Origin of the sequence: Paucibacter soli, assembly GCF_037482845.1 — a bacterium.
In the GTDB taxonomy this organism is placed as follows: Bacteria; Pseudomonadota; Gammaproteobacteria; order Burkholderiales; family Burkholderiaceae_C; genus Paucibacter_B; species Paucibacter_B soli.
This window is the reverse complement of the sequence record NZ_JBBHJW010000012.1, coordinates 167,783-219,776: the sequence shown is the minus strand read 5'-3', so window position 1 is coordinate 219,776 and position 51,994 is coordinate 167,783. Positions and strand designations below refer to the sequence as shown.

At 68.3% G+C, this 51,994-nt stretch carries 50 protein-coding genes, 1 pseudogene and 1 riboswitch (1 of these 52 only partly in view); of the genes and pseudogenes, 31 read left to right on the top strand and 20 right to left on the bottom strand.

Annotated features, from left to right (window positions below; all coding sequences use genetic code 11):
- Positions 1 to 438 precede the first annotated feature (438 nt).
- Positions 439 to 2,676 carry a sensor domain-containing protein gene (locus tag WG898_RS22865; protein WP_339605091.1) on the bottom strand — a complete coding sequence of 746 codons (2,238 nt, stop codon included), beginning with the start codon at positions 2,674 to 2,676 and terminating at the stop codon, positions 439 to 441.
- Positions 2,677 to 2,812: 136 nt separating this feature from the next.
- Here WG898_RS22865 and WG898_RS22860 point away from each other — a divergent pair, with 136 nt between their 5' ends.
- Both WG898_RS22860 and WG898_RS22855 read left to right on the top strand, forming a co-directional pair.
- A complete protein-coding gene (locus WG898_RS22860) occupies positions 2,813 to 3,451 on the top strand; it encodes a YciI family protein (protein ID WP_339605090.1) in 639 nt (212 codons plus the stop codon).
- 8 nt (positions 3,452 to 3,459) lie between these two features.
- Positions 3,460 to 4,254: a formate/nitrite transporter family protein gene (locus WG898_RS22855; RefSeq protein WP_339605089.1), complete on the top strand. Its 795-nt coding sequence runs from the start codon at positions 3,460 to 3,462 to the stop codon at positions 4,252 to 4,254.
- Here WG898_RS22855 and purB read toward each other — a convergent pair.
- Positions 4,251 to 5,618 carry an adenylosuccinate lyase gene (gene purB / locus WG898_RS22850; RefSeq protein ID WP_339605088.1) on the bottom strand — a complete coding sequence of 456 codons (1,368 nt, stop codon included), beginning with the start codon at positions 5,616 to 5,618 and terminating at the stop codon, positions 4,251 to 4,253. The two genes, WG898_RS22855 and purB, sit on opposite strands and share 4 nt — an antisense overlap.
- A gap of 134 nt (positions 5,619 to 5,752) precedes the next feature.
- On the opposite strand from purB, the gene WG898_RS22845 reads away from it, so the two are divergent.
- The 4 genes from WG898_RS22845 (at position 5,753) to WG898_RS22830 (ending at position 8,365) form a co-directional block, all read left to right on the top strand.
- Entirely contained in the window at positions 5,753 to 6,226 is a 474-nt protein-coding gene (locus WG898_RS22845; RefSeq protein WP_339605087.1) for a GNAT family N-acetyltransferase, read from the top strand.
- A 63-nt stretch (positions 6,227 to 6,289) separates the two neighbouring features.
- Positions 6,290 to 7,045 carry a substrate-binding periplasmic protein gene (locus WG898_RS22840; protein WP_339605086.1) on the top strand — a complete coding sequence of 252 codons (756 nt, stop codon included), beginning with the start codon at positions 6,290 to 6,292 and terminating at the stop codon, positions 7,043 to 7,045.
- Positions 7,046 to 7,126: 81 nt separating this feature from the next.
- Positions 7,127 to 7,870: a substrate-binding periplasmic protein gene (locus WG898_RS22835; RefSeq protein ID WP_339605085.1), complete on the top strand. Its 744-nt coding sequence runs from the start codon at positions 7,127 to 7,129 to the stop codon at positions 7,868 to 7,870.
- Between the two features lie 60 nt (positions 7,871 to 7,930).
- A complete protein-coding gene (locus tag WG898_RS22830; RefSeq protein ID WP_339605084.1) occupies positions 7,931 to 8,365 on the top strand; it encodes a GNAT family N-acetyltransferase in 435 nt (144 codons plus the stop codon).
- Here the strand turns inward: WG898_RS22830 and WG898_RS22825 are convergent.
- The 4 genes from WG898_RS22825 to WG898_RS22810 all read right to left on the bottom strand — a co-directional run bounded on the left by WG898_RS22825 (position 8,355) and on the right by WG898_RS22810 (position 12,058).
- Positions 8,355 to 8,897 (bottom strand): GNAT family N-acetyltransferase, encoded by a 543-nt coding sequence (locus tag WG898_RS22825; protein WP_339605083.1) that lies wholly within the window; start codon positions 8,895 to 8,897, stop codon positions 8,355 to 8,357. The genes WG898_RS22830 and WG898_RS22825 overlap by 11 nt on opposite strands.
- A gap of 19 nt (positions 8,898 to 8,916) precedes the next feature.
- Entirely contained in the window at positions 8,917 to 9,789 is an 873-nt protein-coding gene (locus WG898_RS22820; protein WP_339605082.1) for an alpha/beta hydrolase, read from the bottom strand.
- A gap of 68 nt (positions 9,790 to 9,857) precedes the next feature.
- The gene (locus WG898_RS22815) at positions 9,858 to 11,669 is read right to left on the bottom strand and encodes a M56 family metallopeptidase (RefSeq protein WP_339605081.1); all 1,812 of its coding nucleotides are present in this window, start codon (positions 11,667 to 11,669) and stop codon (positions 9,858 to 9,860) included.
- Positions 11,666 to 12,058 (bottom strand): BlaI/MecI/CopY family transcriptional regulator, encoded by a 393-nt coding sequence (locus tag WG898_RS22810; RefSeq protein WP_339605080.1) that lies wholly within the window; start codon positions 12,056 to 12,058, stop codon positions 11,666 to 11,668. The genes WG898_RS22815 and WG898_RS22810 overlap by 4 nt, the downstream gene beginning before the upstream one ends.
- A 77-nt stretch (positions 12,059 to 12,135) precedes the next feature.
- On the opposite strand from WG898_RS22810, the gene WG898_RS22805 reads away from it, so the two are divergent.
- Together WG898_RS22805 and WG898_RS22800 are read left to right on the top strand one after the other, a co-directional pair.
- Positions 12,136 to 13,404 carry an amidohydrolase family protein gene (locus WG898_RS22805; RefSeq protein WP_444718988.1) on the top strand — a complete coding sequence of 423 codons (1,269 nt, stop codon included), beginning with the start codon at positions 12,136 to 12,138 and terminating at the stop codon, positions 13,402 to 13,404.
- Between the two features lie 106 nt (positions 13,405 to 13,510).
- Positions 13,511 to 14,149 (top strand): CHRD domain-containing protein, encoded by a 639-nt coding sequence (locus WG898_RS22800; protein ID WP_339605079.1) that lies wholly within the window; start codon positions 13,511 to 13,513, stop codon positions 14,147 to 14,149.
- Here WG898_RS22800 and WG898_RS22795 read toward each other — a convergent pair.
- Together WG898_RS22795 and WG898_RS22790 are read right to left on the bottom strand one after the other, a co-directional pair.
- Entirely contained in the window at positions 14,143 to 15,171 is a 1,029-nt protein-coding gene (locus tag WG898_RS22795; protein ID WP_339605078.1) for a M48 family metallopeptidase, read from the bottom strand. The genes WG898_RS22800 and WG898_RS22795 overlap by 7 nt on opposite strands.
- 2 nt (positions 15,172 to 15,173) lie before the next feature.
- Complete coding sequence (locus WG898_RS22790) at positions 15,174 to 16,364, bottom strand: YjgN family protein (RefSeq protein WP_339605077.1); 1,191 nt, start codon at positions 16,362 to 16,364, stop codon at positions 15,174 to 15,176.
- A gap of 191 nt (positions 16,365 to 16,555) precedes the next feature.
- Here WG898_RS22790 and WG898_RS22785 point away from each other — a divergent pair, with 191 nt between their 5' ends.
- Positions 16,556 to 17,185 carry a glutathione S-transferase family protein gene (locus WG898_RS22785; RefSeq protein ID WP_339605076.1) on the top strand — a complete coding sequence of 210 codons (630 nt, stop codon included), beginning with the start codon at positions 16,556 to 16,558 and terminating at the stop codon, positions 17,183 to 17,185.
- A gap of 5 nt (positions 17,186 to 17,190) precedes the next feature.
- On the opposite strand, the gene WG898_RS22780 is transcribed toward WG898_RS22785, so the two are convergent.
- The 4 genes and pseudogenes from WG898_RS22780 to WG898_RS22765 form a co-directional block, all read right to left on the bottom strand.
- A complete protein-coding gene (locus WG898_RS22780; RefSeq protein WP_339605075.1) occupies positions 17,191 to 17,838 on the bottom strand; it encodes a response regulator in 648 nt (215 codons plus the stop codon).
- Positions 17,839 to 17,930: 92 nt separating this feature from the next.
- On the bottom strand, positions 17,931 to 19,064 hold the full coding sequence (locus tag WG898_RS22775; protein WP_339605074.1) for an ABC transporter permease: 1,134 nt from the start codon (positions 19,062 to 19,064) through the stop codon (positions 17,931 to 17,933).
- A gap of 38 nt (positions 19,065 to 19,102) precedes the next feature.
- Positions 19,103 to 19,831, bottom strand: a pseudogene (locus WG898_RS22770) (ABC transporter ATP-binding protein); the annotation flags it as partial.
- Positions 19,828 to 20,790: an HlyD family secretion protein gene (locus WG898_RS22765; RefSeq protein ID WP_339605072.1), complete on the bottom strand. Its 963-nt coding sequence runs from the start codon at positions 20,788 to 20,790 to the stop codon at positions 19,828 to 19,830. The pseudogene WG898_RS22770 and the gene WG898_RS22765, both read right to left, overlap by 4 nt.
- Positions 20,791 to 20,813: 23 nt before the next feature.
- Positions 20,814 to 20,888: riboswitch (SAM riboswitch) on the top strand.
- 56 nt (positions 20,889 to 20,944) lie between these two features.
- Here WG898_RS22765 and metX point away from each other — a divergent pair.
- From metX to WG898_RS22750, 3 genes are read left to right on the top strand one after another with little or no spacing between them, the layout of a single operon-like run.
- Entirely contained in the window at positions 20,945 to 22,078 is a 1,134-nt protein-coding gene (gene metX, locus WG898_RS22760; protein WP_339605071.1) for a homoserine O-succinyltransferase MetX, read from the top strand.
- On the top strand, positions 22,075 to 22,659 hold the full coding sequence (metW, locus tag WG898_RS22755; protein WP_339605070.1) for a methionine biosynthesis protein MetW: 585 nt from the start codon (positions 22,075 to 22,077) through the stop codon (positions 22,657 to 22,659). The genes metX and metW overlap by 4 nt, the downstream gene beginning before the upstream one ends.
- Positions 22,660 to 22,680: 21 nt before the next feature.
- A complete protein-coding gene (locus WG898_RS22750) occupies positions 22,681 to 23,049 on the top strand; it encodes a VOC family protein (RefSeq protein WP_339605069.1) in 369 nt (122 codons plus the stop codon).
- On the opposite strand, the gene WG898_RS22745 is transcribed toward WG898_RS22750, so the two are convergent.
- Positions 23,050 to 24,012 (bottom strand): M14 family metallopeptidase, encoded by a 963-nt coding sequence (locus WG898_RS22745; RefSeq protein WP_339605068.1) that lies wholly within the window; start codon positions 24,010 to 24,012, stop codon positions 23,050 to 23,052. It abuts the gene before it with no gap.
- 180 nt (positions 24,013 to 24,192) lie between these two features.
- On the opposite strand from WG898_RS22745, the gene WG898_RS22740 reads away from it, so the two are divergent.
- The 3 genes from WG898_RS22740 to WG898_RS22730 are packed head-to-tail and all read left to right on the top strand — an operon-like array spanning position 24,193 to position 26,656.
- The gene (locus tag WG898_RS22740; protein ID WP_339605067.1) at positions 24,193 to 24,720 is read left to right on the top strand and encodes a Spy/CpxP family protein refolding chaperone; all 528 of its coding nucleotides are present in this window, start codon (positions 24,193 to 24,195) and stop codon (positions 24,718 to 24,720) included.
- A 5-nt stretch (positions 24,721 to 24,725) separates the two neighbouring features.
- Positions 24,726 to 25,445, top strand: coding sequence for a response regulator (locus WG898_RS22735; RefSeq protein ID WP_339605066.1), 720 nt, complete (start codon positions 24,726 to 24,728; stop codon positions 25,443 to 25,445).
- On the top strand, positions 25,445 to 26,656 hold the full coding sequence (locus tag WG898_RS22730) for an ATP-binding protein (RefSeq protein ID WP_339605065.1): 1,212 nt from the start codon (positions 25,445 to 25,447) through the stop codon (positions 26,654 to 26,656). Before WG898_RS22735 ends, WG898_RS22730 begins: the two co-directional genes overlap by 1 nt.
- On the opposite strand, the gene WG898_RS22725 is transcribed toward WG898_RS22730, so the two are convergent.
- The gene (locus WG898_RS22725; RefSeq protein ID WP_339605064.1) at positions 26,653 to 27,492 is read right to left on the bottom strand and encodes an enoyl-CoA hydratase-related protein; all 840 of its coding nucleotides are present in this window, start codon (positions 27,490 to 27,492) and stop codon (positions 26,653 to 26,655) included. The genes WG898_RS22730 and WG898_RS22725 overlap by 4 nt on opposite strands.
- A gap of 131 nt (positions 27,493 to 27,623) precedes the next feature.
- On the opposite strand from WG898_RS22725, the gene WG898_RS22720 reads away from it, so the two are divergent.
- The 3 genes from WG898_RS22720 (at position 27,624) to WG898_RS22710 (ending at position 31,030) form a co-directional block, all read left to right on the top strand.
- Positions 27,624 to 28,487 carry an alpha/beta hydrolase gene (locus WG898_RS22720; RefSeq protein WP_339605063.1) on the top strand — a complete coding sequence of 288 codons (864 nt, stop codon included), beginning with the start codon at positions 27,624 to 27,626 and terminating at the stop codon, positions 28,485 to 28,487.
- A gap of 42 nt (positions 28,488 to 28,529) precedes the next feature.
- Positions 28,530 to 30,005 carry a M20 family metallopeptidase gene (locus WG898_RS22715; protein WP_339605062.1) on the top strand — a complete coding sequence of 492 codons (1,476 nt, stop codon included), beginning with the start codon at positions 28,530 to 28,532 and terminating at the stop codon, positions 30,003 to 30,005.
- A gap of 71 nt (positions 30,006 to 30,076) precedes the next feature.
- Positions 30,077 to 31,030 carry a LysR family transcriptional regulator gene (locus WG898_RS22710; protein WP_339605061.1) on the top strand — a complete coding sequence of 318 codons (954 nt, stop codon included), beginning with the start codon at positions 30,077 to 30,079 and terminating at the stop codon, positions 31,028 to 31,030.
- Here the strand turns inward: WG898_RS22710 and WG898_RS22705 are convergent.
- Complete coding sequence (locus tag WG898_RS22705) at positions 31,027 to 32,067, bottom strand: aminoglycoside phosphotransferase family protein (RefSeq protein WP_339605060.1); 1,041 nt, start codon at positions 32,065 to 32,067, stop codon at positions 31,027 to 31,029. The two genes, WG898_RS22710 and WG898_RS22705, sit on opposite strands and share 4 nt — an antisense overlap.
- Before the next feature lie 129 nt (positions 32,068 to 32,196).
- Between WG898_RS22705 and WG898_RS22700 the strand changes: the two genes are divergently transcribed.
- The 3 genes from WG898_RS22700 to rsmA are packed head-to-tail and all read left to right on the top strand — an operon-like array spanning position 32,197 to position 36,684.
- On the top strand, positions 32,197 to 34,596 hold the full coding sequence (locus tag WG898_RS22700; protein ID WP_339605059.1) for an LPS-assembly protein LptD: 2,400 nt from the start codon (positions 32,197 to 32,199) through the stop codon (positions 34,594 to 34,596).
- Positions 34,589 to 35,926, top strand: a complete 1,338-nt coding sequence (locus tag WG898_RS22695; RefSeq protein WP_339605058.1) for a peptidylprolyl isomerase — start codon at positions 34,589 to 34,591, stop codon at positions 35,924 to 35,926. Before WG898_RS22700 ends, WG898_RS22695 begins: the two co-directional genes overlap by 8 nt.
- Entirely contained in the window at positions 35,926 to 36,684 is a 759-nt protein-coding gene (gene rsmA, locus WG898_RS22690; protein WP_339605057.1) for a 16S rRNA (adenine(1518)-N(6)/adenine(1519)-N(6))-dimethyltransferase RsmA, read from the top strand. The genes WG898_RS22695 and rsmA overlap by 1 nt, the downstream gene beginning before the upstream one ends.
- Positions 36,685 to 36,912: 228 nt before the next feature.
- Here the strand turns inward: rsmA and WG898_RS22685 are convergent, their stop codons facing one another.
- The 3 genes from WG898_RS22685 to WG898_RS22675 all read right to left on the bottom strand — a co-directional run bounded on the left by WG898_RS22685 (position 36,913) and on the right by WG898_RS22675 (position 40,287).
- Entirely contained in the window at positions 36,913 to 37,308 is a 396-nt protein-coding gene (locus tag WG898_RS22685; protein ID WP_285234099.1) for a barstar family protein, read from the bottom strand.
- Between the two features lie 44 nt (positions 37,309 to 37,352).
- Complete coding sequence (locus tag WG898_RS22680) at positions 37,353 to 37,703, bottom strand: guanyl-specific ribonuclease (RefSeq protein ID WP_285234098.1); 351 nt, start codon at positions 37,701 to 37,703, stop codon at positions 37,353 to 37,355.
- Positions 37,704 to 37,992: 289 nt separating this feature from the next.
- Positions 37,993 to 40,287, bottom strand: a complete 2,295-nt coding sequence (locus WG898_RS22675) for an NADP-dependent malic enzyme (RefSeq protein WP_339605056.1) — start codon at positions 40,285 to 40,287, stop codon at positions 37,993 to 37,995.
- Between the two features lie 187 nt (positions 40,288 to 40,474).
- Between WG898_RS22675 and WG898_RS22670 the strand changes: the two genes are divergently transcribed.
- The gene (locus tag WG898_RS22670) at positions 40,475 to 42,559 is read left to right on the top strand and encodes a sensor histidine kinase (protein WP_339605055.1); all 2,085 of its coding nucleotides are present in this window, start codon (positions 40,475 to 40,477) and stop codon (positions 42,557 to 42,559) included.
- A complete protein-coding gene (locus WG898_RS22665; RefSeq protein WP_339605054.1) occupies positions 42,556 to 43,197 on the top strand; it encodes a response regulator transcription factor in 642 nt (213 codons plus the stop codon). Before WG898_RS22670 ends, WG898_RS22665 begins: the two co-directional genes overlap by 4 nt.
- A gap of 5 nt (positions 43,198 to 43,202) precedes the next feature.
- Here the strand turns inward: WG898_RS22665 and WG898_RS22660 are convergent, their stop codons facing one another.
- Positions 43,203 to 44,522 carry a M16 family metallopeptidase gene (locus WG898_RS22660; protein WP_339605053.1) on the bottom strand — a complete coding sequence of 440 codons (1,320 nt, stop codon included), beginning with the start codon at positions 44,520 to 44,522 and terminating at the stop codon, positions 43,203 to 43,205.
- Here WG898_RS22660 and WG898_RS22655 point away from each other — a divergent pair.
- The 3 genes from WG898_RS22655 (at position 44,514) to WG898_RS22645 (ending at position 46,825) form a co-directional block, all read left to right on the top strand.
- The gene (locus tag WG898_RS22655; RefSeq protein ID WP_339605052.1) at positions 44,514 to 45,221 is read left to right on the top strand and encodes a GNAT family N-acetyltransferase; all 708 of its coding nucleotides are present in this window, start codon (positions 44,514 to 44,516) and stop codon (positions 45,219 to 45,221) included. The two genes, WG898_RS22660 and WG898_RS22655, sit on opposite strands and share 9 nt — an antisense overlap.
- A 405-nt stretch (positions 45,222 to 45,626) precedes the next feature.
- Complete coding sequence (locus WG898_RS22650; RefSeq protein ID WP_339605051.1) at positions 45,627 to 46,109, top strand: GreA/GreB family elongation factor; 483 nt, start codon at positions 45,627 to 45,629, stop codon at positions 46,107 to 46,109.
- Positions 46,110 to 46,135: 26 nt separating this feature from the next.
- Positions 46,136 to 46,825, top strand: coding sequence for a glutathione S-transferase (locus tag WG898_RS22645; protein WP_339605050.1), 690 nt, complete (start codon positions 46,136 to 46,138; stop codon positions 46,823 to 46,825).
- Positions 46,826 to 47,045: 220 nt separating this feature from the next.
- On the opposite strand, the gene WG898_RS22640 is transcribed toward WG898_RS22645, so the two are convergent.
- The gene (locus WG898_RS22640) at positions 47,046 to 48,338 is read right to left on the bottom strand and encodes a D-alanyl-D-alanine carboxypeptidase family protein (RefSeq protein WP_339605049.1); all 1,293 of its coding nucleotides are present in this window, start codon (positions 48,336 to 48,338) and stop codon (positions 47,046 to 47,048) included.
- Positions 48,339 to 48,521: 183 nt separating this feature from the next.
- Here WG898_RS22640 and thiL point away from each other — a divergent pair, with 183 nt between their 5' ends.
- The 5 genes in view from thiL to WG898_RS22615 are tightly spaced (at most 11 nt apart) and all read left to right on the top strand, a layout consistent with a single transcriptional unit that may run on beyond the window.
- The gene (gene thiL, locus WG898_RS22635) at positions 48,522 to 49,502 is read left to right on the top strand and encodes a thiamine-phosphate kinase (protein WP_339605048.1); all 981 of its coding nucleotides are present in this window, start codon (positions 48,522 to 48,524) and stop codon (positions 49,500 to 49,502) included.
- Complete coding sequence (locus WG898_RS22630) at positions 49,499 to 50,044, top strand: phosphatidylglycerophosphatase A family protein (protein WP_339605047.1); 546 nt, start codon at positions 49,499 to 49,501, stop codon at positions 50,042 to 50,044. Before thiL ends, WG898_RS22630 begins: the two co-directional genes overlap by 4 nt.
- 5 nt (positions 50,045 to 50,049) lie before the next feature.
- Complete coding sequence (locus tag WG898_RS22625) at positions 50,050 to 50,550, top strand: CinA family protein (protein WP_339605046.1); 501 nt, start codon at positions 50,050 to 50,052, stop codon at positions 50,548 to 50,550.
- Positions 50,550 to 51,491: a 2-hydroxyacid dehydrogenase gene (locus WG898_RS22620; protein WP_339605045.1), complete on the top strand. Its 942-nt coding sequence runs from the start codon at positions 50,550 to 50,552 to the stop codon at positions 51,489 to 51,491. The genes WG898_RS22625 and WG898_RS22620 overlap by 1 nt, the downstream gene beginning before the upstream one ends.
- An 11-nt stretch (positions 51,492 to 51,502) precedes the next feature.
- Positions 51,503 to 51,994 carry the start of an ATP-binding protein gene (locus WG898_RS22615; protein WP_339605044.1) on the top strand. 2,295 nt of this gene lie beyond the right edge of the window, so 492 of the gene's 2,787 nt are visible here — the first part of the coding sequence; it begins with the start codon at positions 51,503 to 51,505; its stop codon lies beyond the right edge, outside the window.

Below are 51,994 nucleotides of genomic sequence, written 5' to 3'. Positions count from 1 at the left end.
TGAACCTGAAGACAAGACCTGACCCTTGCCGACAGTACTTGCCGGCGAAGACCCCCCCATCAATGCAAGGCAAGGGCCGCAGCAGCGGCCCTTTGTTTGCTCGCTTGTTCATCCCTATTCATCGGTGCACGCCGGCAGCGGCCTTGCGCCTGATCTTGCTGGCGGGCTTGGCCGGTTCCGGCGCATCACCGACTGCGTGGCGTGGTGCTTGTGGATCAGTGCTTCGAGCAGCCCACTGGCGAGTCCCTTGTCGTCGTCGCGTTGGCGCCAAAAGGATCGCGGGGTTCTCTGGTGGAGTGGCCAAGGTGGCGGTGGCCAGCATGAGCGCGGCATACACGGGCGCCGTACGGCGCCAACATCAGACGTTCCATCCGGTCAGTGGGCCAGTGGGCAGTGCTCCTTCATCAGAAGACTCCACCCTGCCGAGTTGAATGCAGGTCAGCGCTCGGCTCCGTGCGGCTGCGAGTCGCGCACATAGGCCTCGAAGGCCGCGGCCGGCAGCGGCCGGCTGAAGTGGTAGCCCTGCACCTCGTTGCAACCGCGCTCGCGCAGATAGGCCAGCTGGCCGGCCGTTTCCACGCCCTCGGCAATCGTCTGCAGGCCCAGGCTGCCGGCCATGCTGATGATGGCGCTGACGATGGCGCGATCTTCCGGATCGTCGCTGAGGTCGCGCACAAAGCTCTGGTCGATCTTGAGCTTGTAGACGCGGAACTTCTTCAGATAGCTGAGCGAGGAATAGCCGGTACCGAAATCGTCGATGGACAGACGGATACCGCGCGCATACAGGTCGTTCATCACCGCGATCGCGCCGAGCGGATCCACCATCGCCACGCCCTCGGTGAGTTCCAGCTCCAGCAGGCGTGCCGGCACCTGCGCCTCGGCCAGGATGCGGCTCACCAGCGCCGGCAGGTCGGCATGGCGGAACTGCACCGAGGAGAGGTTTACCGCCATGGTCAGTTCGCCCAGGCCCGCGTCCATCCAGCGGCGCAGCTGTTGCGTGGCGCTGCGCAGCACCCATTCACCGATCGGCAGGATCAGGCCGCAGTTCTCGGCCACCGGGATGAACTCGGCCGGCGAGATCGCCCCCAGCTCCGGGTGGCTCCAGCGCAGCAAGGCCTCGGCGCCGATCACGCGGCCGCTTTGCAGTTCGACCTGGGGCTGGTAATGCAGGGCCAGCTGCTCGCGCTCGAGCGCACGTCGCAGCGCATTCTCCAGCGTCAGCGCGCGCACCGATTGGGCCTGCATCTCGCCGGTGAAGAAGCGCAGCGCATTGCGGCCGTCGCGCTTGGCGCGGTACATGGCGGTGTCCGCGCATTTGCACAAGGTGTCGAAATCATCGCCGTCGCCGGGGAACAGCGCGATGCCGATCGAGGGCGTCACCGCCAGCTCGTGTTGCTCGATCTGGAAGGGCTGCGCGGCCAGCTCCATCACCTTCACCGCCACATGGGTGGCGCCCTGCATATCGGTACCGGGCAGCACCAGCACGAACTCGTCGCCGCCCAGGCGCGAGACCGTGTCCTGCTCGCGCACCGCGCCCTTGAGCCGGCCCGCCAGCTGGCGCAGGAGTTCGTCGCCGACGCGGTGGCCCAGCGAGTCGTTGACCTTCTTGAAGTGATCGAGGTCGAGGAACAGCACCGCCAGCGTCTCGCCATGGCGGCGCGCGATCTCGATCGCCTGGCCGGCGCGGTCGTTCAGCAGCACGCGGTTCGGCAGGCCGGTGAGGGCGTCGAAATGTGCCAGGCGCTGGATATGCGCCTCGGCCGCCTGCTGCTCGTGGATCTTCTGCTCCAGCGCCTGCACGGTCTGGCTGAGCTGGCGCGTGCGCTTGTCCACCAGATGCTCCAGCTCGCCCTTGGCACGCACCAGGGCGGCCTCGGCCTGCTTGCGCGCCGAAATGTCCATGGTGATCCAGATCGAGCCGCGCGACAGATCGTCCGCATCGATGGCCTTGCTGCGCACCTCGCACAGCACCGGCGTGCCATCCTTTCTGCGCAGCTCCATCTCGCCCTGGAAGGCGCGGCCCTGGCTGAAGGGTTCGTAGCAGCGCTGCCCGGCCTCTTCCCAGGCGGCGTCGCTGAGATACCACTGGCGCGAGGAGCTGCCGTCCAGCTCGCCGGGTGCGTAGCCGAACAGCTCCTCGAAGGCGCGGTTGCAGCGCGTCACGCGGCGTTCGCGCAGGAACACAATGCCCACCATGGCGTGGTCAAAGATCAGCTGTTGTTCGGCGGTGATGGCCTGCAGCGCGGCCTCGGCGCGCTTTTGCTCGTCGATGTCGTCGACGATCCAGATCGAACCCTCGGCGGCGTCGTCCGGGTCGATCAGGCGGCCGGTCAGGCTGCACCAGAACAACTGGCCGGAGGAGACCCGCTTCATCAGGCGCTCGGTCTTGAAGCGCTGGCCGCTGGCCATCACCGGGTAGGCCGCGGCGCCAAGCGCCCGGTAGTCGGCCTCGGTGGGATAGATGGACTTGGCGCTGGTGCCTGCAATCGCCTGCGGGCTGTCGAAGCCGAAGATCTCGGCATAGCGCTGATTGCATTGCTGGATCACGCGCTGCTTCACGAACACGATGCCGACGCCGGCGTTCTCCAGCAGCAGATCGCGCTCGCGCAAGGCCTGCACCAGCTGCGCATTGACATCGCTGGCGACGGGCGGGGAGCCGGGATCCTGGGCGGGCATGTGGGCTGGGGCTGGTGCCGGTGGGGCGCGTTTGGCGACGGGGCGATTCTGCGGCATGCGCCGCCTCGCCCATCCCCGTAAAAGCCCCTGCAGTGGCGCACAATGACCCGATCTCCACCGCCCCGGACTCATCATCATGCAACGTCGCTCCCTGCTGCTTGCCCCGGCGTTTCTTGCATGGCCTACCGTGCGGGCACAGCAGACCCGCCAGGACTGGTTCATCTTCCTGGAGACCGGCAAGCCCACGCCGCCCGACAAGGAGGCCGTGGCGGCCATGCAGCGCGGCCACATCGAGAACTTCAAGCGCCTGTTTGCCGAGGGCAAGCTGTTTGCCGCCGGGCCCTTGCTGGACCCGGCACGCGTCAAGCGCGGCATCGTGGTGGTGAAGGCCGCGTCGATGGAGGAGTTGATCGGTTATTTCCAGCCCGACGAGTATGTGCGCGAGGGCTATATGACGCTGAACGCCCAGCCCGCCACCATCCAGCGTGCCCTGCACCATGAGGGCATAGACCCGGAGGGCATCGAGGAGGTGCGCATCGCGCTGCTGGGCCGGCCGGCGCAGGCGGACATGGCCGAAGCGGCGGCAAGGCATGCGCATCTGCAGACCCTGCTGGATAGCGGCCAGATCGGCGCCTGGTACAGCCCGCAGCAAGGCCCGGTGGCCGAGGTGCTGTTTGCGCGCGGCACCGACAGCGCCGCGCTCGAGTCCGCCCTGGCCGCCTACCCCGGCGCGGCGGTGTGGCGCCAATGGCTGGGCAAGCGCGTGCTGCGCTGAGCGTTGCAATGCCCGAGATCTTCGGCCTGGACGCCTATTCGCCGCAGCAGGTGGCGGCACGCGTCAGCGAGGTGGGCGTGGCCAAGGCGCGCCTGCCGCTGCTGACCCTGGGCTTGCTGGGCCTGCTGGCGGGGGCCTTCATAGGCCTGGGCGCGCTGATGTACACCCTGGTGGCCAGCGATCCGGGCCTGGGCTTTGCCGCCAAACGCCTGCTCGGTGGCCTGGTGTTTTCGCTCGGCCTGGTGATGGTGAGCGTGGCCGGTGCCGAGCTGTTCACTGGCAACAACCTGATCGTGATGGCCTGGGCCGCCGGCCGCGTCGGCACGGCCGAGCTCCTGCGCAACTGGGGCGTGGTCTGCCTGGCGAATCTGCTCGGCGCCGCCGGCATGGCGCTGCTGGCCTGGCGGTCCGGCCATGGCGACCTTCTGCAGGGGGCGGTGGGCCAGACGGTGATCGAGATCGCCCGTGCCAAGACCCAGCTGCCCTGGGACGTGGCCCTGGTGCGCGGCATGCTGTGCAATGTGCTGGTGTGCATGGCCGTGTGGATGGCGATGGCGGGGCGCAGCGTCACCGACAAGGTGCTGGCCATCGTGTTCCCCATCACCGCCTTTGTGGCCGCGGGCTTCGAGCACTCGATCGCCAATATGTACTTCTTCCCGCTCGCCCTGCTGCTCGGCGAGCCGCTCAGTCTGCAGGCCATGTTGGGCAATCTGCTGCCGGTGCTGGCGGGCAATATCGTTGGCGGCAGCGTGCTGGTGGCGCTGGTGTACTGGCTGATCTATTTGCGGCGCGCGCCTTCCTAGATGCGTTTGGCCAGGGCCTCGGCACGGCCCGTGTAGCTGCCCGGGGTCATTGCCAGCAGGCGCGCCTTCTCGGACTCGGGCAGTTCCAGCGTGGCGATGAATTCGCGGATCGACTCGGCCGTGATGGCCTTGCCGCGCGTCAGTTCCTTCAGGCGCTCGTAGGGGTTGGGCAGGGCGTAGCGGCGCATCACGGTCTGGATCGGCTCGGCCAGCACTTCCCAGGCGCTGTCGAGGTCAGCGGCCAGCGCGGCCTCGTTGATCTCGAGCTTGTCCAGACCCTTGAGCAGCGAGTCGTAGCCCAGCACCGCATAGCCCAGCGCCACGCCCATATTGCGCAGCACCGTGGAGTCGGTGAGGTCGCGCTGCCAGCGGCTGATCGGCAGCTTCTGGCTCAGGTGCGTAAGCACCGCGTTGGCGAGGCCGAAATTGCCTTCGGCGTTCTCGAAGTCGATCGGATTCACCTTGTGCGGCATGGTCGAGCTGCCGATCTCGCCCGCCTTGGTGCGCTGCTTGAAATAGCCCAGCGAGACATAGCCCCAGACATCGCGCGACCAGTCGATCAGGATGGTGTTGGTGCGCGTCACCGCGTCGAACAGCTCGGCCATGTAGTCGTGCGGCTCGATCTGGATCGTGTAGGGGTTGAACGTCAGGCCCAGCGGTCCCTCGATGACGCGCTGGCTGAAGGCCTCCCAGTCGTGCTCGGGCCAGGCGCTCAGGTGGGCGTTGTAGTTGCCCACCGCGCCGTTCATCTTGGCCAGCAGCTTGACATCGGCGATGCGCGCACGCGCCGCCCGCAGGCGCGCCACCACATTGGCGATCTCCTTGCCCACCGTGGTGGGGCTGGCGGTCTGGCCATGGGTGCGGCTGAGCATGGGCGTGGCGGCCAGGGTATGGGCCATGCCGGCGAGCTTGTCGACGATACGGTCGATGGTGGGCAGCAGCACCTCGGCGCGCGCGGCCTTCAGCATCAGGCCATGGCTGGTGTTGTTGATGTCCTCGCTGGTGCAGGCGAAGTGCACGAATTCGCCGGCCGCCTTCAACTCGGGGTTGGCGTCGAAGCGCGACTTGATCCAGTACTCGACCGCCTTGACGTCGTGGTTGGTGGTCTTCTCGATGTCCTTGATGGCCTGGGCATCGGCCTCCGAGAAGCGCGCCACCAGGCCGCGCAGCAGGCCGCGCGCGGCCTCCGAGAGCGGCTTGAATTCGTCGAAGCCGGCGTCCGACAGGGCGATGAACCATTCCACCTCGACCTGCACGCGGCGGTGCATCAGGCCGAACTCCGACAGCAGCGGGCGCAGGGCGGCCACGCGCGAGGCATAGCGGCCGTCCAGGGGCGAGAGGGCGGAGAGTGCTGAGAGGTTCATGGCTGGGCGTGGTGGTCGGGAGAAACCCGGGGATTTTAGGGCTAGCGCACAAAGTCCGGTCTTACCCCAATGACAGAGATCGGGCGCGACTGCTTAATCGCCTGCTTTTCGCACCAGAGAAGTTCGAACGGATCATGGCTTTGGATGGATCGCTGCGCCTGATGCGCGTGCACGAGATGGATACCCTGGCCTGGGCGCCGCTGCTGGCCGCCAGCAAGGCCGAGGGCCAGCAGATGCTGGGCCGGCTGCTGGACGACTGGCGCAGCGGCGCCAACCGCTTCGATGGCCCCGGTGAATCGCTCTGGGGCCTGCAGGACGCGCGCGGCCAATGGGTGGCGGTGGGCGGGCTGAACCTGGAGCCCGCGCCCGGCCGGCGCGGCGCGGCGCGCATGCGGCGCTTCTATGTGCACCCGGATTACCGCGGCCTGGGCTGCGCACGCCGCCTGTTCGCGGCCGTGCTGGCCGCCGCACAGGGCCGGTTCGAGCGCCTGCATGTCAACACCCAGAGCGCCGGCTCGGCCGCCTTCTGGGCGCGCTGCGGCTTTGCGCCGGTGGCCGAGAGCCCGGCCTATACCCATGTGAGACTGCTGCCCGGCCGCATGGCTTGAAGCCTTGCGCGCGGCATGCAAGACTGCAGGCGCAGCGGCGTGGTGCCGCAAGCGGAGCCGCCCATGCACAGACGCCTGACACTGCTGCTGCTGACTGCAGGCCTTTTGCGGGCCGCCACCGCAGCAGCAGCAAATGCCGAGCCCATGCAGTACAGCGTGGGGGTGCAGGACTATGAGAACTACCTGCCCTATTCCGAATACAAGCAGGGCGAGTACCGCGGCCTGAGCCGTGATGTGCTGGACGCCTTTGCCAAGGCGCAGGGCTACCGCTTCGTCTATCAGGTATTGCCGCTGAAGCGCCGCGATGCGATGTTTGTGCGTGGTGAGCTGGACCTGTCCTTCCCCGACAACCCGAACTGGGTGACGGTGCTGAAGCAGGGGCGCCACATCAGCTACGCGCCGGTGCTGGAGTTCACCGACGGCGTGCTGGTACGCCAGGCCGACAAGGGCAAGCCGCTGGCGCGCATCAAGACCCTGGGCATCCCCTTGGGCTTCACGCCCTATCCCTATCAGCAGCTGGTGAACTCGGGCGCGATGCGCCTGGAGGAATCGGCGCGCTACGACAAGCTGTACGAGAAGCTGGCGCGCGGTCATGTCGACGCCGCCTATATGAACACGCGCGTGGCCGAGCATTACTGGCGCGACGTGGCGCGTGAGGCGCGCGCTCCGGCGGTCTACGACCCCGACCTGCCGCATGCCAGCGACTTCCACTACCTGGCCTCGTTCAAACACCCCGAACTGATCGCGCAGTTCCGTGAGTTCATGAAGAACAACAAGGCCCTGATCGACGAGCTCAAGCGCCGCTATGGTTTTCAGTAGCGGGCTGCCTGGCTTGAAGTCCGTGCAGGCGCGTGAAACACTGGCGGCGTCGCACCATGCGATGTCGCCGGGAGAGCCGTCATGGCCTATCTCAGAACGCTTGGCCTGTGCCTGTGGTGTGTCAGCGCCGCGAGCGCTGGCGCGCAGACGCCCAGCTACACGATAGGGGTGGAAGACTACGAGAACTTCCTGCCCTATTCGGAGTTCAAGGGTGGCGAATACCGGGGTCTGGGGCGCGACATGCTGGACGCCTTTGCCAAGCAGCGCGGCTTTCGCTTCGACTACAAGGTGCTGCCGCTGAAGCGCCGCGACACGATGTTCACGCGCGGCGAGCTGGACTTCGCTTTTCCCGACAACCCGAACTGGGTCACGGTGCTGAAGAAGGGGCTGCGCGTCAGCTATGCGCCGATGCTGGAGTTCACCGACGGCGTGCTGGTGCGGCCCGACGACAAGGGCAAGCCGGTCACCCGCATCAAGACCCTGGGCATACCGCTGGGCTTCACGCCCTATCCCTACCAGCAACTGGTGAACTCGGGCGAGATGCGGCTGGAGGAATCGGCGCGCTACGACAGGCTCTACGAGAAGCTGGTGCGCAAGCATGTGGACGGCGCCTATATGAACACGCGCATCGCCGACTACTACTTTTCCAACGTGGCGCGCTACAGCGAGGCACCGGTGGTGTTCGACCCCAGCCTGCCAAATGCCACCGGCTTCTGGTACCTCTCGTCGGTGCGCTACCCGAAACTGATCGATGAGTTTCGCGACTTTCTGTCCCACAACAAGGCGCTGATCGAGGAGCTCAAGCAGCGCTACCGTTTTCGTTAGCCGTCCGTCGCGGGCGGGCCACAATGCGGCGCACCGGCCCCGAGCCAAACTGCTAGCCCCATGAATACCTTCGCACTGCGCCCCGCCACCGCAGCCGACCTGCCCTTTCTCTTGCGGCTGCGGCAGCAGACCATGCAGGACCATCTGCTGGCCGCCGGCATCGAGCTGTCGCCACAGCAGCATCTCGAACGGGTGTTGTACCGCTTCGATGTGGCGCAGCTGCTGATGGTCGGCGGCGCAGCGGCGGGGCTGCTGAAGCTGGCCCGCGATGCCGAGCCCTGGGAGCTGCTGCAGATCCAGATTGCGCCGGACTTTCAGGGCCGCGGCCTGGGCCGGCAGCTGATCGAGCAGGTGATCGCCGAGGCGCGCCGGGCGCGCGCATCGATACGGCTGGGCGTGCTCAAACACAACCCTGCCAAGCGCCTGTACGACAGCCTGGGCTTTGTGGTGCTCGCCACCGACGAGCGGGAGTTCCAGATGCTGTTCAGGCCTTGAGCGCGCGCCGCGCCTGCCAGTCGGGGCGCAGGATCGCGTATTGCGCACCATCCGCATACTCGCCGCGAATGAAGACCACGCCGCGCAGCAGGCCCTCGAACTGCATGCCGGCCTTCTCGGCGATGCGGCGCGAGCCCAGATTGCCGGGCGCAGTGTTGCAGCAGACGCGATGCACCTGCTCGAAGTTGAGGAACAGGTAGTCCACCAGGGCTTGCGCCGCGGCGCTGCCATAGCCCTGGCCGCGCAAGGCCGGGTCGTGGATGCTCCAGCCGATCTCGCGCGCGGTCGAGTAGCGATGGGCGAGGAAGTGCGAGACGCTGCCGATCACCGCGCCGGCCTCGTCGCACACCAGCAGGCGCTCGTTGGCCTCGCTGGAAAAACCGTCCTCGGCAAAGCGCTTGCGGATCGACTGCTCGCCGTTCATGCGGGTGGACTCGAACTCGCCGCGCCACTCGGTGTGCGTGGCCTGCTCGATCAGCAGGGGCAGATCGGATTCGCGCACATGGCGCAGGCTGATATGGCGTTTGCTCATGCCTGCAACGATAGCAGCGTCAGCGGCCTTGGGGCGCGAAGGCCCAGCGAAGGCCGCGCGTGTAGGCACTGGGCGCCACGCTGAGGTGGTCTTCGTCGGCGATCAGCTGCGACTGCATGCGCAGGCCGCGCGGCCGCGCCGATTTCAGCAGCGCTTCGAAACGCCGCATGTCGCCCGCGATGTCGTCGCCTTCTTCGCGCGCGCCGCGCGGCCGCTCCAGCGCGCCGGCCAGCAGCAAGACCTCGGCCGGCAGCTCGCCCTTGGCCGCCAGCAGGGTGCGCGCACGCTTGAACATCAGATGGTCCTCGTACCAGAGCGACGGGCTGCTGAGGATGTAGCGCTGGAACAGGCCGGGGCTGGTCAGCAGGATGTGGCTGCCCAGCAGGGCGCCGTAGGAGTGGCCGAGGAAGCTGGTTTGGCCCATATCGGCGCGGAAGTTCTTCGCCACATAGGGCAGCACTTGCTCGGCCAGGTAGCGGCGGTAGGGCTCGGCCTCGCCATAGGCCATGGCGCTGCCGGGCCTGGGCGTGGGGGTGTAGTCGCGGTTGCGGCTGACGGTGGGGCTGTCGCCCTGGGCGTAGGAGAGGCCGATGAGGATGAAGTCCTGCAGGCCCTTGCCTTGCGCGCCGACGCGTTTGGCGATGCTGCGCAAGAGCGGGAAGCCGTAGTCGGCATCGGCGGTGAAGAGCACCGGGTAGCGGCGCTGGGTGTCGATCTCATAGCCGGCTGGCAGGCTCACAAAGAGCCGGTAGTCGCGCTGCAAATTGCTCGCGCGCAGGGCATGGACCTCGGTGCGGTCCAAGTGGTAGCTGGGGTAGTCGGTGGCTTGCGCCTTGAAGCAGCAGGCCGACAGCATCAGGGAGACCAGGGCGGGGAATAGGTGTTTGAACATGGGCGGACAATGCAGCGGCCGCGCCTGGCCGCAGTGGCGGCAGGCGCTAGCGGCTGGCTGGTGGGGGTTTAGGAGTGCAGCTTGGCCAGCGACTGGCGGATCTTGGCCGCGTCACGCAGGCGTTGGGCGGAGCCGTCGGCATCCAGCAGCACCACGGTGACGGGCTTGCCGCCGCTGGTGTTCATGCGCATGGTCAGGCAGCGACCGGCTTCCTCGGTGTAGCCGGTCTTGGAGAGCTGGATGTCCCAGCCCTTGGCGCCCACCAGGCGATTGGTGTTGTGCAGCTCGCGCGGGCGGCCATTCACCGGCACCACGTCCTTCTTGTCGCTGGTGATCTGGCTGATCTCGGGGTAGCGCGCCGCGGCGTTCGCGATCTTGGCCACTTCCTGCGCCGTCGAGGTGTTGGCGGGCGAGAGTCCAGTGGGCTCGGCGATGGCGGTGTGGCTCAGGCCCAGGCTGCGGATCTTGGCCTGCACGGCCTGCGTGAAACCGGCCAGCCCGCCCGGGTAGGTGCGCGCCAGCGCGGCGGCGGCTCGGTTCTCCGAGGACATCAGGGCCAGCTTGAGGGCGGCCATGCGCGTCATCTCGGCACCCACCCGCACGCGTGAGGCGCTGTGCTTGAGGGTGTCCACGTCTTCCTGCGCGATGCGGATCTTCTCGTTCATATCGGGCTTGGCGTCCAGCACCACCATGGCCGTCATCAGCTTGGTGAGCGAGGCGATCGGCACCACCGTGTCGGCATTCTTCTCCATCAGCACGCGGCCGCTGCCGTCTTCCAGCACCAGGGCATGCTTGGCATTGACCGGTAGCTGGAAGGCATAGCTGGCGGGGGCGGCGGTTTCGAGCGCGGGTTTCTCCGCAAGTTTGGCGGCGGCTTGTGTCCGCGCCTGGGCTTGGACCAGCAGGCTGCTGAAGGCCAGCGCCAGGGCCGGCAGGGCGAGCTTCCAGCTCGGGGTCTGGTGGCCGGGAGCGGCCAGTCGTTGTATGCGTTTGAGCAAATCGCCTCCTCGGGCGGACAGGGAGAGGTTGGGGTGCATGGTTGTTGAAGTCGGGGTCGGGTCTTGCCGGGCCTGCAGCTTGCTGAGTTCGTGCAGGGCCAGGGCCAGGCGGCGCGGCTCGCCGATGGCCTGGGCGGCGAGCTCATCGGCCACCTGCTCGCGCTCGGCGCGCATGCGGCCGGACAGCCACCACACCACCGGGTGGAAGAACAGCAGCGCCTCCACCAGGCTTTGCAGCAGGTTCAGCAGGTAATCAAGGCGGCGCACATGGGCCAGCTCATGGGCCAGCAGGGCTTCCAGCAGCGGCGTGGGCATGCCGCTGAGCAGGCTGGCGGGCACCAGCACCACCGGGCGCCACCAGCCCACGGTGAGCGGGCAGGCCAGCTCGGCCAGCACGCGCAGGGCCACCGGGCGGCGCAGGCCGAGGCGGGCGGCGAGTTGATCCGTGCGTGCTTGCCAGGCCGCGTCCACCTGGCGAGCCTGGCGGCGCAGACCTGCCACCCAGGCCAGGCCCAGGCCCAGGCGCAGGGCCATCAAGGCCACCCCCAGGCTCCAGGCCAGCACCAGCTCGGGCAGCCAGGCCAGCAGGGCCTGCCACCAGCCGGGGGTTTCGAGTTCGAGTTGGGCGGTGGCGGCTTGCAGCGAGCCGGGTTCGGCCGCCTGGTTCAGCAGCCAGGCCAGTTGCGCCAGCGGCATCAGCAGGCACAGCAGCAGGGCCGCGCCGCAAACGGCATAGCGATGGCGCGGGCTGGCGCGCCGCAGCAGGGCCAGCAGCACGGCGCAAGCCAGGCCCAGCAGCGCGCCCTGCCAGACGAAATGCAGCAGGGCCAGGCCCAGGGCCGGTACCCACAGGCTGCCCAAGGTCTCGAGCAGCGCGTTCACTTCTGGGCCCCCGCGTCGCCGTGCAGGAATTGCTCGATCTCCTCGCGTTCCTTCTTGCTCACATGGCCGCGCAGGGCAGCCATCACCAGGGCCTTGCCCGAGCCCGAGAAGGCCTTGGCAATCAGGTCCTTGAGCAGATGGGTCTGCAGCTGGTCCTGCGCCTGGGCGCTGGCATAGACATGCGAGCGCTGGCTTTCGTCGCGCGTCAGCAGGCCCTTGCCATGCATGATCTGCAGCTGGCGCAGCACGGTGGCATAGGTCGCGTCGGGGCGCTCGCCCTGCAAGGCCTCGTGCGCCTGCTTGGCCGTGGCCGGGCCGATGCGCCAGAGCGTGCGCAGCAGGTCCAGCTCGGCGGCGGTGGGTTTGCGCGGTGGGGTCAGGTCTTGCATGGCTTGCAGAATAAGTGTTCTAGAACACATTGTCTAGAACTATTTGTCTACATGAATCCGGTGCTAGGCTGGCACCCATGCTGATACGTAATATCTGCCTTCCCGATGGCCGCGTCGGCCAGGACCTGCTGGTGCAGGCCGGCCGCATTGCCGCCATCGGCCCGCAGCTGCCCGCGCCCGAGGGTGTGGAGCTGCTGGACGGCGGTGGCTGGCTGCTCAGCCCGCCCTTTGTGGACGCGCATTTCCATATGGATGCCACGCTCAGCTATGGCCTGCCGCGCGTGAACCAGAGCGGCACCCTGTTGGAGGGCATCGCCTTGTGGGGCGAGCTCAAAGCCCAGCTCACGCAGGAGGCGTTGGTGGAGCGCGCGCTGCGCTACTGCGACTGGGCGGTGGCGAAGGGCCTGCTGGCGATACGCAGCCATGTCGACGTGTGCGACGCGCGCCTGCTGGCGGTGGAGGCGCTCCTGCATGTGCGCGAACGCGTGAAGCCCTATCTGGACCTGCAGCTGGTGGCCTTCCCGCAGGACGGCCTGCTGCGCGCGCCGGGCGCGCTGGCGAACCTCAAGCGCGCGCTCGACCTGGGCGTGGACGTGGTGGGCGGCATCCCGCATTTTGAGCGCACGATGAGCGATGGCGCTGCCAGCGTGAGGCTGCTGTGCGAGCTGGCGGCCGAGCGCGGCCTGCGCGTGGACATGCATTGCGACGAGAGCGACGACCCGCTCTCGCGCCATGTCGAGACCCTGGCCGCCGAGACCCAGCGCCTGGGCCTGCAGGGGCGGGTGACGGGCTCGCACCTGACCTCCATGCACTCCATGGACAACTACTACGTCTCCAAGCTGATCCCGCTGATGGCCGAGGCGCAGCTGCACGCGGTGGCGAATCCGCTCATCAACATCACGCTGCAGGGCCGCCACGACAGCTACCCCAAGCGCCGCGGCATGACGCGCGTGCCCGAGCTGATGGCGGCCGGCATCAATGTGGGCTTTGGCCACGATTGCGTGCTCGACCCCTGGTACAGCCTGGGCAGCGCCGACATGCTGGAGGTGGCAAGCATGGGCCTGCATGTGGCCCAACAGACCTCGCAGGCGGGCATGCGCGCCTGCTTCGAGGCGGTGACGAGCAACAACGCTCGCGTGCTGGGCCTGGACGGCTATGGCCTGGCATCCGGCTGCCATGCCGACTTCGTGCTGCTGCAGGCGCGCGATCCGGTGGAGGCAATACGTCTGCGCGCCCAGCGCCTGCTGGTGGTGCGCCGCGGTCGGGTGCTGAGCCGGATGGCCCCCGCCGAGGCCAGGCTCAGCCTGCCGGGGCGGCCGGAGGTGGTCGACTGGAGCCTGGGGTAGGCCCTGGCCTTCCCATGAACTAGGGCTGGTGATCGTGGCGCGTCTGGGTATAACCCGTGCAGCGGTCGCGTCAGCAGCGCCGACCCCCCCTTTCAAGGAGCCTCGCATGCGTATCCGAATCGCCGCCCGTGCCGCTTTTGCCGCACTCGCCGTTCTTGGCGCCGCCTTGCCCATGGCGGCACAGGCCACGGTCTACCAGTTCAATGCCGGCCTCAACGGCGCCAATGAGATCGGCGGCGGCTCTGGTGCCACAGCCGTTGGGCTGGCGACCTTGTTCTATGACGACAGGGGCACGGCGTCACTGCTGGATGACAGCTACGACTTCACGATGGCGGTGTTTGCACTCTCCGGGGCGTCAGGGGGCAGGGCGGCAAGTGGCTTCCACATTCACGGCGCGGCCACCACTACTGAAAACGGGCCGGTGCGTGTCAATCTGGATGACGTGGCTTTCCCAGCCTTTAATGCGGGCAGTACCCTGCTGGTAGGGGGCAGTGGCATTACCCCGCCCACGATTGGAGTGACCGCAGCAACTGGCAGCAACGCCGGCCATCCCGCGATGTCCTTTCTTGACATGCTCAAGGGCGGCTTGGCCTACGTCAATGTCCACACCAGCCTGAACCCCGGCGGGGCGGTGCGCGGCCAGCTGGTCCAGGTGGCCGCGGTGGTGCCCGAGCCGGCCAGCATGGCGCTGATGTTCAGCGGCCTGGGCGTGCTGGGCTTGCTGGCACGTCGACGCCGCTATTGAGAGTCGGCGCCGAAGAAGCGTTTGCGTTCGGCATCCGCCGGATGGCTGGAGAAGGCGATCGGCAGGCTGGCCGCCTCGGCATGCTGGCGCTCGCGCGCGAGGCGCTCGAAGAAGTCCAGCATCACGCGCGGCGAGATGCCGGCCGCCAGCAGGCAGCGGCGCGCCTCGGCATCGGCCTCGCGTTCGAAGTCGCGCGAATAGGCCTGCTGCGTCAGCAGCGCGGGCATACCCGCCAGCAGGGTGGAGAAATCGCCCACCACCAGACCGGCCAGCGCACTCAGCAGGCTGGCCTGCACCGCCAGACGCAGGCCGTGGCGTTGCCTTACATGGCCCAGCTCATGGGCCAGCACGCCCAGCACGGCATCCGGGCGTTCGCGCATCAGCAGCACCAGCGCGTCGGTGAGCACGATGGCGCCACCCGGCAAGGCGAAGGCATTCGGACCGAAGGCGTCGGAGGCGGCACGGAAGTGCAATTGGTAGGCCGGCGCCTGGCCTGAGGCATGGGCCTGCGCCACCAGGGCGGCAAAGCGTTGGCGCAGCCCTTCCTGTTCGGCGGGCGGTAGCTGGCTGGGCCGCAACCAATGTGATTCCAGCTGCGCCAGGGTCTGGGCACCGATCTGCTGTTCCAGCGCCGGCGGCAGCCAGCGCAGGGCCGCCTCGGTGGCCAGCGGCACGCCCCAGCGCCAGGCCAGCAGCAGCATGGCCAGCAGCAGCGCCAGGGCGGTTCCCGCCAGCCGCCAGTTCTGCATCCAGCGCACCGTCAGGCTGTCGCGCAGGCCGGAGGCGCGCGCCCAGTCGTCCCAGAGCGCGGCATCGGCACAGCTGAGCACGCCGCCATCGGGCAGCAGGGCCTGGCGCTGGCCATGGCGCTGGCGCTCGGGCCAGCGCACGCGGCGCAGCGGGTACTGGTGCTGCTGCAGGCCGCAGTCCAGGTGCAGGCGGCCATCCAGCAGCTGGATCTCGGCACGCTGCGGGCGCGCACTGCGGCCATCGAAGTAATCGAGCTGCAGGCGCGGCGCCATGCTCACAAGCCCATGTCGATGCCGAAGAAGTCGCCCGCCGCATCGCCGGCGGCGTCGTCCTGCGCGATGCACTGGCGCACCACCCAGCCGTCCAGGTCGCCTTCGACCATCAGGCTCATGGCCTGCAAGCGCATGCGCGCGGTGTGCACGGCCGCGAAGGGGCGGTACAAGCCCAGGGTAAGGGCGGTGAGCAGCCAGTTCTTCAGCGTCAGCCAGGCCAGCGGGCGCGCCGGCAGATCGCTCTGCAATTGCAGCAGGTCCGAGGCCGTGCCGTTCCAGACCAGGTTCTGCAGGCGCGCGCTCACATAGGGTGTTATGAGTGCAAAGTACAGCAGATAGGCGAGCGGCAGCGCCAGCATCAGCCAGAACAGCAGGGGCTTGTGGACGAGCGCGGCGATGGCGGCCAGCGCACCCAGCAGCGCCAGGGGCAGCAGGGTCAGCAGCAGCGCCTTGAGGCCGATGCCGTAGAAACGTCGCGTCGGCACGGCGAGCTCGGTCTGCTGGTCGGCATAGGTATAGCCACCATGTTGGTAGCGTTTGATGCGCGCCACGCCCCAGGGCAGCATGAGCAGCATCAGCAAGAAGCTGGCCGCCATGCTGAGCCCCAGCAGGGGCGGCAAGGGGGCGCGGGGGTCGGGGCTGTCCGGCGCGAACAGGGTTTGCCCGGCCACCATCAGCAGGGCCGGCACATACAGCGGTAGCAGGGCCGCATAGGCGCCGGCGCTGCTGCCGTTGAATCCCAGGTGCAGGCCGCGCCAGCTGGTGTTGGCGAGACGGAACTGCAGGCCGGCACGCCACAGCGCCGGCCACAGCCCGCACAGCAAGGCAAAGGCAGCCAGGGCGCTCAGCGGCGAGAAGCGCGCGGCGACGCCATAGGCCAGGGTCAGCAGCGCCAGCAGCAGGAAGCCACGCAGCATCTTCCAGGGGTCGCCGTGAAAGCCCAGGGCCTGGCCGTCGATCAGCGTGTTGCTGTAGAAATAGCTCAGCCGCCGCGCCTTGGCGAAGGGCAGATATAACCCCAGCGTGACCAGGCAGAGCAGCAGGTTGACGATCCAGATGCGGAAATACTCGCTGCCCGAGCCGGTGAAGCTCAGGTCCAGCTTGCGCTTGCGGTACTGCGAATGTGGCCAGCCGGACAGATTGCCCAGGGTCGAATCGGCCGCCATGCGGCCGCTGTTGTTGCCATTGCTCATCGAGCCTCCCTCCTTGAATATCGCCTGGATGACGATTTGTCCGCACCTCTGGTGGGTGCGCGCAAGAGTGTGGCCCAAGCGCGGGGCGGCTGGCAAGGCGAGTTTGCCTGCACTAGTTCATGGCCCTTGTACAGCCTATCGTGCAACGGACCCTTCGCTAGAATCGCGCCGCAACGCATCACCTCGCACTCATGAAGCTCATCGGATCACTCACCAGCCCCTATGTCCGCAAGGTCCGCATCGTGATGGCGGAGAAGAAGCTCGACTATCAGCTCTTGCTGGAGGATGTGTGGGCCAGCGATGCCATCATGAAGGTCAACCCGCTGGGCAAGGTACCCTGCCTGGTGATGGAGGGGCAGGACTCGATCACCGGCGCGGTGTTCGATTCGCGCGTCATCGTCGAGTATGTGGACACGCTGTCGCCGGTGGGCAAGCTGATCCCCGAGCGCGGCCGCGAGCGCACCGAGGTGCGCACCTGGGAGGCCTTGTCCGACGGGCTGCTGGATGCGTCCATTCTGGCGCGCCTGGAGCAGACCTGGAACGGGCGCAGTGCCGAGCAACGCAGCGAGGCATGGACGCAACGCCAGATGGACAAGGTGCTGGCCGCGCTCAAGGCGATGAGCTCGGGCCTGGGTGACAAGGCCTGGTGTTCGGGCAACCATTTCTCGCTGGCCGATATCTCGGTCGGCTGCGCGCTGGGCTATCTCGACTTCCGCTTCCCCGCGATCGACTGGCGAGCAGACCACGCCAACCTGGCCAAGTTCCACGACAAGCTGAGCCAGCGACCGAGCTTCATCGACACCCTGCCTCCGCAGGCCTGAGGGGCTTAGGCCACCGGCAGATCGGGCTCGTGAAAGATGCGCACGCGGTGCAGGCGGCGATAGATCTGCGCCAGCGCCCGCTCCACCTGCTCCAGCGCCAGCTCCCAGAGCTGGGCGATTTCGCGCGGCAGCAGGCCAAGCGATAGCAGGCTCAGCAGCGGCTGCGCGAAGGTGGCTTCCTGCCCCGGTTCCAGGCTGTGCAGGCGCAGTTGATGCGCTTGCTCCAGGCTCAGGCGCGGCATGGCCAGGGCCGCCAGCGCCCGCCTGGCGATCATCGGTGACATCAGGGCGCGGCCCGCATGCAGCGCGTCCAGCGCCATCGGCAGGCTGATGGCGGTCTGCCGCTCCATCCAATAGCCATGGGCGCCACTGGCCAGGGTGTCGTAGAGCAGCACCTCGTCGGCACAGCTGCTGAACAGCAGCACCTTGGGCGCCCAGGGCTCGTGGCGCAAGCCACGCAGCAGGCGGCTCACATGGCCGTCGAACAGGCGCAGATCGCAGGCCAGCACATCGGGCTGTAAGCGCCCCAGCCAGTCCGCGCATTCGCTCAGGCGCTCACTACTGCCCGCCAGCTCCCAGTCGCTCTGCAAGAGCGCGGCGCGCGAGCGGTGGATGGCTTGGGTGCAGCGGCGGAGCAGGAAGACGGAGCGCATGGGCTTGGGCTTGGGCCGGGGCCATTGTCCCGGCCAGTGGCTGGGCGGCAACCCCGCGAGCGCGCGCCCCTTGTTCAGGGGGGCGCTGCCGATCAATCCAGCGTCTGCCGATAGCGCATCAAGGCAATCGCGCCAGCCGCCAGCAAGAAGGCCAGCATGGGCCAGAGCTCGGGCAGCAGCTCGGCCGCCGCGCTGCCCTTGAGCATGATGCCGCGCACGATGCGCAGGAAATGCGTCAGCGGCAGCACCTCGCCCAGGCTCTGCGCCCAGCCCGGCATGCCGCGGTAGGGAAACATGAAGCCCGAGAGCAGCATCGAGGGCAGGAAGAAGAAGAAGGTCATCTGCAGGGCCTGCAGCTGGTTGCGCGCCAGCGTCGAGAAGGTGAAGCCCACGCCCAGATTGGCCAGCATGAACACGCCAATCATCGCCATCAGCAGGCCGAAGCTACCCACCATGGGTACCTCGAACAGCAGCCAGGCCGCCAGCAAGACCAGCAGCAACTGCAGATAGCCGATCAGCACATAGGGCAGGATCTTGCCCAGCATCACCTCCAGCGGCCGCACCGGCGTGGCGAGCAGGTTCTCCATGGTGCCGCGCTCGCGCTCGCGCGTCATCGCCAGCGAGGTCAGCATCACCATGGTCATGGTGAGGATGGTGCCGATCAGACCGGGCACGATGTTGTAGCGCGACAGCCCCTCGGGGTTGTAGCGCCGCTGCAGGCGCAGCTCGAAGGGCAGGGGGCGCGGCTGCAGGCTGGCCAGCGGGCCGCGCAACTCGCGCGCTAGCGCCTGTGCGCCCAGCTGCTGCAGGGCGGCCAGGGCATTGCCCGAGGCCGAGGGGTCGGTGGCGTCGGCCGCCACCAGCAGCGCCGGGCGCTCGCCACGCACCAGGCGCGCGCCGAAGTCGCCCGGGATGACGACGATGAACTGCACCTCGCCGCGCGCCATCAGCGCGTCGGCCTCGGCCTCGCTCATGCCGCTGTCGACGATGCGGAAATAGCCGCTGTTCTGCATCGCCGCCAGCAGGCTGCGGCCCATCGCGCCCTGGTCCTGCGCCACCACCGCGGTGGGCAGGCCCTTGGGGTCCATATTGATCGCGTAGCCGAACAGCACCAGTTGCATGATGGGCACACCCACCGCCATCGCGAAGGTCAGGCGGTCGCGCAGCATCTGCTGGAACTCCTTGACGAACACGGCCCACATGCGGGCCCAGCTGAACATGCTCATGCCGCGGCCTCGGCGAAGTTGTCGCGCGCCTTGGCAATCAGGCGGATGAAGGCGTCCTCCAGATTGCCCTGGCCCGCCGCCAGCCCGGCGGCGGCCAGCACCTCGGCTTGCGTGCCATGGGCCAGCACCTCGCCATAGGCAATGAAGACCAGCTCGTTGCAGCGCTCGGCCTCGTCCATGTAATGGGTGGCTACCAGCACGGTGATGCCCTGCTCGGCGAGGGCATGGATCTCGTCCCAGAACTCGCGCCGCGCCTTCGGGTCGACGCCGGCGGTGGGCTCGTCCAGCAGCAGCAGGCGCGGCGCGTGCAGCAGGCAGGCGGCCAGCGAGAGCCGCTGCTTCCAGCCGCCCGAGAGCGCGCCGGCGAGCTGGTGCTGGCGCGATGTCAGCCCCAGTCTGTCCAGCGCCTGGTCTACCACGGCGCGACGCTGCGGCAGCTCGAACAGGCGCGCCACGAAGTCGAGGTTCTGGCGGATCGAGAGGTCGTCGTAGAGGCCGAACTTCTGCGTCATATAGCCAACCTGACGCTTCAAGGACGCGGCCTCGCGGCGGAAGTCCAGGCCCAGGCAATGGCCCTCGCCGGCGTCGGGCGTGAGCAGGCCGCACAACATGCGCATGCTGGTGGTCTTGCCGCTGCCGTTGGGACCCAGGAAGCCGACGATGCGGCCGACACCCACTTGCAGGCTTATGCCGTTCACCACCTTGCGGCCGCCGAACAGCTTGGTGAGGCCGCGCACATCGATGGCCAGCTCGCCGCCGCTCATCATGACTTGACCGCCGTGACGTCGAGCGGCTGGCCGGGGTGCAGGCGCTCGGCATCCTCCAGGCGCTCGGGCCTGGCCTCGATCATGAACACCAGCTTGGCGCGCTGGGCGTTCGAGTAGATCACCGGCGGCGTGTACTCGGCCTGCGGGGCGATATAGCTGATGCGTGCCGCGATCGCTGCGCCGCAGCCATCGCAGCGCAGCTGCACCGCCTGCTGCAGGCGCAGGCCTGCCAGCGCCGCCTCGGGCACGAAGAAGCGCGCCTTGCGTTGCGCGGCCGGCAGCAGGGCCAGCACCGGCTGGCCGGCCGGCACCCATTCGCCGGGGCGGAAGAAGGTGTCGGTGATGCGGCCCGCCTGCGGCGCGCGCTGCTGTTTTTCCTGCAAGCGCCAATCGGTCTGGGCGCGGCCGCTTTGCGCGGCGGCGGCCAAGGCGCGTGCCGCCTGGCGCTCGTCCGCGCGCGCCGGCAGGCGGGCGCTCTGCAGGGCCGCCTCCAGCTCGGCCACGCGCGCCTCGGCCTGTCGGGCCAGCAGCGCGGCATCGTCGACGCGCGCGCGCTGCACAAAGCCCTGCGCCAGCAATTGCTGCTGGCGCGCCAGCTCGCCCTGCGCCAGCGCGGCCTGGCTGCGCGCCTGGCGCGCTTGCGCCTCGATGACGGCCAGCTCCTCGCGGCGCCGCCCCTTGTCGGTATTGGCGGCCTGGGCCTGGGCGCTTTGAGCGCGCGCCTGGGCCTCGGCATCGGCGGCGCGCTCGAGCCGGTCGTCCAGGGTGAAGAGGGCTTGCTGGGCCTGCACCGCGTCGCCGCTGCGCACCTGCAGTGAAGCCAGGCGGCCGGCCACCGGGGCGGCGAGGTAGATCGTCTCGCCCTCGGCATAGCCCGACCATGCCGCTTCGCGCGGCGGCGCGCAGGCGGCCAGGGGCAGCATCGACAACAGGGCGGCAAGGCGGTGGGCTGGGCGCATGCGGTGTCCTCGAACCATATAATCATTGTGATAGCGCCGATTTGTTCCGGATTGCGGGCGCTCTAAAAATGCCGCTAAAAGGGCGCCTTGACGATACAGACCGGCGTCCGCAATTGCTTGGCGGCGCCGGTTTTGGTTTTTCTGAGGGCATGAGATGGGTCAGCTAGGGGCGGTGACGCCGCAACGCATGCGCTTCGCGCAGCCGCTGCCGCTGCGCAGCGGCGCACAGATACGCGATTACGAACTGGTCTACGAGACCTATGGCCGGCTGAATGCGGCGCGCAGCAATGCGGTGCTGGTCTGCCATGCGCTTAACGCCAGCCACCATGTGGCGGGGGTCTACGCGGGCGAGGACAAGAGCGAGGGCTGGTGGGACAACCTGGTGGGTCCGGGCAAGCCTCTGGACACCGACAAGTTCTTCGTCATCGGCATCAACAACCTCGGCTCCTGCTTTGGCTCCACCGGGCCCATGCACATCAACCCGGACACGGGCCGCGTCTACGGCGCGGATTTCCCGGTGGTGACGGTGCATGACTGGGTGGACGCCCAGGCGCGCGTGCTCGATCAGCTGGGCATCACCGAGCTGGCCGCGGTGCTCGGCGGCTCGCTGGGCGGCATGCAGGCGCTGGACTGGGCCTTGCGCTACCCGGCGCGCCTGCGCCACTGCATCGCGATTGCCACCGCGCCCTGCTTGTCGGCGCAGAACATCGCCTTCAACGAGGTGGCGCGCCGCGCCATCATCACCGACCCCGATTTCCATGACGGCCATTTCTACCAGCATGGCGTGGTGCCCAAGCGCGGCCTGCGCGTGGCGCGCATGATCGGCCACATCACCTACCTCAGCGACGATGTGATGGAGCAGAAGTTCGGCCGCCAGATGCGGGCCGCCGAGCTGGGCTATTCGACCCAGGACATCGAGTTCCAGATCGAGAGCTATCTGCGCTACCAGGGCGACAAGTTCAGCGACTACTTCGACGCCAACACCTATCTGCTGATCACGCGCGCGCTCGACTATTTCGACCCGGCACGCGAGCAGGGCGGCGACCTCTCGCGCACCTTTGCCAGCGCGCGCTGCAAGTTCCTGCTCGCCAGCTTCACGACCGACTGGCGCTTCTCGCCGGCGCGCTCGCGCGAGATCGTCAAGGCCCTGCTCGACAACAAGCTCGATGTCTCCTATGCGGAGATCGACGCACCGCATGGCCACGATGCCTTCCTGCTGGAGGACCCGCGCTACCACGGCGTGTTGCGCGCCTATTTCCAGCGCATTGCGAATGAGGTGGACGCATGAGCGCGCAGGCCGTGATGGAGACGATTGCCGCGCTGGTGCCCGAGGGCGCGCGCGTGCTGGACCTGGGCTGCGGCACCGGCGAGCTGCTGGCCTATCTGAAGCAGCACCGTGGTTGCGCGGGCTACGGCGTGGAACTGGACGACGCGAATCTGCTCGCCTGTGTGCAGCGTGGCGTGAACGCGATCCAGCTGAACCTCGAAGAGGGCCTGTCGATCTTCGAGGACCAGAGCTTCGATGTGGTGCTGCAGCTGGAGACCCTGCAGCATCTGCGCAATACCGAGCTGATGCTGCGAGAGACCGCGCGCGTGGGCCGCATCGGCATCGTCAGCTTCCCCAATTTCGCGCATTGGCCGAATCGCCTGCAGGTGCTCTTGGGCCGCATGCCGGTGACGCGTGTGCTGCCCTACGAGTGGTACGACACGCCCAATATCCGCGTTGGCACCTATGCCGACTTCGAGGTGCTGGCGCGCAAGAACCGCCTGCGTGTGCTGGACAGTTTTGGCATCCAGCAGGGCAGGGTGGTGCGCAGCATGCCAAACTTGCTCGCCAGCATGGCCGTGTTCAAATTTGATCGCGGCTGAACCACTTCACGGGAGCTTTGCATGATCGGCTACACCACCCTGGGCACCAACGACCTGCCGCGCGCCGCGGCCTTCTACGACGAGCTGTTCGCCGTCATCGGCGTCAAGCGCATCATGGATTTCGGCCGCGGCTATGCCTGGGGCACGGGCATGGACAAGCCCGGCTTCGGCGTGATGCTGCCCTTCGACGGCCAGCCCGCCACGGTGGGCAATGGCGTGATGGTGGCCCTGGTGGTCGACAGCCAGGACAAGGTCCGTGCCCTGCATGCCAAGGCCCTGGCCCTGGGCGGCAAGGACGAGGGCGCACCGGGCCCGCGCGGCGAGGGCTTCTACGCCGCCTACTTCCGCGATCTCGACGGCAACAAGCTGAACGCCTTCGTGATCGGCTGATCAGCTTTCAAAGCGGCCGAGGCGCACCATGGTGTTGCCCGGCTGGCCATGCTTCGTCGAGGGCATCACCAGCACGGTGTCGTCGTGCTCGGTGGCAAACACCGTCGCGCCGTCCTGTGCATAGGGCGTGCCGGCCCGGGCGATCACGTCCAGGCCGCGCACCGGGAACAGGAAGTGGAAGTCGCTGCTCAGCGCCGTCACGGCCTGCTTGACGCGGATGCGGTGCTGCAGCGCCGGCAGCGGCAGGCGCAGGCGCGCCTCGGCCCAGGCCGCATCCACGATGCCGGTGAGGCGCAGAAAGCGCACCAGGCCGTCGATCGCCACCTCCACCGAGCTGCGCTCCCAATGCTGGCCGCATTCGATCAGCAGCGCATTCTTCGGGCTGGCCGGATCACCGAAGCCGCCGCGGTCGCGCATGCGCAGGCCCGAGGGGTGGCCGGTGTCGATCAGCAGGTCGCCGGGCATGCCCAGCCGGCAGGCAAAGTCGGCGCCCTTGTCGAGCAGGCCGCACACCATCAGCGGCCGGCAGGCATCCTGCATCGAGTGGATGTCGAACAGGTAGTCGGCCGCGTCGACGAAGGGCTGCAGCTGGCGCGCGCGGCGCAGCTCCAGCGAGTCGCGCGGGCCGAACAGCACCGCGTCGGCCCAGACCCGGTTCAGGTCTTCGTCCACGCAGCGCGAGGCGTTCGGGTCGGCCGGGTCGAAGCGCGCGAAGGCGGCCACATTGGCAAAGCTGAGGATCAGCCGGCCCTGCAGGGGCTGCAGGCCGCGGCCCATGCCCTGCTGGAACAGCCAGTCCAGCGCGAGCGCGCCGCACAGCTCGTTGCCATGGGTGAGCGCCTGCACCATCACCGTGGGGCCGGGCCGGCCGGAGTCCAGCACATGGACGTAATCGACGCCGCTGGCGCTGTGGCGATAGGGGCTGATGTCGGGTGGCAGCAGTTCGATCGGGGCTTCGCTCATGGCCCAGCATCATGCCGTACAAATCTTTACCGCGATCACATCGGGCTGCGAGCCGGGCGCGCCACAGTGGCGACATGACCAGGCGACCAAGGCCTCCTGGCTGCAAGCGGTGAGGGCGCCACAATCGGCCGTCTGCAGCGCTTGGATTGTTGCTTCCACCTAGCGATGAAAGTCATGACCATGGACAAGAGCCCATCCTCCTCCACCACCTCGCAGCCGCGCCGCTCGCTGCGCCGCCTCTTCAAGGGCAGCGTGATCGCGGCCTTCGTGGCCGGTGCCGCGCTCACCGCCGGCGTGGCCGCGCTGGCCAGCGGCGCGCCGCATATGCATTGGCAGCATGGCGCCAGCAGCCCGGAGCGCGCCGCCAAGCATGCGGATCGCATGCTGGCGCGGCTCTACAGCGAGCTGAACGTGAACGCCGCGCAGCAGACCCAGATCGATCCGCTCGTGAAGCAGGCCGTCACCGAGCTGCTGCCGCTGCACCAGCAGCTGCGCGAGGCCCATAGCCAGGCCCTGCAATTGCTGGCCCAGACGCCGCTGGACCGCAACGCGCTGGAGCAGTCGCGCCAGCGCCATCTGCAGCTGGCCGACCAGGCCTCGCGCCGCCTGGTGCAGCTGGTGGCCGATGTGGGGGACCAGCTCACGCCGGCGCAGCGCCAGCAGCTGATCGACCATCTGGGCAAGCACCACGCGCCCAAGCAGGGTTGACGCCGATGCTGGAAGCCGGCCCCGCGCGCGCCCACGAACAGCTCCTGGTCGTGGAAGACGATCCGGCGCTGGCCGAGATGCTCGGCGAGTATCTCGGCGCGGCCGGTTACCGGGTCAGCGTGGCCGGGCTGGGCAGCGCGGCTCTGGAGGCGCTGGCCCGGCAGGCCTTCGACGCGGTGCTGCTGGACCTCAGCCTGCCCGATATGGACGGGCTGGACCTGTGCCGCCAGCTGCGCGCGCGCTCCGATGTGCCGGTGCTGATGCTCACCGCGCGCGGCGATGCCTTCGACCGCGTGGTCGGGCTGGAGATCGGCGCCGACGATTACCTCGCCAAACCCTTTGTGCCGCGCGAGTTGCTGGCGCGGCTGCGTGCCATCCTGAGGCGCCGCCACGGCGGCCTGCTGCCGGCCGACCAGCCGCTGCGCTTTGGCCGGCTGGAGATCGACCCGGCGGCGCGCGCCGCCTACCTGGATGGCGCGGTGTGCGAGCTCTCGGCCAGCCAGTTCAGCCTGCTGCTGGTGCTGGCCCAGCATGCCGGCCGTGTGCTCTCGCGCGAACGCCTGTTGGCGCTGATGATGACGGGCGAAAAGCTGGAGGCCAGCGATCGCAGCATCGACCTGCATATGTCGCGCCTGCGCGCCGCCATCGAGACCGACCCGAAGCAACCGCGCCGCATCATCACCGTGCGCGGCAGCGGTTATGTGTTTGCCAGGCAGCAAGACTGATGCTGAATCGTCTGCTGCCCCGCCTCTATCTGCGCTTTTACCTGGCGCTGCTGGCCTGCTTGATCGTGCTGGCCCTGGTGAGCGTGGCGCTCTGGCACCGCGAGGGTGGGCCCATGGACGTGGCCCTGCAGCTGATGGGGCGGCTGGTGCAGAACGCCCTGCCGCCCGCCGACGCGCCAGCAGCCGAGCAGCAGGCCGGCCTGCAGCACCTGGCTCAGGAGGTGAGCGAGCATGCCACGCTCCATGACGCGCAGGGCCGGACCCTGGCCCAGGTCGGCCAGGCGCCGCCGGGCCGGCGCTGGGGGCGTTACCGCCTGCCCTTGCCCGATGGGCGCGTGCTGCTGGTGCGCCTGCGTTGGGCGCTGGGCCCGCCCGCGCTGGGCCTGGGCCTGCATGGCGTGATGCTGCTGCTTGCGCTGCTGGTGGGCCTGCTGGCCTTTCCCATCGTGCGCCAGCTGACGCGCCGGCTCGAGCGCCTGCAGCAGGGCGTCGAGCGGCTGGGCGCGGGCGAGCTCTCGGCGCGCGTGGCGGTGGAGGGGCGCGACGAGGTGGCGCGCCTGGCCCAACGTTTCAATGACGCGGCCGAACGCATCGAGCAGCTGGTTGGTGCGCACAAGGCCCTCTTGGCCCATGCCTCGCACGAGCTGCGCACGCCGCTCACCCGCATCCAGCTCGCGCTGGAGCTGGTGAAGGACGCGGTGGAGCCGCGCCGCCGTGCCGGCCTGGAGCAGGACATTGCCGAGCTGGACCGCCTGATCGACGAGATCCTGCTGGCCAGCCGCCTGGACGCGGTGAACGAGCCGCTGCAGCTGGAGGAGCTGGACCTGCTGGCGCTGGCGGCCGAGCTGGCCGCCGCGCACGCCGAGGTGCAGCTCGAAGGCGCAAGCCTGCCACTGCGCGCGGATGCGCGCCTGCTGCGGCGCCTCTTGCGCAATCTGCTGGAGAACGCCGAACGGCATGGCCAGCCGCCCACGCGGCTGCAGCTCAGCGCGAGTGGCGGCGAAGCCGTCATCCGCGTCAGCGACGCCGGCCCGGGCGTGCCCGAGTCGCAGCGCGAGGCGGTGTTCGAGCCCTTCTACCGCGGCGACACTCGCGCCACTGGCTCGGGCCTGGGGTTGGCGCTGGTGCGCCAGATTGCCCGGCGCCATGGCGGCACGGCGGTCTGCGAGGGCCAGGCCTTTGTGGTGCGCCTGCCGCTGGACCAGCCCTAGAGCTTGGCAATCTCGGCCAGCGGCGCGAAGCCGGCCGGCTGCTTCAGCTTCCAGGCCATGATGGCGCGGCCCATTTCCTCGGTGTCGAAGATGGCGCTCTGCAGCACCGCCATATGCGCCAGCGAAGCATCCACGCCATGGTCGCGCGCATGGTTCAGCGCCGCCTTGCTGCCGGCCACCGCCAGCGGCGACTTGGCGGCGATGTTGCGCGCCAGGCCCAGCACATGGTCCAGCAGCGCGGCCTGGTCGGGCAGCACCGCGTTCACCAGGCCCAGGGCGAGGGCTCGTTCGGCGCTCAGGCGATCGCCGGTGTAGGCCAGCTCGCGCGCGGCGCCCTGGGGCATGAGTTTCTGCAGGCGTTGCAGCACGCCCAGGTCGGCGGCCATGCCGATCACCGTCTCCTGGATGGTGAAGAAGGCGTCGGCCGTGCAGTAGCGCATGTCGCAGGCGGCGGCCAGGTCGAGCGCGCCGCCTATGCAGCCGCCCTGCACGGCACACAGCACCGGAAAGCGCACCTCGTCGAGGACGCTGAAGCAAGCCATCAGGCGGCGCAGCGAGGCCTGGAAGCTCAGGCGCGTGCGCGCGCTGCCGGTGTCCAGCAGCGCGCCCTGGCCGGCGAAGGTGTCCAGCGCCATGCCGGCACTGAAATGCTTGCCGGTGGACGAGATCACCAGCACGCGCGTCTCGCCTGCGTCGTCGAGCGCGCGCACCGCGTCGCGCAGCGCCGGGAAGAAGCGCGGGCTCATGGTGTTCATGCGCTCGGGCTGGTTCAGCTGCAGATGCGCCAGGCCCGGCTCCGGCTGGCTGAGGGTGAAGAAATATTCGTTGTTGCTCATGGGGTCTCCTTGTCTGAGGCGCAGCCTAGGGCCGGGAATCTAGAGCTGTCTATCCAATCGGGGACAGGGTTTCCCGCGCCTGGGGGAAGCACCGGGGTGGCGGTGCGGGTGGCGTCCCTACACTGCCAGCCATGCGACCCCTGACCACCCACGACGGCCTGCCCCTGCATTGGCGCCAATGGACCAAACCCGGCATTGATCCCGCGCGCGGCACGGTGCTGATCGTGCATGGCCTGGGCGAGCATATCGGTCGCTACGAACAGGTGGCGGCGCGCCTGAATCAATGGGGCTGGCATGTGGTGGGTTACGACCAGCGCGGCCATGGCGCCTCGGGCGGCGCACGCGGCGACGTGCCCGACGAGCTCAGCCTGATGCACGATCTGGCCCTGGTGATAGACCAGACGCGTGGCGACGAGGTGCTGGGCCGCGGCCCGCTGGTGATGCTGGGCCACAGCATGGGCGGCATGGTGGCGGCGCGCTTTGCCGCCGGCGGCCTGCTGGGCACCGCGGCCGGCAGCCTGCCCGACTGGTTCCGCCCGCTCGACGCCCTGGTGCTGAGCTCGCCGGCGCTGGACCCCGGCATGTCGGCGTTCCAGAAGCTGCTGCTGACGGTGGCCCTGCCGCTGTTGCCGCACCTGGCCGCCGGCAACGGACTCAAGCCCAGCTGGATCTCGCGCGATGCCGCGGTGGTGCAGGCCTATGTGCAGGACCCGCTGGTGCACAAGCATGTCACGCCGACGCTGGCGCGCGCCATTGTCGATGGCGGCGAACTGGTGCGCGACCAGGCCGAGGCCTGGACCCTGCCTACCCTGGTGCTGTGGGCCGGCAGCGATCGCTGCGTCGCGCCCGAGGGCAGCGCCGATTTCGTGGCTGCCGCGCCGCCGGCGGTGGTGCAGGGCCATGTCTTTCCGGCGCTGTACCACGAGATCTTCAACGAGCCCGAGAAGGAACAGGTGTTCGAGCGCCTGCAGGCCTGGCTGGACGGGCGGTTCTAGAATCCTGGCTTCAGACGGGTCACCGCCCGTGAGGAGACAGACATGAACGCACGTGATCCGTTGCTGCCGCTGCAGGCCGATGAGGCCAGCGCCCTGGGCGACTACGCCGCCCGCATGTGGGACGAGGAGATCGTCCCGGCACTGACCCAGTACATCGCCATTCCGGCCAAGAGCCCGATGTTCGACGCCGACTGGGCGGCCAACGGCCATATCGAGAAGGTGTTGCGCGACGCCGCCGCCTGGGTGGAGAGCAAGAAGGTCGCGGGCCTCACGCTCGAGGTGGTGCGCCTGCCCGGCCGCACGCCGGTGATCTTCTTCGAGGTGCCGGCCACCAAGGCGGCTTGCGACGAAACCATCGTCCTCTACGGCCACCTCGACAAGCAGCCCGAGTTCAATGGCTGGCGCGCCGACCTGGGGCCCTGGACGCCCAAGTACGAGGACGGCAAGCTCTATGGCCGAGGCGGTGCCGACGACGGCTACGCGGTCTACGCCTCGCTCACCGCCATCATGGCGCTGGACAAGCAGGGCATTCCGCGCCCGCGTTGCGTCGGCATCATCGAGACCTGCGAGGAGAGCGGCTCCTACGATCTGCCGGCCTACATTGAAGTGTTGAAGGAGCGCCTGGGCAAGGTTTCGCTGGTGGTGTGCTTGGATTCGGGCGCTGGCAACTACGATCAGCTCTGGCTTACCACCTCGCTGCGCGGCATGGTCTCGGGCGTGCTGAAGGTGGAGGTACTGACCGAAGGCATCCACAGCGGCGACGGCTCGGGCGTCGTGCCTTCCAGCTTCCGCATCCTGCGCCAGGTGCTGGACCGCCTGGAAGACTCCAAGACCGGCAATCTGCTGCCCGAGAGCTTCCATTGCGAGATCCCGGGCGTGCGCCTGGAGCAGGCCAAGGCCACCGCAGCCATCCTGGGTGAGGAGGTCTACAAGCGCCTGCCCTGGGCCTGCGGCGCCGATGGTGGCTCGGTGCTGCCGGTCACCACCGACCCGGTGCAGGTGCTGCTCAATCGCACCTGGAAGCCGACCCTGTCGGTGGTGGGCGTGGACGGCTTCCCCGAGCTCAAGAACGCCGGCAATGTGCTGCGCCCCTACACCGCCTTCAAGCTGTCGCTGCGCCTGCCGCCGCTGGTGGACGGCAACGAGGCGGCGCTGCGCCTGAAGGCCCTGCTGGAGGACAACGCGCCCTACAACGCCAAGGTGACCTTCGTGCCCGATGGCCGTGCGGGCGCCTATGGCGCGACCGGCTGGAACACGCCCGAACTGAGCCCCTGGCTGTCGCAGGCGGTCAATGCGGCCAGCGTGACGCATTTCGGCGCACCGGTGGGCTATATCGGCCAGGGCGGCACAATCCCGCTGATGAGCATGCTGCAAAAGGGCTTCCCGAGCGCGCAGATGATGGTCTGCGGCGTGCTGGGTCCCAAGAGCAATGCCCATGGCCCGAACGAGTTCCTGCATGTGCCCTATGGCAAGCGCCTCACCGCCGCGGTGGCCCAGGTGATGGCCGCACACCCCTGATAAGCTGCAAGGCACAGACCTTCCAAGCCCGGCTCTGTCCGGGCTTTGCTTTTTTTGGCGGGGGAGCCAGCATGGATCAGCTCAAGGCCTTGCGCGTGTTCGTGCGCGTCATCGACGACGGCAGCTTTGCCGGCGCCGCGCGTTCGCTCGATCTGGCGCCGGCGGTGGTGACGCGCCTGGTGGCCGAGCTGGAGGAGCACCTGGGCGCACGCCTGATCAACCGCACCACCCGCCGCCTGGCACTGACCGAGGTGGGCGAGGCCTATCTGGAGCGGGCGCGCCGCATCCTGGCCGAGGTGGACGAGGCACAGGCCCTGGCCTCGGCCTCCACCAATGAGCCGCGCGGCCATTTGCGCGTGCTGGTGCCGCCGGCGATCGCGGTGCACCAACTGGCCAAGCACCTGGCGCGCTTTCACCAGCAGTACCCGCACATCACGCTGGAGCTGCATTCGCCCGGCCCGGTGGACACACTGGACGAGGCCTTCGACATCACCATCCTGAGCTCACGTCATCCGCTCGAGGGCGACTATGTGGCGCGCCGGCTGGCGCGCACCGAGGTCATCATGTGTGCCGCGCCCGAGTACCTGGAGAGCCATGGTCGGCCCCAGCATCCGCGTGATCTGAAAGGGCATGACGCGATGCTGCCGCCGATGTCGGAGCTGCAGCGCGGCATCGTGTTCCTGCGTGGCGGCCATGACGACGATACGGTGCAGGACTCCTTCACCGGGGTGCCGAGCCGGCCGGTGCTGAGCACCGCCTCGATCGACACCAATTATTCGGCCACACTGCATGGGCTGGGCATTGCCGGCCTGCCGTCCTTCGTGATTGCCGACGCCCTGCTGGAAGGGGCGTTGGAGCGCGTGCTGCCCGAATGGCGGCTGTTCAGCTTCACGATCTGGGCGGCCATGCCCACGCGCAAGTTCGTGCCGGCGCGCACGCGCGCCTTTCTCGACTTCCTGCTCAGCGTGTTCGGCGGCGAGGACCGCGACCCCTGGCTGGCGGCCGCGGGCTGCCCCTCACCCTAGCGCAGGCTGAAGCCGGTCTGCGTGAGCCCGCCGCGCAGGTCTTCCAGTAGGTGGGTCAGCGGCGAGAACTCGATATAGCGCGTCGACACCTTGGTCGCGTAGGCGAACAGGCGCGGCAGATCCTCGGCATAGGCGGGCTTGCCATCGCGGTGCTTGAGGCGGCAGAAGATGCCCATGATCTTCAGATGGCGCTGCAGGCCGCTCCATTCCAGCGCCTTCCAGAACTCGCCGAAATCGGCGTCCACCGGCAGGCCGGCCTTGCGCGCCTGTTCCCAGTAGCGGATCGCCCAGTCAAGTTCGCGCTCCTCGTCCCAGGAGATGAAGGCATCGCGCAGCAGCGAGGCCATGTCGTAGGCGAGCGGGCCGCGCACCGCGTCCTGGAAGTCCAGGATGCCGGGCGCGCCGTCGGCCACCATCAGGTTGCGCACCATGTAGTCGCGGTGCATGGCGACCTGCGGCTGGGCCAGCGCGTTGTTGACCAGCTGCTGGCAGACATGATCCCACCACTTCAGCTGGGTGGCCGACCAATGCTTGCCGAACTCGGCCTGCACGCACCAGTCGACGAAGATCTGCAGCTCGCGGCGCACAAAGGCCTCGTCATAGACCGGCAACCGAGCGGCATCGCCGCGCAGCTGCCATTGCACCAGGCTGGCAATGGCGGCGCGCATCAGGCGGTCGGCCTCGGCCGCGCTGGCACCCTGCAGGGCTTGCAGATAGGTCTGGGGCCCCAAGTCCGTGATGAGGGCAAAGCCCTCGGCCACGTCGGCGGCCAGCACCTCGGGCACGCGCAGGCCGCATTCGGCCATGTGCGCGGCCAGCGCCAGATAGGGGCGCAGGTCGTGGGCCGGCGGCGGCGCGTCCATCACCAGCAACTCGCCACCGGCGGCGCGCCGGATGCGGAAATAGCGCCGCGTGCTGGCATCACTGCCGGCCTCGGTCAGGGTGTCCGGCAACAGGCCATGGGCCTCGACCAGGGGCTGCAGCCAGCGGGCAAAGCGCGCGTGGCGGGCGGGGTCGGGCCAGAACTTGGGGTGCATGAAGAAAAGAGGCTGAAGAGGCGATGAAGGGCCGAGCACGGCTCACGCCGGGGCTCATGGATAATGAATTCTACAAACCGTCCCGTCCGCCACCGGCGCGAGGATGCCCCCTGAAGACGTCCCACACCCGTGCTGCGCCCCCAATCCGCCCGCCCATCTGCCGCGTCCCTGCCGCGCCTGAGCCTCTTGTGCCTGGGCCTGCTGGCGGCCGGGCTGACGCAGGCCCAGGGCCTTGATGCCGAGCAGGCCTTGAGCCTGCGGCCGATACGCCAGCTGCTGCCGGTGGCGCGCGGCCTCACGCGGCCCGCCATGGTGTTGAGCGCGCGCCAGCTGAGCAGCCATATTTCGCAGGAGTCGGTGGCCGAGGGCGCCGCCGAGCTGCGCTATGGCGAGCTGCTGCTGAGTTCGGACCGCATCAGCTACGACCAGGTGCAGGACCTCGCCCAGGCGCAAGGGCAGGTGGAGCTGCGCCACCAGGGTTCGCTGGTGCGCGGCCCCAGCCTGCAGCTGTTCGTGCAGCGCTTCGAGGGCGAAATGCTGGAGCCCAGCTATTTCTTCTCGCAGACCGGCGGCAGCGGCCAGGCCAAGCGCATCCAGTTCCTCGACGCCCAGCGCGTGCGCGCCGAGGCGGCCAGCTACAGCAGCTGCCCCGCCGACGAGAGCGGCCAGACGCGGGCCTGGGAGCTGCGCATGGACAGCCTTGCGATGGACTTCGAGAACAACGAGGGCCTGGCCAAGGGCGCGGTGCTGCGCTTCTACGGCGTGCCCATCCTGGCCGCGCCGGCCTTGAGTTTCCCGGTGGGCGACCAGCGCAAATCGGGCTGGCTGCCACCCGACATCAACCTCGACAACCGCAGCGGCCTCGAACTGGGCCTGCCCTACTACTGGAATATCGCGCCGCAGCGCGATGCCACCTTCCTGCCCTTTGTGATGACGCGGCGCGGCCCCGGGGTCGACAGCGAGTTCCGCTATCTGGAGCCCAGCCATGCCGGCAGCATCAACTTCGCCTGGCTGCCGCACGACCGCGTGGCCGGGCGCCCGCGCTGGGATCTGCGCCTGGCTGGCGAGGGCCAAATGGGCGCCGGGCTGCAATACCGGCTGAGCTCCGAGCGGGTCTCGGATGACGAGTATTGGAAGGACCTGCCGCGGCGCGTCAACAGCCTCACCAAGCGGCTGCTCGCCACCGATCTGCAACTGCAGCGCGACTTTGCCTATGGCTGGGGCGAGGGCCAGGCCTATGCGCGGGTGCAGCGTTGGCAGCCGCTGCAGGGCCTGGACATGCTCACACGCTTCGATGCGCCCTACCAGCGCTCGCCCCAGATCGGCCTGCGCATCAACAGCCAGGCCGACGACCTGGTGCTGGCCGGCTACCTGCCTTGGGGTCGGCGTGCACGCCTGGAGGGCGGGCTGGAGCTGGAGTACAACCGCTTCGACCTGCCGGCCCAGGCCCTGGCCAGCCAGTCGCAGCAGACCGGCGAGCGCGCCCATCTGCTGGCCCACCTGAGCCTGCCGCTGGGCAGCGCGGCCTGGTGGCTGATCCCCAAACTCTCGCTGAACGCCGCCAGCTACCGGGTGAACCTGCCGCTGGACAACGGCGCCCGCTCGATCGCGCGCAGCATCCCGACCTTCAGCATCGACCATGGCTGGGTGTTCGAGCGAGCGACCCAGCTGTTCGGCCGCAGCCTGACCCAGACCCTGGAGCCGCGAGCGCTCTATGTCAACACGCCCTACCGCGACCAGTCGCTGGTGCCCAACTTCGATGCCGCGGCCAAGGACTTCAATTTCGATTCGATCTACGCCGAGAACCCCTTCTCGGGCGTGGACCGGGTCGCCGATGCGCGCCAGCTGACGCTGGGCGCGACCTCGCGTTGGGTCGACACCGGTCAGGGCGAGGAACTGCTGCGCCTCGGCCTGGTGCAGCGTTTCCTGTTCCGCGACCAGCGCATCACGGCGGATGGCGGCGAGCCGGCCGGCCAGCGCTTCTCCGACGTGCTGCTGCTGGGTGCCGCCCATCTGAGCCGCGCCTGGTGGCTGGACGCGGCCATGCAGTTCAATGCCGACAGCGGCCGGGCGGTGCGCTCGGTGCTGCGCACGCGCTACTCGCCCGGCCCATTCCGCACCCTCAGCGCGGCCTACCGGCTGGTGTCGGGTCAGAGCGAGCAGATCGAGCTGGGCTGGCAATGGCCCTTGTGGGGCAGCGCCGACGCGGGGCGTGCGCGCTCGGGCGCCTCGTCCTGCCAGGGCGCCTGGTACAGCGCCGGGCGGGTGCAGTACAGCCTGCGCGACAAGCGCCTCACGGACGCGGTGGTGGGCGTGGAGTACGACGCCGGCTGCTGGATCCTGCGCACCGGTGTCGAGCGGCTGTCCACCGGCTTTGCCGAAACCAACACCCGGCTGATGCTGCAGATCGAGCTGGTGGGCCTGTCCCAGCTGGGCTCGAATGCGCTCAAGGTCTTGAGAGACAATATTCCCGGTTACCGACCCCTGAGCTCGGACAAGCTCGGACGCCTTGAAGCTTCCTATGACTGAATTGTCGATACGCAATCTGACCCTTGCCTGCGCCCTGAGCGTGGCCGGCATCGCGGCCGCCCAGGCCCAGGCGGGCGCCAGCGTCCCAAGCAATGTCCAACTGCGGCCGGGCGACTACATCGCTGCGGTGGTGAATTCCGACGTGGTGGCGGCCAGCGAGGTGCTGCAGCGTACCGAGCGCCTGCGCGACGATGCCAAGCGCCGCGGCGAGGCCATGCCGGTGACCGAGACCCTGCGCAAGCAGGCGCTGGAGGCCCTCATCGAGGACCGGGTGTTGGTGACCTATGCGCGCGAAAATGGCACCAAGGTGGACGAGCCCGAACTCGACCGCGTGGTGGCCAATGTGGCGGCACAGAACAAGCTGACGCTGGAGCAGCTGCGCGAGCGCCTCAAGACCGAGGGCCTCGACTACCGCACCTTCCGCGAGAACCTGCGCGACCAGATGCTCACCGAGCGGGTGCGCGAACGCGAGGTGCAGGGCCGCATCCGCATCACCGACGGAGAGATCGACAAATACTTGGAAGAGCGCCAGGCCGCCTTCGCCAAGAACGCCCAGCTCAATATTGCCCAGATCCTGGTGACGGTGCCCGAAGGCGCCAGCGCCAGCGTCGAGGCCGAGCGCCGCGCGCGCGCCGAAGGGGCGTTGGCACGCGTCAAGGCCGGCGAGGACTTTGCTGCCGTGGCCAAGGAGATCTCCGAGGACAACAACAAGCTGCGCGGCGGCGAAATCGGCTTGCGCGCTTCCGACCGCCTGCCCGATCTGTTCGTGGCGACGGTCGAGGGCCTCAAGGCCGGCGAGGTCGCGCCGCAGCTGCTGCGCTCCGGCGCCGGCTTTCACCTGCTCAAGCTGATCGATCGCCTGGACGGCAGCGCAGCCAACCAGGTCACGCAGACGCGTGCGCGCCATGTGCTGCTGCGGCCCTCGGCCCAGCTCAACGCCGAAACGGCGGCGCGGCGCCTGAACGAGTTCAAGCGCAATATCGAGGCCGGCAAGACGAGCTTCGAGCAGGTCGCGAAAGAGAACTCCGAAGACGGCAGCGCCGCCGACGGTGGCGACCTCGGCTGGGCCTCGCCGGGCGGCTTCGTGCCCGAATTCGAGGATGCGATGAATGCGCTGCCGCTCGGCGGCATCTCGGCGCCGGTGATGTCGCGTTACGGCCTGCACCTGATCCAGGTGCTGGAGCGTCGCACCGTGGCGGTGGAAGCCAAGCAGCTGCGCGAGCAGGCGCGCGGCGCGCTGCGTGAGCGCAAGTACGAGGATGCTTATGGCGAATGGGTCAAGGACCTGCGCGCCAAGGCCTTCGTCGAAGTGCGCGAGTGGCTGGACTGATGGCCCAGCACATTGCGCGCAAGCGCTTCGGTCAGCATTTCCTGACCGACCGGGTCATCATCGAGGCCATCGTCGATGCGATCGACCCGCAGCCCGGCGAGGCCATGGTCGAGATCGGCCCCGGCCTGGGTGCGATGACCTTGCCGCTGCTGACGCGCCTCCAGCCGCTCACCGTGATCGAGCTGGACCGCGACCTGGCGGCTCGCCTGCGCCAGCGCGACGGGCTGGTGGTGGTGGAGTCCGATGTGCTCAAGGTCGACTTCGCCGCGCTAGCGGCCGAGCGCGGCCAGCAATTGCGCGTGGTGGGCAATCTGCCCTACAACATCTCCACCCCCATCCTGTTCCATCTGCTCGACTTCGTTGAGCAGGTGCGGGACCAGCATTTCATGCTGCAGAAGGAGGTGGTCGATCGCATGGCCGCCGCGCCCGGCTGCAAGGATTACGGCCGCCTGTCGGTGATGCTGCAATGGCGCTACCAGATCGAGTCCATCCTCGACGTGCCGCCCGAGTCCTTCGACCCGCCGCCGCGGGTGGACTCGGCGATCGTGCGCATGCTGCCCCATGCCGAGCCGGCGCAGCTGGACCGCAAGCTGTTTGGCGAGATGGTGGCGGCGGCGTTTTCGCAGCGCCGCAAGCTGCTGCGTCACAGCCTGGGTGTGTGGCTGGCGCAGCGCGGCTTTAGCGGCCAGTTCGATCTGCAGCGCCGCGCCGAGGAGGTGCCGGTGCAGGAGTTCGTCGCGCTGGCGCAGAGCCTTTAGGCAAAGAAAAAGGGCCCCGTGGGGCCCTTTCGTGATGCTGCCAAGCCTGGGCTCAGGCAGCGCTCAGCCACATCGCGGTATCGAATGCGCTGCTCATCATCGGCATATTCATGCCGAAGTTTGGATTGGCGTTGGGCTTGTTGCTGCTGCTCTTGGCTGCAGGCTTCACAGTAACGCTCGGGGCCACCTCAGTAGCCCGCTCCCATGACCCGTTTTCTTGGGAGCGGGCTACTGAAAAGAATAGAAGCACCGGAACTGGACCTTGCGATCGGCCCAGTAATCGGCCGCGTCTCGGAACACATCGAGCAACTGCTCGCGCGCCTCACGGTCGAACTTGATGCTGTCGGGGATCTGCTCCAGCACCACCACAAAGCCAGGTTGCGCGCCCGACTTGTGTACCAGGTCGGTCATGCAGTCGTACAGCGCGTCGAGGTTTTTGCCGAAGTGGGCGGGAAACAGAAAGGCCTGGGCAATCCCTTCGAGCACGTCCTGCTTCGACTCGGCGTCGGTCAGGTTGGCATACAGGAAATGCTGGCCCGCATCCTGTGCGGCTTGCATCAAGTCCTCTACGCGATAGGCCCTTATGGCCTGCACGATATTGGGACGGACGGTCTGCAAAAGCATGGTCGCGATCCTCCTATATAGTCACAGAACTTTGTGGCCGCCGATCACGGCGCGATCTTTCGGAAGCTCGCGTAATGGTCGTCGGTGTAATAGCAAACCTCAGGCTTCGTGGGTGGCGTGCCACCACATACCAGACGCCGCGCGCCCCGGTTCCGGGCGCCTGGCGTTCTGACGGTATATTCGTGGTAGTAGCCCCTCGCCCGTGGCGGCAGTCTGCGTTCGCGATTGCCAAACACGACGCCATCCTTGGCTTGCGGGAATGGTCCCCCGGCGAGTACCAGACGGTGCGTGGTTTGGGCTTCGGGCGGCAAGGCCGTCAAAGCGACCGTGTCTTGCGCTGCGGTGGAATCCTTGAACGATTCCCTGGCATTGGCTGGGCCTGCCAGCCCCAACATCGCCACCAGAGCGACTGCTGAGCCTAGCTTGTGCCACAGTGGCCACGCCGGTGACCGGGAGAGCAACAACACGGGTTTACCCTGAATCCTGAAGGCAACATGGTACAGAATGAGGCCCGAAAGCTCAAGACCGGGGCTTTGCCAGGCCTTCAGGAATTGGCTAAGTTAGTGTGCGCACGCACCTTTGGATAGTCCCGATTGGCGCCGAATTGATGGCGCCATCACGCCCTTGTGAGCCTTTACAAACTTTTGTTTCCAAGGGCTCTTACGGAGGTGATTTGCGCTGAAATCAGCGCGCGGCGTTGGCGTCGGCGACCGTCAAGGCGGTCATGTTGACGATGCGGCGCACCGTCGCCGAAGGCGTCAGCACATGCACCGGCTTGGCCGCACCCAGCAGCACTGGGCCGATCGCGATGCCGCCGCCGGCGGTGGTCTTGAGCAGGTTGTAGGAGATGTTGGCAGCGTCGATATTCGGCAGCACCAGCAGATTGGCCTCACCGCTGAGCGTGCTGCGTGGCATCAGCTGGCCACGGTAGGCAGCGTCCAGCGCGGTGTCGCCATGCATCTCGCCATCCACCTCCAGCCAGGGCGCGGCTTGCTGGATCAGGCCCAGGCATTCGCGCATCTTCAGCGCCGAGGGCTGGTTGCTGGAGCCGAAATTCGAATGCGACAGCAGGGCGGCCTTGGGGCGGATGCCGAAGCGCATCAGCTCCTCGGCGGCCATGATGGTGATCTCGGCCAGCTGCTCGGCCGTGGGGTCGTAGTTCACATGGGTGTCGACCAGAAAGACCTGGCGGCCGGGCAGGATCAGCCCGTTCATGCAGGCATAGGTCTTCACGCCGGGGCGTTTACCTATCACCTGGTCGATGTACTGCAGGTGCATCGCGGTATTGCTCCAGGTGCCGCACAGCATGCCGTCGACCTCGCCCTTGTGCAGCATCATGCAGCTGATGAGCGTGAGGCGGCGCCGCATCTCGATCTTGGCGAGCTGCTGGGTGACGCCCTTGCGCTCGGTCATCTGGTGATAGGTCTGCCAGTAGTCGCGGTAGCGGTGATCGTTCTCGACGTTGACGATGTCGTAGTCGCGGCCTTCCTGCAGGCGCAGGCCGAAGCGTTCGCAGCGCTCGGCGATCACGCCGGGCCGGCCCACCAGCGTGGGGCGTGCCAGGCCCTCGTCGACCACCACCTGCACGGCGCGCAGGATGCGCTCTTCCTCGCCCTCGGCATAGGCCACGCGCTTGTTCACGGCGCGCTTGGCGACGTTGAAGATCGGCTTCATGGTCGTGCCCGAGGCGTAGACGAAGCTCTGCAGCTTCTCACGGTAGGCGTCCATGTCCTTGACCGGGCGCGAGGCCACGCCCGAGTCCTGCGCCGCCTGCGCCACCGCCGGCGCGATCTTCATCATCAGGCGCGGGTCGAAGGGCTTGGGGATCAGGTACTCGGGGCCGAAGCTCAGGTTCGCGCCGGCATAGGCCGCGGCCACCACCTCGCTCTGTTCGGCCTGGGCCAGCTCGGCAATCGCGCGCACCGCGGCAATCTCCATCTCATCGGTGATGGTGGTGGCGCCGCAGTCGAGCGCGCCGCGGAAGATGTAGGGGAAGCACAGGACGTTGTTGACCTGGTTCGGGTAGTCAGTGCGGCCGGTGGCCATCACCGCGTCGTCGCGCACCTGCTTCACTTCCTCGGGCAGGATCTCGGGCGTGGGATTGGCCAGCGCGAAGATCAGCGGCCGCGCCGCCATGCTGGCCACCATCTCGGGCTTGAGCACGCCGCCCGCCGAGAGGCCCAGGAACACGTCCGCGCCGGCGATCGCTTCGCCCAGGCTGCGTTGCGAGGTGGGCTGGGCGAACACCGCCTTGTCCGGGTCCATCAGCTCCGTGCGGCCCTCGTAGACCAGGCCGGCCAGGTCGGTGACCCAGATGTTCTCGCGCGGCAGGCCCAGCTTCATCAACAGGCCCAGGCAGGCCAGCGCAGCGGCGCCGGCGCCCGAGGTCACCAGCTTGACCTGCTTGATGTCCTTGCCCAGTACCTTGAGGCCGTTCAGGAAGGCCGCGCCCACCACGATGGCCGTGCCATGCTGATCGTCGTGGAAGACCGGGATCTTCATGCGTTCGCGCAGCTTGCGCTCGACGTAGAAGCAGTCGGGCGCCTTGATGTCCTCGAGGTTGATGCCGCCGAAGGTGGGCTCCAGCGCCGCGATCACGTCCACCAGCTTGTCGAGATCGTTCTCCTGTATCTCCAGGTCGAACACATCGATGCCGGCGAACTTCTTGAACAGCACGCCCTTGCCTTCCATCACCGGCTTGGACGCCAGCGGACCGATATTGCCCAGACCCAGCACCGCGGTGCCGTTGGTGACCACCGCCACCAGATTGCCGCGCGAGGTGTAGCGGAAGGCGTTCGCCGGGTCGGCCACGATCTCTTCGCAGGCCGCCGCCACACCGGGCGAGTAGGCCAGCGCCAGATCGCGCTGGTTGACCAGCTGCTTGGTCGCCGCGATCGCGATCTTGCCCGGGGTCGGGAACTCGTGATATTCGAGTGCGGCTTGGCGCAGCTGGGCTGCTTTTTGTTCGGAGGTGGGCATGGTGGCGTGGTCTCGAAGCTGGCCGGCGATTGTAGGAGTGCAAGCTTTGCGTGAAGCTTGCATCGCCATGCACATGATGCATCGCAAGTGTCGGGCCAGGCGCGGGCGCCGGCATACGCGAAACTGCGCATCCGCACGGCCAAGGCCGCTCGCATACTGTGCGGCAGCTCGCTTGCAGATCCCACGCATGACGCCTCACCCCGTGCCCGACGCGGCCAACTCCTCCAGCCCGGCGCTCAGGCGACGCTGGCGCCGCGCCCTGTTGTGGGGCGCGCTGGTGGGCCTGCTGCTGGTGGCGCAATCGCTGCTGGTGGCGCTGACGCTCAGCTACGAGGCGGCGCGCGCGCAGGAACAGGTGGACCAGGTGGCGGCCGAGGTCGCGGCGCGTGCCAAGCAGCTGGCCGGGCGCGAGCTGCAGAGCCTGCAGGCCCTGCTGTGGGCCGAGGTGCACGACGCGCGCTGGCATGCCGAGGCCGTCGAGCTGCTGCGCTTCAACCGGCCGGTGCTGCGCGTCGAGTACCGCGATGCGCGCCGGCAGGTGCAGACCGCGGTGGAGTCGCCGTTCGTGACGCCGCTGTTTGCCCAGCTCGCGCGCGAACAGATGCAGATCGAGACCGAGCTGGCCTGCGCGGCCGCGCTGCGTCAGGGCACGCCGCTGTTCTCGCGCTCCTACTTTGTGCCGCTGGCGGGCGGCGAGGGCCTGGAGGTGGTGGACCTGTGCCTGCCGCAGCAGCGCGCCGGCCAGCCCCAGGCCTATGTCGTCGCCACCCTGGGGCTGCGCCAGCTGCTCGACGAGGCCACCAGCACCGAGCAGGCGCGCCAGCATGAGCTCAGCCTTGTGGAGGGCGATGGCACGCGGCTGGCGCGCGTGGGCCTCACGCGTGGGGTCGGCTACTACCTGGCCGAGCGCGTGGTCGACCTGCCCGGCCTGAGCCTGCAGCTGCGCGTGGACAGCGCCGCCGGCCAGCCCAGGCTGATCCCCAACCTCGCCACCGCCCTGGTGCTGGGACTCTCGCTGGCGCTCTTTGCCGTGGTGCTGCTGCTGGCGCGCGATGTGCGCCGGCGCGCTGTTGCCGAGCATGCGCTGGCCGAGTCGCTGGCATTTCGCCAGGCGATGGAGAACTCGCTCATCACCGGCCTGCGCGCGCGCGACATGGCAGGCAACATCAGCTATGTGAACCCGGCCTTCTGCGCCATCGTCGGCTTCCCCGCCGAGGCCTTGCTCGGCCAGGCCATTCCGCCCTATTGGCCGCCGGAATTCGTCGAGGAATATCAGCGCCGCCATCGCGACCGCAGCGCCCGCATGGAGGCGGGCCTGGACCCGCGCCAGGGCTTCGAGACGGTGTTCATGCGCCGCAGTGGCGAGCGCTTCCCGGTGCTGATCTTCGAGGCCCCGCTGCTGAACGCCGAGGGCAGGCAGACCGGCTGGATGAGCGCTGTGCTGGACGTGAGCGCGCAGCGCCGCGTCGAGGAGCTCTCGCGCCAGCAGCAGGACCGCCTGCAGGCCACCGCCCGTCTGGCCACCGTGGGCGAGATGGCCTCCTTGATGAGCCACGAGCTGAACCAGCCGCTCTCCGCCATCTCCAGCTATGCGACCGCCTCGCTCAATCTGCTGACCCACGAGGCCGCCGATCCGCAGACGCCCGATATGGTGCGCCAGGCCCTTACCCGCATCGCCGAACAGGCGGCGCGCGCCGGCCGCGTCATTAAAAGCGTGCACGATTTCGTGCGCCGCCGCGAACAGGCGCGCGAGCCGATTGCGGTGGATGCGCTGATCGAGGCGGTGCTGCCGCTGGTGAGCCTGCAGGCGCGCAAGAGCGGCGCTCGCATCGAGCTCGACCTGCCGCAGCCCGCGCCGCGCGTGCGCTGCGACCGCACCATGGTCGAGCAGGTGCTGCTCAACCTCACCCGCAACGCCATCCAGGCGATGGATGGCCCCACGCCGCCCGCCGAGCGCGTGCTGACCCTGCGCGTGCGCCAGCCGTCGCAGCGCTGGGTCAGCATCGCGGTGATAGACCGCGGTCCCGGCGTCGCACCGGCCATCGCCAAGCAGCTCTTCACGCCCTTCTTCACCACGCGCAGCGAGGGCATGGGCCTGGGCCTGAGCCTGTGCCGCACCGTGATCGAGCAGCATGGCGGGGCGATGGACTTCGAAACCCGCACCGAGGCCGCCGCCGGACTACCCACCGGCACCGAGTTCTGCTTCACCCTGCCGAGCGCTGAGCGTGCCGCGTTAGCATCGCCCACCGAAGAAGGAGGGATCCAAGCATGAACCGAATCGCCCTGCCCATGGTCTATCTGGTGGACGACGAGGAGGTGGTGCGCGACGGCCTGGCCTGGCTGCTGCGCTCGCGCCGCCTGCTGTCTGAGGCTTATGCCAGCGCCGAGGCCTTCGAGGCCATGCTGGACGCGCTGCCGCGCCGCGGCGAAGGCTGGCCCGATGCGCCCAGCTGCCTGCTGCTGGACGTGCGTATGCCGGGCATGAGCGGCATCGCCCTGTTCGAGCGGCTGATCGAGCGCGGCCTGGCGGCGTCGCTGCCGGTGGTCTTCCTGACCGGTCACGGCGACGTGCCCACCGCGGTCGCCGCGGTGAAGCGCGGCGCCTTCGACTTCTTCGAGAAACCGTTCTCCGACAACGCCCTGGTCGACCGCGTCGAGCTGGCGCTGGCCGAGAGCGCCAAGGCGATCGCCGCGCGCTCGGCCCAGGGCGCGCTGGCGCATCGCATGGCCGAGCTGACCGAGCGCGAGCGCGAGGTCATGCAGCTGGTGATACAGGGCCTGCCCAACAAGCTGATCGCCGACCAGCTCAACATCAGCGTGCGCACGGTCGAGGTGCACCGCGCGCGCGTGTTCGAGAAGATGGAGGTCAAGTCCGCGGTGGAACTCTCCAATATGTTGCGCGACGGCTGAGCCGCTCAGCCAAGCAGCGCCAGCGCGCAGGCGCGCACGCGCTGCGGCACGCTGCCGGCCAGGGCGATGGCCGGGCGCGGCCGGCCGGGCTGCGGCAGCGGTAGCAGCTGCTCGAACACCGCCTGCACCTGTGCCGCCGAGACCTCCTGCAGCTGCGCCATCAGCTCCTGTGGCGCACGTAGCCGGCCGAAGTGGAACAGCTCCTGCGCCGCCGCTTCCATGCGCCGCGCCGGCTGCTCCAGCGCACGCAGGCCGCGCATCTGCAACTGCTTGCGTGCGCGCGCCAGCGCCACCGCGTCCAGCGGCCCCTGGGCCTGGCGCTGCAGCAGCGCATGCACCGCCTGCAGAAAGGCCTCGGCCTGGTCCGGCGCGGTGGCCCCCTCGATCAGGAACTGGCCGTATTGCGGCAGGATGTCGGCCGAGCAGGCCACATGGTAGGCCAGGCCGCGGCGCTCGCGGATCTCGTCCAGCAGCGGCGAACTCATGCCCTCGCCCAGTAGCGCGGCGGCCAGCACATGGGGTAGGTGCCGCGTGCTTTCGGCATCCTCGCCCAGACTCGGCGCCTCGAAGCCCAGCAAGACCTGGCACTGGCCGCTGCCGGCCATGCGCCGTGTCTTCAGGCCGCCCTGCCAGCGCGGCGCGCTCAAGCCATTGGGCTGGCCCATGGGCATGGCGCCAAAAGCCTGCTCCACCAGGCGCGTGAAGGCCTCGGCCTCCACCGGCCCGGCCGCCGCCACCACCACATTGCAGGCGGTGTACTGGGCCTTGGCATAGGCCAGCAGATCGGCGCGGCAGAGGCGCTGGATATTGGCGCGCGTGCCGATGATGGGCCGGCCCGCCGCATGGCCCGACCCATAGCAGGCGCGGTCCAGCAGCGCAAAGGCCACGCTGGCCGGGTCGTCCTCGAACTCGCTGAATTCCTGCTCGATCACGCGCCGCTCGCGCTCCAGCTCGTCGGCCGGGAAGCTGCCGTTCAGCACGATGTCGGCCAGCCATTCCACAAAGGCCGGCAGATCGCCCGGCAAGCCTTCGATATGAAAGGCGGTGTGGTCCTTGTCGGTGTGCGCGTTGACCTCGGCGCCCAGCGCCTCGGCATCGAGATTGATGCGCTGGCAGTCGCGCTTGGCCGTGCCCTTGAAGGCCATATGCTCCACCACATGGCTGATGCCGTTCAGCCGCGCGCTCTCGTGCAGGCTGCCGGTGCGGATGAAGACGCTCACGCTCAGCGTCTCGCGCCAGGGCATGGGGATGGTGACGGTGCGCAGGCCATTGGCCAGGGTGGCCAGGCTGGCGGGCGGGGCGGCGGAAGTGAGGGCTTGAAGCAAAGTAAGCGGTGCGAGGCAAAGAAAAGCCGAGTGTCACCCATGTGCGGAAGCTGGCCTTACATTCCCAGGCTGCAGATCTTTCACATCACCGCAGCCCGCAACCAGGCCGCCCTCGCTTCCTTCCTTCATCCCTTCTGCATGCAGCCCGAGATCGCCGCTCAACTGGCAGCCTCCATCGAAACGCCCCGGCTCCTACTGGAGCCGCTGTGCGCGCGCCATGCCGATGCGTTCTTCCAGCCGCTGCAGGATGACGAGGCCCTGTACCGCTGGATCTCCATGGCTAAGCCGGCCAGTCTGGAGGCCTTGCGCGCGCATTGGCAGCGCATCGAGCACAGCCGCATGGACCCCGACGCCCAGTTCGCATGGCCCATCTGGGCGGTGCGCCGCAAGTCCGATGGCCACTGCCTCGGCCGCGTCGATGCCGAGATCACCGACGGACTGGAGGCCAGTAATTTCGGTTTCTATTTTTTCAGCCGCTACTGGGGCCAGGGCTATGCCAGCGAAGCCGCCGCAGCGGCGATAGAAAAGCTAACGGCGCGAGGCGTGCGCCGTTTCGTCGCCACCGTGACCGTGGGCAACCAGGCCTCGGGGCGGCTGCTGCAGAGAATTGGTTTTCAGTTCACGCGCATCCTGCCGGGCAACGATGTGATCAGGGGGGTGGAGATGGATGACGAGGAGTATGTGAGGGGGGTGGGTTAGGGCGGGGATGCAGCGGTTGTGGTCAGTCACCTGACTGGTACATAGGGACCGCTCCCGGCCAGGAGCGGAAGTTCGCCCATCCGATGCAGGAGACAGTTCTAGGCTGAACTGAGTCATTCGCGGCAAGTGGCCTGACAGTCTGCTTCGATCAGCACCGGCCATTCAACGGTCGGCGCCGCTTATGGCCGCTGCACATCTCAGACCAGCCGTTCAACAGTTGGCAGCTCGCTCCACGGCTGAACGACCGGTCCGGCGCGGGTCGAGTGAGCGGAGCCGACCCGCTGCCGCCTTCGAAGAGATCCAAGCGGCGCCCGGAAGCGATCAGAGTGGCCACAGCAGCGTAGAGATCTGGTGAGCCCCTTCATAATCAAGCGCCGCGCTTGTTTGAGATGCCGACCTTTAATCATGGATAAATTCTTGCTGCAACAGCAGGTTCTGGAGCGGCTTGCCGAAGACCTGCTGCAAGCCGACGAGGCCGCGCGGGTGGCGCATGAAACGGCAACACACGAAGAGAACATCGCCGAGAACAAGTACGACACGCTCGGTCTTGAAGCTGCCTATCTGGCCACCGGCCAAGCTCGTCGCGCCGAAGCCATCCGCCAGGCGATGGCCAATTGGCGCCAATTCCGTCCATGTGCCTACGATGCCGACAAAGGCATTCAGGTTGGCGCGCTGGTTTGCCTCGTCGATGCCGACGACAAGCAGCAACAGTTCCTTCTCGGCCCGGCTGGAGGCAGCATGAAGTTGGTCAATGGCACTCAGGTCGTTCAGGTCATTAGCAGCGAAGCCCCCCTGGGCAAGGCCATGTTGGGCAAATACGAGGGTGATGAGGTGTCAATAGAGGGGGCGCCCATCCGACAGCAGTTCGAGGTGCTGTGGGTTCATTGAGCCGCCAGCAAGTTCACGCCACACCCATGCACCCATCGACGCTGACGCCGCGGGCACCTCTCTGCGCCTCAGGCCCGCTCTTGCCTCGGCTCTACACCTTTCGCCGCTGCCCCTATGCGATGCGCGCTCGAATGGCGTTGCTGCAAGCTGGACAGGTCTTCGAGGCAGCGGAGGTCAGCTTGCGCGACAAGCCGGCAAGCTTGCTGGCCTTGTCTCCCAAAGCTACGGTGCCGGTGCTGCACTTGCCCGATGGCTGCGTGATCGAGGAGAGTTGGGACATCATGCGCTGGGCGCTGGCAGCACCCGATGCACAGGGTTGGTGGGCGAGGGCGCAGTCGCCTGCGAACCTTGACCTTGTGCAGCGAAATGACGGCGATTTCAAGCGTCACCTGGACCGCTGGAAGTACCCCCAACGGTACGCAAATGAGATGCTCACCCCAGACGAACACCGCGACAGGGCACTGGGAGTGCTTCTGGAGCCGCTTGAGGCACGGCTGCACAAGGCGTCCTACCTGGGAGGGGCCACGCCGTGCGCCACCGACTTGGCCGTGCTGCCCTTCGTTCGCCAGTTCGCCGCCGTGGAGCCGGGATGGTTTGCGAGGCTGGACTTGCCATCGGTACGGCAGTGGCTCGATGGATGGCTCGTCAACCCGCTGTTCGTTGCCTGCATGCACAAGTTGCCCACGGATGGCGTGAATCCCTTCCCGCCGCTCTAGCCCTGCCCTGGCTGCCCGCCATCGACCCAATCCAGTCGGCTGGGCTGGCAAGCTCGACGACTGCTTCGCAGCGAATTGAGCCTGTCACGCCAGCGGAGCTGAATGGCTGGTCTTGGCTGGCGCGGTCGCTCAGGCACTGAACCGCGAACGACTCAGACCAGCCTGTTGGCGCCGGTCGCGCTTGACAGCGATAGCTCGCCGCCGCCACTCCCCAGCTGCCTTACTTCGAGAACCAGCCGACAACGCGCTGACGCAAACGCTCGAAGAAGCCCGCGCGCTCCACGTCAGCGAGCGCGACGAGGGGGGCCTCGCCGAGTTGCTTTCCGTTGGCCGTGGCGACGACCTTGCCGATCACGGCGCCCTTGGCGATCGGCGCCTCGATGGCCGGATTTAGCGTGATGGCCGTCTTGACGGCGGCCGCCTGTCCCTTGGGCAGTACCAGCGTCCATGGCTGTGCAATGCCTGCATTGACCATGGGCGCCACGCCGTAGGTGACCTTCGCGCTGGCGAGCGTCGCGCCCGCCTGTGCGGGGGACGCTTGCTCGAAGTTCGCGTAGCCCCAGTTGAACAGCACGCGCGTCTGGTCGGCGCGGGCCTGCTTGCTGTCGGCATTCATGATGACCGAGATCAGGCGCATGCCGTTGCGCTTGGCCGATGCGGTCAGGCAGTAGCCCGCTTCGTCGGTGTGCCCGGTCTTGAGTCCGTCGACCGTGGGGTCGGTGTACAGCAGCGCATTGCGGTTGCCTTGCTTGATGCCGTTGTAGCTGAACTCCCGCTCGGCGTAGATGGGGTAGTACTCGGCGCTGTTGCGGATGATGGCGGCCGCCAGCACCGCCAGGTCGCGTGCCGATGCCTTGTTGTTGGGGTCGGGCAGGCCGGCCGAGTTCGCGAATTGGGTCTTGCTCATGCCCAGTTTCTTCGCCTCGGTGTTCATCATCGCCACGAAGCCGGGCTCGGAGCCGCCAATGTGTTCTGCCAAGGCCTTGGAGGCGTCGTTGCCGCTGGCAATGACCACGCCGCGCAGCATGTCCATCAGGGACGCCTGCGCGTTGAGAGGCACGAACATGCAGCTGTCACCCTCCTTGCCGCCGCGGCACCAGGCGCTGAGGCTCATGGTGACCGGATCGCCCGGCTTGACCTTGCCGCTCTTGAGCGCCTGCTCGACCAGGTAGCTGGTCATCATCTTGGTCAGGGACGCCGGCGGCAGCGGCTCGTCCGGGTTCGACGAGGCCAGCAGCTGCCCGGTATTGAAATCCATCAGCACCCAGGCCTTGTTGGCGAGGACCGGCACCGACTGCCCGTTGGCGTCGGTGGTCATCGCGGGTTCGGCGGGGGCAGTGGCCTTTTTTTGTTTGTGCGCGGCGGCGCGCGGCTTGGCGTGCGGGGCGCTGAGGGCCGTCGTGGGCGCCGCGACCAAGAAGGCGCTGGCAAGCACGACGGAAAGCCGGAAGGCGGAGTGGAAGCGCGAATTCATCGAGAGGTGCTTTTTCAAAAGGGCGACGGCTGGGAGCATGAAAGGGCTGGCAACGGCACGGGGCGCAATGCGGCCAGATGGGGCATTGTGCCAATGGAGTGACTCTGCCGATTGTGGTGGCGCTTGCTGCAGTTCAGGCACCGGACCGCGAGCGACTCAGATCAGCCTATTGCTGCCCCCGGTCCCGCCGCCCGCCCCCCCGCCCTGACACAATCCCCCCCCATGGGTGAATTCGATCTGATCCAGCGCTTCTTTCTTGAGGGCCAGGGCCGGCTGGCGGCGGATGATGATGAAGTGCCGGTGGGCATTGGCGATGACTGTGCGGTCATCAATCCGACGCCGGGCATGCAGTGGCTGGTGTCCAGCGACATGTTGGTGGAGGGGCGGCATTTCCTCTCCACGGTGGCGCCGGAGCGCCTGGGGCACAAGGCGCTGGCGGTGAATCTGAGCGATCTGGCGGCCTGCGGCGCCACGCCGCGGGCCTTCACCCTGGCCTTGAGCCTGCCACGCGCCGACGAGGTTTTTCTGGCCGGCTTTGCACGCGGGCTGTTCGCGCTGGCGCAGGCGCATGGCATTGCCCTGGTGGGTGGCGACACGACGGCCGGGCCGCTGAACATTTGCATCACGGTGATGGGCGAGGTGCCACGCGGCCAGGCCTTGCTGCGCAGTGGCGCGCAGGCCGGCGATGACATCTATGTCTCGGGCAGCACGCTGGGCGATGCGCGCCTGGCGCTGGAAGTATTCCGCGGCGCGCAGGCGCTGCCGGGCGATGCGTTTGAACGCGTGCGCCGCGCGATGGAATTGCCACAGCCGCGCGTGGCCCTGGGCCAGGCGCTGCGCGGCCTGGCCAGCAGCGCCATCGACGTGTCGGACGGCCTGTGCGGCGATCTGAGCCATATCCTCAATCGTTCCGGCGTCGGTGCCCGCCTGAAGGTGGATGCGCTGCCGCGCAGCGACATCCTGGCCGCGCAAGACCTGGCCCTGCAGCGCATGTGCACGCTCAGCGGCGGCGACGACTACGAACTCGTGTTCACCGCAGCGCCTGGCCGGCGCGCCGACGTGGAGGCCGCAGCCGCGCGGGCGGCCACGCCGGTCACCCGCATCGGCCGCATCGAGGCCGAGCCGGGCCTGCGCCTGCTCGACGCCCAGGGCCAGGTCTTGCCGCTGGCCATGCCTTCCTTCGATCACTTCAAGACAGCATGAACGACGACGCAAACGACCTGGCCCCACGCCGCGCCAGCGCCGCCTTCATGCTGGAGCATCCGGCGCATTGGCTGGCGCTGGGCTTTGGCAGCGGACTCTCGCCCAAGGCACCGGGCACGGCGGGCACGCTGTGGGCCTGGCTGGCCTTTGTGCTCCTGAACGTTTGGCTCACGCCGGCGCTATGGGCCTGGGTGATAGGCCTGGGCACGCTGATCGGCTGGTGGGCCTGCACCGTCACCGCACGCCATCTGCGCACCCCGGACCCGGGCGCGATCGTCTGGGACGAGGTGTTGGCCTTCTGGCTGGTGCTGGTGCTGGTCATGCCAACGGGCTTCTGGGGCCAGGCCGCGGCCTTTGCGCTGTTCCGTTTCTTCGACGCGGCAAAACCTGGCCCCGTCGGCTGGGCCGACCGCTTGTTCAAGGGCGAGCGTGGCGTGGCCGTCAGCTGGGCGCAGGGATTCGGCATCCTGTTCGACGATTTCGTCGCGGCTGGCTGTACCCTAGTCGTGTTGGCGCTGTGGCGCGCTATTTTTGGAGGCTGAACATCATGTTGTTCCCCGACGAGTCCGAGCTGATCGATCGCATTGCCCTGGCCCTGATACAGCGCCGCGAGCGCATGGGCACGGCCGAGTCCTGCACCGGCGGCCTGATCGCCGCCGCCTGCACCAGCCTGGCTGGCTCCAGCGAATGGTTCGAGCGTGGCGTGGTGAGCTATAGCGACCAGGCCAAGACCGAGCTGCTGGGCGTGCCGGCGGCGCTGATCGCGCTGCATGGCTCGGTCAGCGGCGAGGTGGCCCAGCACATGGCGCGCGGCCTGATGGCGCATGCGCCGATCGACTGGGCGCTGGCCGTCACCGGCATCGCCGGCCCCAGCGGCGGTAGCGAGGGCAAGCCGGTGGGCACGGTGTGGCTGGCGCTCGTGCATGCCGGCAAGCCGGTGCGTGTGTGGAAGGAGCTGTTCCCGGGCGATCGCTGCGAAGTGCGCATGGCCACCGTGCGCGCCGGCCTGACGGCCCTGTGCGAGGCCCTGGAGGACCGGGACAGCTGATGAGTCTTTTGTTGCTGGGGCGTTGGGCCGAGGGCGAGCAGCAGGCCTGGCTGCAGGCCTTGCAGGCCGCCATGCCCGGCGAGGAATGGTTGCTGGAGCCGCCGCGCAATGCCGCCGAGGCGGCCGCGGTGGAGGCCGCCATCGTCGCCAATCCGCCCCATGGCAGCCTGCAGGGCCTGCCGAATCTGCGCCTGATCCAGTCGCTCTGGGCGGGGGTGGACAAGCTGCTTGGCGACCCGACGCTGCCCGCCGAGGCGCCGCTGGCGCGCATGGTCGACCCGGCCATGCACGAGGCCATGGTGCACACCGCGCTGTGGGCGGTGCTGGGGCTGCACCGCGGCTTCTTGCGCCTGCAGGCGCAGCAGCGTGAGGCCTTGTGGCGGCCGCTGCCGCAGCTGCGCGCGCAGGAATGGTCGGTGCTGGTGCTGGGCCTGGGCGAATTGGGCGGGCGCGTCGCCACCGCGCTGGCCTCGCAGGGCTATGCGGTGGGCGGCTGGAGCCGCAGCCCGCGCCGGCTGGACGGCGTGCGTTGCTGGCATGGCGAGGCCGGGCTGGCCGAGGCCCTGGCCGGCGCCGACACCCTCATCAACCTGCTGCCGCTGACGCCGCAGACGCAGGGTTTTTTCGATGCGCCGCGCCTGGCCGCGTGCAAGCCGGGCGCCAGTTTGGTGAACCTGGCGCGCGGCGCCCATGTCGATGAGGCCGCCCTGCTGGCGGCGCTGGACAGCGGCCAGATCGGCCATGCGCTGCTGGACGTATTCGCCGTCGAGCCGCTGCCGCCCGCGCATCGCTTCTGGCGCCATCCGCGCGTGACCGTGCTGCCGCATACGGCGGCGCAGACCGATGCGCGCAGCGCCGCGCTGGTGGTGGCCGAGAACCTGGCGGCGCTGCGCCGCGGCGCGCCGCTGCAGCATCTGGTGGCACGCATGCGCGGCTACTGATGAGCATGGCGATGAGCGCGCCCGCCGCACCCCCGCTTTTCCTGCCGGCGGAAGAACGCGCGCGGCTGGAGCAGGCCTTGCAGCAGGGCCCGAGCCTGGGCCTGCAGGCACAGCTGGCCTGGGCCTTGCGCCAATGCGACGGCGTGTGTGCACAGCGGCTGGCCGAGCAGGTCGAGCAGGGCCTGGCGGGCTCCGGCTGGCCGGTGCCCGCGCAGGCCGCCTGGCGCGCGCGCATGCAGCTGGTGCGCGCCGAGCTGGCGCTGCAGGCGATGGATTTGGAGGCGGCGCGCGCGCTGCTGGACGCGGCGCTGAGCGGCTTGCGGGCGCAGCAGGACGAGATCGGCTGCGCCGACGCCCATCTCCTCGCCGCCACGCTGGCGGCCGACCAGGGCGAGATGCAGCGGGCGCATGCCGAGCTGGGCCAGGGCATGGACTGCGCCCGGCGCGCCGGCGATGGCGAGCGCCTGCTGTTGCTGCAGGCGGTGCAGGGCCGGGCCGATGCC

Bases quoted from the DNA above. Each gene is read 5' to 3' on its own strand.
- WG898_RS22865 (WP_339605091.1), bottom strand. From the start codon at position 2,676: ATGCCCGCCCAGGATCCCGGCTCCCCGCCCGTCGCCAGCGATGTCAAT.
- WG898_RS22860 (WP_339605090.1), top strand. From the start codon at position 2,813: ATGCAACGTCGCTCCCTGCTGCTTGCCCCGGCGTTTCTTGCATGGCCT.
- WG898_RS22855 (WP_339605089.1), top strand. From the start codon at position 3,460: ATGCCCGAGATCTTCGGCCTGGACGCCTATTCGCCGCAGCAGGTGGCG.
- purB (WP_339605088.1), bottom strand. From the start codon at position 5,618: ATGAACCTCTCAGCACTCTCCGCCCTCTCGCCCCTGGACGGCCGCTAT.
- WG898_RS22845 (WP_339605087.1), top strand. From the start codon at position 5,753: ATGGCTTTGGATGGATCGCTGCGCCTGATGCGCGTGCACGAGATGGAT.
- WG898_RS22840 (WP_339605086.1), top strand. From the start codon at position 6,290: ATGCACAGACGCCTGACACTGCTGCTGCTGACTGCAGGCCTTTTGCGG.
- WG898_RS22835 (WP_339605085.1), top strand. From the start codon at position 7,127: ATGGCCTATCTCAGAACGCTTGGCCTGTGCCTGTGGTGTGTCAGCGCC.
- WG898_RS22830 (WP_339605084.1), top strand. From the start codon at position 7,931: ATGAATACCTTCGCACTGCGCCCCGCCACCGCAGCCGACCTGCCCTTT.
- WG898_RS22825 (WP_339605083.1), bottom strand. From the start codon at position 8,897: ATGAGCAAACGCCATATCAGCCTGCGCCATGTGCGCGAATCCGATCTG.
- WG898_RS22820 (WP_339605082.1), bottom strand. From the start codon at position 9,789: ATGTTCAAACACCTATTCCCCGCCCTGGTCTCCCTGATGCTGTCGGCC.
- WG898_RS22810 (WP_339605080.1), bottom strand. From the start codon at position 12,058: ATGCAAGACCTGACCCCACCGCGCAAACCCACCGCCGCCGAGCTGGAC.
- WG898_RS22805 (WP_444718988.1), top strand. From the start codon at position 12,136: ATGCTGATACGTAATATCTGCCTTCCCGATGGCCGCGTCGGCCAGGAC.
- WG898_RS22800 (WP_339605079.1), top strand. From the start codon at position 13,511: ATGCGTATCCGAATCGCCGCCCGTGCCGCTTTTGCCGCACTCGCCGTT.
- WG898_RS22795 (WP_339605078.1), bottom strand. From the start codon at position 15,171: ATGGCGCCGCGCCTGCAGCTCGATTACTTCGATGGCCGCAGTGCGCGC.
- WG898_RS22790 (WP_339605077.1), bottom strand. From the start codon at position 16,364: ATGAGCAATGGCAACAACAGCGGCCGCATGGCGGCCGATTCGACCCTG.
- WG898_RS22785 (WP_339605076.1), top strand. From the start codon at position 16,556: ATGAAGCTCATCGGATCACTCACCAGCCCCTATGTCCGCAAGGTCCGC.
- WG898_RS22780 (WP_339605075.1), bottom strand. From the start codon at position 17,838: ATGCGCTCCGTCTTCCTGCTCCGCCGCTGCACCCAAGCCATCCACCGC.
- WG898_RS22775 (WP_339605074.1), bottom strand. From the start codon at position 19,064: ATGAGCATGTTCAGCTGGGCCCGCATGTGGGCCGTGTTCGTCAAGGAG.
- WG898_RS22765 (WP_339605072.1), bottom strand. From the start codon at position 20,790: ATGCGCCCAGCCCACCGCCTTGCCGCCCTGTTGTCGATGCTGCCCCTG.
- metX (WP_339605071.1), top strand. From the start codon at position 20,945: ATGGGTCAGCTAGGGGCGGTGACGCCGCAACGCATGCGCTTCGCGCAG.
- metW (WP_339605070.1), top strand. From the start codon at position 22,075: ATGAGCGCGCAGGCCGTGATGGAGACGATTGCCGCGCTGGTGCCCGAG.
- WG898_RS22750 (WP_339605069.1), top strand. From the start codon at position 22,681: ATGATCGGCTACACCACCCTGGGCACCAACGACCTGCCGCGCGCCGCG.
- WG898_RS22745 (WP_339605068.1), bottom strand. From the start codon at position 24,012: ATGAGCGAAGCCCCGATCGAACTGCTGCCACCCGACATCAGCCCCTAT.
- WG898_RS22740 (WP_339605067.1), top strand. From the start codon at position 24,193: ATGGACAAGAGCCCATCCTCCTCCACCACCTCGCAGCCGCGCCGCTCG.
- WG898_RS22735 (WP_339605066.1), top strand. From the start codon at position 24,726: ATGCTGGAAGCCGGCCCCGCGCGCGCCCACGAACAGCTCCTGGTCGTG.
- WG898_RS22730 (WP_339605065.1), top strand. From the start codon at position 25,445: ATGCTGAATCGTCTGCTGCCCCGCCTCTATCTGCGCTTTTACCTGGCG.
- WG898_RS22725 (WP_339605064.1), bottom strand. From the start codon at position 27,492: ATGAGCAACAACGAATATTTCTTCACCCTCAGCCAGCCGGAGCCGGGC.
- WG898_RS22720 (WP_339605063.1), top strand. From the start codon at position 27,624: ATGCGACCCCTGACCACCCACGACGGCCTGCCCCTGCATTGGCGCCAA.
- WG898_RS22715 (WP_339605062.1), top strand. From the start codon at position 28,530: ATGAACGCACGTGATCCGTTGCTGCCGCTGCAGGCCGATGAGGCCAGC.
- WG898_RS22710 (WP_339605061.1), top strand. From the start codon at position 30,077: ATGGATCAGCTCAAGGCCTTGCGCGTGTTCGTGCGCGTCATCGACGAC.
- WG898_RS22705 (WP_339605060.1), bottom strand. From the start codon at position 32,067: ATGCACCCCAAGTTCTGGCCCGACCCCGCCCGCCACGCGCGCTTTGCC.
- WG898_RS22695 (WP_339605058.1), top strand. From the start codon at position 34,589: ATGACTGAATTGTCGATACGCAATCTGACCCTTGCCTGCGCCCTGAGC.
- rsmA (WP_339605057.1), top strand. From the start codon at position 35,926: ATGGCCCAGCACATTGCGCGCAAGCGCTTCGGTCAGCATTTCCTGACC.
- WG898_RS22685 (WP_285234099.1), bottom strand. From the start codon at position 37,308: ATGCTTTTGCAGACCGTCCGTCCCAATATCGTGCAGGCCATAAGGGCC.
- WG898_RS22680 (WP_285234098.1), bottom strand. From the start codon at position 37,703: ATGTTGGGGCTGGCAGGCCCAGCCAATGCCAGGGAATCGTTCAAGGAT.
- WG898_RS22675 (WP_339605056.1), bottom strand. From the start codon at position 40,287: ATGCCCACCTCCGAACAAAAAGCAGCCCAGCTGCGCCAAGCCGCACTC.
- WG898_RS22670 (WP_339605055.1), top strand. From the start codon at position 40,475: ATGACGCCTCACCCCGTGCCCGACGCGGCCAACTCCTCCAGCCCGGCG.
- WG898_RS22665 (WP_339605054.1), top strand. From the start codon at position 42,556: ATGAACCGAATCGCCCTGCCCATGGTCTATCTGGTGGACGACGAGGAG.
- WG898_RS22650 (WP_339605051.1), top strand. From the start codon at position 45,627: ATGGATAAATTCTTGCTGCAACAGCAGGTTCTGGAGCGGCTTGCCGAA.
- WG898_RS22645 (WP_339605050.1), top strand. From the start codon at position 46,136: ATGCACCCATCGACGCTGACGCCGCGGGCACCTCTCTGCGCCTCAGGC.
- WG898_RS22640 (WP_339605049.1), bottom strand. From the start codon at position 48,338: ATGCTCCCAGCCGTCGCCCTTTTGAAAAAGCACCTCTCGATGAATTCG.
- thiL (WP_339605048.1), top strand. From the start codon at position 48,522: ATGGGTGAATTCGATCTGATCCAGCGCTTCTTTCTTGAGGGCCAGGGC.
- WG898_RS22630 (WP_339605047.1), top strand. From the start codon at position 49,499: ATGAACGACGACGCAAACGACCTGGCCCCACGCCGCGCCAGCGCCGCC.
- WG898_RS22625 (WP_339605046.1), top strand. From the start codon at position 50,050: ATGTTGTTCCCCGACGAGTCCGAGCTGATCGATCGCATTGCCCTGGCC.
- WG898_RS22620 (WP_339605045.1), top strand. From the start codon at position 50,550: ATGAGTCTTTTGTTGCTGGGGCGTTGGGCCGAGGGCGAGCAGCAGGCC.